The organism is Photorhabdus stackebrandtii (genome assembly GCF_011189495.1).
Lineage (GTDB): Bacteria > Pseudomonadota > Gammaproteobacteria > Enterobacterales > Enterobacteriaceae > Photorhabdus > Photorhabdus khanii.
The window spans coordinates 1-57,671 of record NZ_PUJV01000013.1 but is presented as its reverse complement, the minus strand read 5'-3'; the positions used below and the strand labels follow the sequence as shown (position 1 = coordinate 57,671).

The 57,671-nt window shown below is 45.1% G+C and carries 37 protein-coding genes and 1 pseudogene (1 of these 38 running past the window's edge); 8 read left to right on the top strand and 30 right to left on the bottom strand.

The window, feature by feature from the left end; translation table 11 throughout:
- The 6 genes from nuoF to hexA all read right to left on the bottom strand — a co-directional run.
- Positions 1-342: the start of an NADH-quinone oxidoreductase subunit NuoF gene (gene nuoF, locus C5470_RS12680; RefSeq protein ID WP_036843385.1), read on the bottom strand. The gene continues 1,023 nt to the left of window position 1, outside the view; the window shows 342 of its 1,365 coding nt (coding positions 1-342); it begins with the start codon at positions 340-342; the stop codon falls past the left edge of the window.
- Positions 339-887: an NADH-quinone oxidoreductase subunit NuoE gene (gene nuoE, locus C5470_RS12675; RefSeq protein ID WP_036843384.1), complete on the bottom strand. Its 549-nt coding sequence runs from the start codon at positions 885-887 to the stop codon at positions 339-341. The genes nuoF and nuoE overlap by 4 nt, the downstream gene beginning before the upstream one ends.
- A 2-nt stretch (positions 888-889) precedes the next feature.
- Positions 890-2,689, bottom strand: a complete 1,800-nt coding sequence (gene nuoC, locus C5470_RS12670; RefSeq protein WP_207626983.1) for an NADH-quinone oxidoreductase subunit C/D — start codon at positions 2,687-2,689, stop codon at positions 890-892.
- Positions 2,690-2,778: 89 nt separating this feature from the next.
- Positions 2,779-3,453 (bottom strand): NuoB/complex I 20 kDa subunit family protein, encoded by a 675-nt coding sequence (locus C5470_RS12665; RefSeq protein WP_166289568.1) that lies wholly within the window; start codon positions 3,451-3,453, stop codon positions 2,779-2,781.
- Positions 3,454-3,468: 15 nt separating this feature from the next.
- On the bottom strand, positions 3,469-3,918 hold the full coding sequence (locus tag C5470_RS12660; RefSeq protein ID WP_023045489.1) for an NADH-quinone oxidoreductase subunit A: 450 nt from the start codon (positions 3,916-3,918) through the stop codon (positions 3,469-3,471).
- Positions 3,919-4,627: 709 nt separating this feature from the next.
- Entirely contained in the window at positions 4,628-5,560 is a 933-nt protein-coding gene (gene hexA / locus C5470_RS12655; protein ID WP_166289565.1) for a transcriptional regulator HexA, read from the bottom strand.
- An 811-nt stretch (positions 5,561-6,371) separates the two neighbouring features.
- On the opposite strand from hexA, the gene C5470_RS12650 reads away from it, so the two are divergent.
- Both C5470_RS12650 and yfbR read left to right on the top strand, forming a co-directional pair.
- The gene (locus C5470_RS12650) at positions 6,372-7,586 is read left to right on the top strand and encodes a pyridoxal phosphate-dependent aminotransferase (protein ID WP_166289562.1); all 1,215 of its coding nucleotides are present in this window, start codon (positions 6,372-6,374) and stop codon (positions 7,584-7,586) included.
- Between the two features lie 509 nt (positions 7,587-8,095).
- Positions 8,096-8,695 (top strand): 5'-deoxynucleotidase, encoded by a 600-nt coding sequence (gene yfbR / locus C5470_RS12645; RefSeq protein ID WP_166289559.1) that lies wholly within the window; start codon positions 8,096-8,098, stop codon positions 8,693-8,695.
- Here the strand turns inward: yfbR and C5470_RS12640 are convergent.
- Both C5470_RS12640 and yfbV read right to left on the bottom strand, forming a co-directional pair.
- On the bottom strand, positions 8,692-10,524 hold the full coding sequence (locus C5470_RS12640) for an SLC13 family permease (RefSeq protein WP_166289556.1): 1,833 nt from the start codon (positions 10,522-10,524) through the stop codon (positions 8,692-8,694). The two genes, yfbR and C5470_RS12640, sit on opposite strands and share 4 nt — an antisense overlap.
- A 118-nt stretch (positions 10,525-10,642) precedes the next feature.
- Positions 10,643-11,098, bottom strand: a complete 456-nt coding sequence (gene yfbV / locus C5470_RS12635) for a terminus macrodomain insulation protein YfbV (RefSeq protein ID WP_166289690.1) — start codon at positions 11,096-11,098, stop codon at positions 10,643-10,645.
- Positions 11,099-11,491: 393 nt separating this feature from the next.
- Here yfbV and ackA point away from each other — a divergent pair, with 393 nt between their 5' ends.
- The 4 genes from ackA (at position 11,492) to C5470_RS12615 (ending at position 15,796) form a co-directional block, all read left to right on the top strand.
- Complete coding sequence (gene ackA / locus C5470_RS12630) at positions 11,492-12,694, top strand: acetate kinase (protein WP_166289553.1); 1,203 nt, start codon at positions 11,492-11,494, stop codon at positions 12,692-12,694.
- Between the two features lie 84 nt (positions 12,695-12,778).
- Entirely contained in the window at positions 12,779-14,905 is a 2,127-nt protein-coding gene (pta, locus tag C5470_RS12625) for a phosphate acetyltransferase (RefSeq protein ID WP_207626986.1), read from the top strand.
- Between the two features lie 292 nt (positions 14,906-15,197).
- Positions 15,198-15,425: a type II toxin-antitoxin system Phd/YefM family antitoxin gene (locus tag C5470_RS12620; RefSeq protein ID WP_166289547.1), complete on the top strand. Its 228-nt coding sequence runs from the start codon at positions 15,198-15,200 to the stop codon at positions 15,423-15,425.
- Between the two features lie 23 nt (positions 15,426-15,448).
- Positions 15,449-15,796, top strand: a complete 348-nt coding sequence (locus C5470_RS12615; RefSeq protein ID WP_242687972.1) for a type II toxin-antitoxin system RelE family toxin — start codon at positions 15,449-15,451, stop codon at positions 15,794-15,796.
- A gap of 156 nt (positions 15,797-15,952) precedes the next feature.
- Here the strand turns inward: C5470_RS12615 and C5470_RS12610 are convergent, their stop codons facing one another.
- From C5470_RS12610 to C5470_RS12530, 19 genes and pseudogenes are all read right to left on the bottom strand, one after another.
- Positions 15,953-16,660 carry a hypothetical protein gene (locus C5470_RS12610; protein ID WP_166289545.1) on the bottom strand — a complete coding sequence of 236 codons (708 nt, stop codon included), beginning with the start codon at positions 16,658-16,660 and terminating at the stop codon, positions 15,953-15,955.
- A 404-nt stretch (positions 16,661-17,064) separates the two neighbouring features.
- Positions 17,065-17,465: pseudogene (locus C5470_RS12605) on the bottom strand (DUF1240 domain-containing protein).
- Positions 17,455-17,667, bottom strand: a complete 213-nt coding sequence (locus C5470_RS23680; RefSeq protein ID WP_422631074.1) for a hypothetical protein — start codon at positions 17,665-17,667, stop codon at positions 17,455-17,457. The pseudogene C5470_RS12605 and the gene C5470_RS23680 overlap by 11 nt, the downstream one beginning before the upstream one ends.
- Before the next feature lie 192 nt (positions 17,668-17,859).
- Positions 17,860-18,324, bottom strand: a complete 465-nt coding sequence (locus tag C5470_RS23675; protein ID WP_422631073.1) for a hypothetical protein — start codon at positions 18,322-18,324, stop codon at positions 17,860-17,862.
- A gap of 728 nt (positions 18,325-19,052) precedes the next feature.
- Entirely contained in the window at positions 19,053-20,504 is a 1,452-nt protein-coding gene (locus C5470_RS12595; RefSeq protein WP_166289542.1) for an amino acid permease, read from the bottom strand.
- A gap of 100 nt (positions 20,505-20,604) precedes the next feature.
- Complete coding sequence (astE, locus tag C5470_RS12590) at positions 20,605-21,597, bottom strand: succinylglutamate desuccinylase (protein ID WP_166289539.1); 993 nt, start codon at positions 21,595-21,597, stop codon at positions 20,605-20,607.
- Between the two features lie 12 nt (positions 21,598-21,609).
- Positions 21,610-22,953 carry an N-succinylarginine dihydrolase gene (gene astB / locus C5470_RS12585; RefSeq protein WP_166289536.1) on the bottom strand — a complete coding sequence of 448 codons (1,344 nt, stop codon included), beginning with the start codon at positions 22,951-22,953 and terminating at the stop codon, positions 21,610-21,612.
- Positions 22,954-22,979: 26 nt separating this feature from the next.
- Complete coding sequence (gene astD / locus C5470_RS12580; RefSeq protein WP_166289533.1) at positions 22,980-24,455, bottom strand: succinylglutamate-semialdehyde dehydrogenase; 1,476 nt, start codon at positions 24,453-24,455, stop codon at positions 22,980-22,982.
- A gap of 3 nt (positions 24,456-24,458) precedes the next feature.
- Positions 24,459-25,490: an arginine N-succinyltransferase gene (gene astA, locus C5470_RS12575; RefSeq protein ID WP_166289530.1), complete on the bottom strand. Its 1,032-nt coding sequence runs from the start codon at positions 25,488-25,490 to the stop codon at positions 24,459-24,461.
- 21 nt (positions 25,491-25,511) lie between these two features.
- Positions 25,512-26,720, bottom strand: coding sequence for an aspartate aminotransferase family protein (locus C5470_RS12570; RefSeq protein ID WP_166289527.1), 1,209 nt, complete (start codon positions 26,718-26,720; stop codon positions 25,512-25,514).
- Between the two features lie 832 nt (positions 26,721-27,552).
- Complete coding sequence (locus C5470_RS12565; RefSeq protein WP_166289524.1) at positions 27,553-43,872, bottom strand: non-ribosomal peptide synthetase; 16,320 nt, start codon at positions 43,870-43,872, stop codon at positions 27,553-27,555.
- A 1,191-nt stretch (positions 43,873-45,063) separates the two neighbouring features.
- Entirely contained in the window at positions 45,064-45,192 is a 129-nt protein-coding gene (locus C5470_RS23265; RefSeq protein ID WP_278249188.1) for a hypothetical protein, read from the bottom strand.
- A gap of 167 nt (positions 45,193-45,359) precedes the next feature.
- Positions 45,360-46,682, bottom strand: coding sequence for an MFS transporter (locus tag C5470_RS12560; RefSeq protein ID WP_166289521.1), 1,323 nt, complete (start codon positions 46,680-46,682; stop codon positions 45,360-45,362).
- A gap of 169 nt (positions 46,683-46,851) precedes the next feature.
- On the bottom strand, positions 46,852-47,820 hold the full coding sequence (locus tag C5470_RS12555) for a TauD/TfdA dioxygenase family protein (RefSeq protein WP_166289518.1): 969 nt from the start codon (positions 47,818-47,820) through the stop codon (positions 46,852-46,854).
- A gap of 240 nt (positions 47,821-48,060) precedes the next feature.
- Positions 48,061-49,245, bottom strand: a complete 1,185-nt coding sequence (locus tag C5470_RS12550) for a CaiB/BaiF CoA transferase family protein (protein ID WP_166289515.1) — start codon at positions 49,243-49,245, stop codon at positions 48,061-48,063.
- 93 nt (positions 49,246-49,338) lie between these two features.
- Complete coding sequence (locus tag C5470_RS12545) at positions 49,339-49,833, bottom strand: aromatic-ring-hydroxylating dioxygenase subunit beta (protein WP_166289512.1); 495 nt, start codon at positions 49,831-49,833, stop codon at positions 49,339-49,341.
- A complete protein-coding gene (locus C5470_RS12540; RefSeq protein WP_242687970.1) occupies positions 49,826-51,046 on the bottom strand; it encodes an aromatic ring-hydroxylating oxygenase subunit alpha in 1,221 nt (406 codons plus the stop codon). Before C5470_RS12540 ends, C5470_RS12545 begins: the two co-directional genes overlap by 8 nt.
- Positions 51,030-52,172: a cupin domain-containing protein gene (locus C5470_RS12535; protein ID WP_166289505.1), complete on the bottom strand. Its 1,143-nt coding sequence runs from the start codon at positions 52,170-52,172 to the stop codon at positions 51,030-51,032. The genes C5470_RS12540 and C5470_RS12535 overlap by 17 nt, the downstream gene beginning before the upstream one ends.
- 503 nt (positions 52,173-52,675) lie before the next feature.
- Positions 52,676-53,818 carry an MFS transporter gene (locus C5470_RS12530; protein ID WP_166289684.1) on the bottom strand — a complete coding sequence of 381 codons (1,143 nt, stop codon included), beginning with the start codon at positions 53,816-53,818 and terminating at the stop codon, positions 52,676-52,678.
- Between the two features lie 256 nt (positions 53,819-54,074).
- On the opposite strand from C5470_RS12530, the gene C5470_RS22830 reads away from it, so the two are divergent.
- A complete protein-coding gene (locus tag C5470_RS22830; protein ID WP_166289502.1) occupies positions 54,075-54,986 on the top strand; it encodes a LysR family transcriptional regulator in 912 nt (303 codons plus the stop codon).
- A 146-nt stretch (positions 54,987-55,132) separates the two neighbouring features.
- Positions 55,133-55,531: an IS66 family insertion sequence element accessory protein TnpA gene (gene tnpA / locus C5470_RS23670; protein WP_422631072.1), complete on the top strand. Its 399-nt coding sequence runs from the start codon at positions 55,133-55,135 to the stop codon at positions 55,529-55,531.
- Here tnpA and C5470_RS12520 read toward each other — a convergent pair.
- The 3 genes from C5470_RS12520 to C5470_RS12510 form a co-directional block, all read right to left on the bottom strand.
- Positions 55,414-56,025 carry a hypothetical protein gene (locus tag C5470_RS12520; protein WP_166289497.1) on the bottom strand — a complete coding sequence of 204 codons (612 nt, stop codon included), beginning with the start codon at positions 56,023-56,025 and terminating at the stop codon, positions 55,414-55,416. The two genes, tnpA and C5470_RS12520, sit on opposite strands and share 118 nt — an antisense overlap.
- Positions 56,026-56,121: 96 nt before the next feature.
- Complete coding sequence (locus C5470_RS12515; RefSeq protein ID WP_152961618.1) at positions 56,122-56,583, bottom strand: hypothetical protein; 462 nt, start codon at positions 56,581-56,583, stop codon at positions 56,122-56,124.
- 1 nt (position 56,584) lies between these two features.
- Positions 56,585-56,992: an RHS repeat-associated core domain-containing protein gene (locus C5470_RS12510; protein WP_207626981.1), complete on the bottom strand. Its 408-nt coding sequence runs from the start codon at positions 56,990-56,992 to the stop codon at positions 56,585-56,587.
- Positions 56,993-57,671: the final 679 nt, after the last annotated feature.

The window sequence follows — 57,671 nt, the reverse complement described above, 5'->3', positions numbered from 1 at the left end:
AAGCTGCTCCATCAGCAAACGGTCTTTGTAAGTACCCGGCTCCATTTCATCTGCGTTACACAGCAGATAACGAATATTCATGCTTTCGTCTTTCGGCATCAGACTCCATTTCAGACCGGTGGAGAAACCGGCACCTCCACGACCTTTCAGCCCGGCGTCTTTTACCAAAGAAACCACTTCTGCCGGAGCCATGCCTTTCAGTGCTTTTTCAGCACCGCGATAACCACTTTTGCTGCGGTACTCATCCAGCCATACCGGCTGTTTGTCATCACGCAAGCGCCAGGTAAGAGGATGGGTTTCCTCAGTACGGATAATTTCTTTTATTCCTGAATGTGCTGTCATGGATACTGCTCCAGTAACTTTTCAATCTCTTCAGGTTTGACAGAACTGTGAGTATCGTCATCGATCATCATGGTCGGGCCTTTATCACAGTTACCCAAGCAACAGGTTGGCAGTAGCGTAAAACGCCCGTCTTGCGTCGTCTGGCCCGGACAGATCTTCAAATGCCTTTCAATAGCGGCCTGGACATCCTGATAACCGGTAATGTGGCAAACCACGCTGTCACAGTAACGGATAATATGGCGGCCCACTGGCTGGCGATAAATCTGGCTGTAGAATGTTGCCACACCTTCCACATCACTGGCAGGAATACCAAGCACATCAGCAATCGCGTAAATGGCGCCATCCGGCACCCAACCACGATGCTTCTGCACAATTTTCAATGCTTCGATAGAAGCGGCGCGCGGATCTTCGTAATGGTGTTTTTCATGCTCAATCGCATCGTGCTCTTCGGTACTCAGTACAAAACCTGCTTTTGCCTGAGGCTCTGTCACGTTAACCACATCAAGGCGCGCCTGTTGAGCATTCGCGTTAATTTCACTTTGCATAGTTAGCGATCCACATCAGACATAACAAAATCAATACTGCCCAGATACACGATCAGGTCAGAAACCAAGCTACCGCGGATCACCGAAGGAATTTGCTGCAAATGAGGAAAACTCGGTGTACGAACACGGGTGCGATAACTCATGGTACTGCCGTCACTGGTCAGATAGTAACTGTTGATACCCTTGGTTGCTTCAATCATCTGGAAAGACTCATTTGCTGGCATTACCGGCCCCCATGACACTTGCAGAAAGTGGTTAATCATGGTTTCAATATGCTGCAAAGTGCGTTCTTTCGGCGGTGGAGTCGTCAATGGGTGATCGGCCTTGAATGGGCCTTCCGGCATATTTTTCAGACACTGTTTCAGGATCCGCATACTTTGACGGACTTCTTCCACTTTCAGCATCACACGGTCATAACAGTCGCCGTTATTACCAATCGGCACGTCGAATTCAAAATTTTCATAACCAGAGTATGGGCGCCATTTACGTACATCAAATGCAATACCCGTTGCCCGCAAACCGGCCCCGGTCGTGCCCCAGTCAAGAGCTTGTTTAGAATTATAGGCAGCAACGCCAATAGAACGGCCTTTCAAGATGCTGTTTTTCAGCGCCACTTTCACATAGGAATCAAGGCGTTTCGGCATCCAGTTCAGGAAATCATTCAGCAATTTATCCCAACCACGCGGCAGATCATGCGCCACACCGCCAATACGGAACCATGCCGGGTGCATACGGAAACCGGTAATCGCTTCCACCAGATCATAAATTTTCTGGCGGTCGGTAAAGGCGAAGAACACCGGTGTCATCCCACCGACGTCCTGAATAAAGGTCGAGATATACAACAGGTGGCTATTAATCCGGAACAATTCCGACAACATGACACGAATGGTTTTCACCCGATCAGGCACCTCAATACCCGCCAGCTTTTCCACCGCCAGCACATAAGGCATTTCGTTGACGCAACCACCGAGGTACTCAATACGGTCTGTATAGGGAATATAGCTGTGCCAGGACTGGCGCTCACCCATTTTTTCCGCACCGCGATGGTGATAGCCAACATCCGGTACACAATCGACAATCTCTTCGCCATCCAGTTGAAGAATGATACGGAATGCACCATGAGAAGAAGGATGGTTAGGACCAAGGTTAAGGAACATGAAGTCCTCGTTATCGGTACCCCGTTTCATTCCCCACTCTTCCGGCTTGAAAGTCAACGCTTCCATTTCCAGATCTTCTTTCTGCCGGGTTAGCTCGAAAGGATCGAATTCTGTCGCTCGGGCCGGATAGTCCTTACGCAGCGGATGCCCTTCCCAAGTCGGCGGCAACATAATGCGGCGCAGGTTCGGATGGCCGTTAAAGACAATCCCAAACATCTCCCATGTTTCGCGTTCATACCAGTTGGCATTTGGAAATAGGAGTGTTGCCGTCGGGAGATGCAAATCTTTCTCACTGAGCGCAACCTTCAACATAATGTCGCGGTTACGTTCAATAGAAAGCAAATGATAAAACACAGAAAAATCTGCGTCAGGCAGCCCCTGACGGTGAGTACGCTGGCGCTCATCCATGCCATGCAAATCAAATAGCATGACATAAGGCTTAGGCAGTTTTTTCAGAAAAGTGATTACTTCCAGTAATTGTTCACGCTTCACCCAGACTACTGGTATACCGGTGCGGGTTGGCTGAACAGTAAAGGCATCCGGGCCAAAATGGTTACGCAGCTCACTCACAACCGGATCATCAAGATGGTCATGAGTCTGCCACGCAGGCCGGGCGCTTTCTTGCGCTATCTGATCTATCATCATTCTTCACCACAACGCTTTGATCAGTGTTTGTTTTGATCAGTATTGTTATCGCAACACATTGCTCTGGTTACGCTGTACGGCTAAAAGCCCTAAACTTCGTCTGGTGTACGCAGATTTTTCACTGCGATACGTTCCCCGTGCTTACGTTCTCTTTCTGACTGCATATTGGCACGGTAAACCCCTTGATCGCCCACGACCCAAGACAACGGACGACGCTCTTTGCCGATCGACTCCTGCAACAACATCAGAGCCTGCATATAGGCTTCAGGGCGGGGAGGACAACCAGGGATATAAACATCAACGGGGATAAACTTATCAACCCCCTGAACCACAGAGTAGATATCGTACATACCACCAGAGTTGGCGCAGGCTCCCATTGAGATAACCCATTTCGGCTCAAGCATCTGGTCATAAAGGCGCTGAATAACCGGAGCCATTTTGGTGAAACAGGTTCCAGCGACCACCATAAAATCCGCCTGACGGGGTGACGCACGTAAAACTTCAGCCCCAAAACGGGCGACGTCATGAACGGCAGTAAATGATGTCGCCATTTCCACATAACAGCAGGAAAGACCGAAGTTATAAGGCCACAGGGAGTTTTTACGTCCCCAGTTCACCAAATCATGCAGAGCGTGTTCCAGTTTGCCCATATAAACACTACGGTGGACGTGTTGCTCCAGTGGGTCAACGACAATTTCCTGTTTTTGCAGGGGATAACGGTCATTCTCACCGTTCGGATCTATGCGGGTGAGCGTATAATCCATCTTTATGCCTCGCTATTACTGCGGATGACTATTGTTAATGTTAATCACAACGCTTGGTTTACTCACCTGGCGACTTGATCGGGATGGCGTCCAATTCAGCGCACCAATACGCACCAAGTAAAACAAGCCTGCCAATAACACCAAAATGAAAATACTTGCTTCGATAAAGCCTAACCAACCACTCTCTTTGATAGAGACTGACCATGCATATAGAAACAGAGCTTCAACATCGAAGATGACAAAGAACATGGCGACCAGATAGAACTTGGCCGACATACGGAGACGAGCACTGCCGACAGAATCAATACCTGATTCATAAGGGATATGTTTTGCCCGGGCTTTAGCTCTCCCACCCAGAAAAAACGCCCCTAACAGCATCAAAGCACACAGACCGAAAGCACCTAAAAGAAATACCGCGAATGCCCAGTGATGGGCAAAGAGTTCAGTGGATGTTGACATACTCATTGCTTACTCATCAAAAGTGGTGTCAAAAGTGTCTGCTCTTTTGTCTGGCAGTGTTGCACCACATCGATTCAAGGGAAGGGGTAACAACCAAATCTGAAACACTGCTAATCAATGATTGATGGAGTGAATCTTTTTGGTTTTTACTCCTCTCAACAATATTTTGTCTGTTATGACAAAATTAATCTAACATTTATTTACAAACAACAAACTTAATCTTAACGGATCGTGCTACCACACTGCTAAAACGTGTCAGTCACTTGACATGCAAACAGCATCGAAAGCTAGTTTAACCGATAACTCGCTTTTACTACATCATTATCTCAGGAAAAACCTGCCTTTCCACTGCTTCATAGAGGGTATTTATTTGATCAAGTACACAGTTTGACAGAAAAAAATTTTGACACTGATGATAATTCATTCAAATCTGAAGAAATTATATTTTTCATCTGTGAGAGTAAGAAAAAAATCCAAGCTCACTACAGAAACTCTTATTTTATCAATTCTGCAAATTATTACTTTGTTAACAATATAACAATTTGTTAACCAAATCAGGAAGGGGTTAGGAAAAAAGCCACCGTATATTCAATGATCATGATAACGGCAAAATAAGGTGAATTTAGTTGATGATTACTTATAAATATATCCGGAAAGCTAATACCTCCTTTCATCCATAATGGAGGTATTAGCAAAAGATTAAGTGCTTCAGATATTACTCTTCAATAATGTCGCCATCATCGGAAAGCGGTTCTTCAGAAACCCCCGATATAGTGTATAGGGTTTTCTTATTCTCTATCGCACTAAAAACAGTCAGAACAGATTCATTCTGTTCATTACTATGTCTATATAGAGAGAACTGGGTTTCAGGCAAACGGGGAAGCCCTTCACTCTCGCCTAAAATACGCAGATCAGCATTTTGCATTTCCAAAGGACGGGCAGTAATACCGACTTCGGCATTCACTGCCGTGCGAACAGCCGACAGAGAAGCAGCCTCATAAGCAATACGCCACGATATCCCGACCTCATCCAGCGTATCCAGCGCCAACTGGCGGAATGGGTTTGTTTCATCCATCACAACCAGCGGCACAGGCTCGTTTGTCTGTAGCTGAAAATCAGGGGCACAATGCCATAATACCGGTGTTGAGCGCAAAACAGTCCTGGGATGATGACTGATCTTTGCCGTTGTTAGCGCTAAATCGATCTCATGGCTATCCAGCATACTTTCAATAAATTGAGTTCGCTTTATACGAACATCTATTGCCATCCGCGGATAAACCGAAGCGATGCGATTTAACAAAAAAGGGAGCAGTGTATCCACAGTATCATCGGATGCACCGATTCTTAACTCACCTTCTGCATCGCTATAGGTTAATGATGCACTAGCATCATCATTAGCGCGCAGGATCTGTCTTGCATAGCCAAGAAGTTGAAGACCATGCTCTGTAAGAAGCTTATTACGGCCGTGGCGGGCAAACAACTCTCTGCCCACCAACTGCTCCAAACGCTGCATTTGCTGACTTACAGCCGATTGCGTTCTGCAGACTGCTGCTGCTGCTGCTGCAAACGTATTTAAATCAGCAACAGCAACAAAAGTTCTTAGCAGATCGAGATCGAGATTCATTATCGGACGATTTGCATTTATCATTGTTTATTCATCACTTTTTTTTGATTTTAATTACTAACTAACCTGGTGTTTTTACGTAAGCACTATCAAATTAAATAACATCGATTAGACAGTACTCTACTCTATTAAATAGGGCAAAGATTTACTGCTGTTTTTTTACCTATTGAACCCATAGTGGGTTTTATTTTCTCCTCTTTCTTAGCAAAAGTTACTCGGATTCCTAAATAGACTAAGGACAATCCCTATTTACAACACCCTATATGTGATTTCTAGTTTGGTTATTTTGTTTTCTGACTCACGTCAAAGAATAACATAAGTTATATCAGAAAAACTAAATATAAAGTAAAAATCTACAATATTACTAATGTTTGATAATCCTATTCAGATAAATTTACAACTAGTTTCCAGAAATGCTCAAAAATATTGTTCGATCTTTCTAAAATATATAGTTCTAAATTGCCAATTCAAGCCAAATCTTATACATAAGAATAAATTATACAAACACAATAGCTTTTATTGGCAAATTGAACTGTGCTCATTTTCCCCCCCACAACCACGCAACCATGCCGCTGTGACGTTAAAAATGCTTCATATCCACACTAAAAAATAAGAACAACTCAGATTATAAATCCAATAAAATGATAAATTTAAGAATTTAATACTGACATAATTTGCATAAAAAGATACTAAAATAACAACACCCCTACTAAAACAACCATTTTAACCAAATATATCAATGCATCTTCAAAACACCTGGAGGGAAGAGTACATTAAATGTCAGACGCTATATGCCAGGCGCCCCCTTTTTAGCAAGATTAAGGTAAGACTCTCTATGCTAGCAGTTAAAAAATCCAGCAAATTGGATAATGTTTGTTACGACATCCGCGGACCCGTACTCAAGGAAGCTAAACGCCTTGAAGAAGAAGGTAACAAAGTCCTCAAATTAAATATCGGTAATCCAGCCCCTTTTGGTTTTGAAGCACCCGATGAAATCCTGGTAGATGTTATCCGCAACTTACCAACAGCGCAGGGTTATTCAGATTCAAAAGGCCTGTATTCTGCACGTAAAGCGATCATGCAACATTATCAAGCCCGGAATATGCTGGATGTGAGTGTTGAAGATATTTATATCGGCAATGGCGTTTCTGAATTAATCGTTCAGGCAATGCAGGCATTACTGAATACCGGTGATGAAATGCTGGTTCCCGCCCCTGATTATCCTCTCTGGACAGCAGCGGTTTCACTCTCCAGCGGAAAAGCCGTACATTATATGTGTGATGAAGAGGCAGATTGGTTTCCTGACTTAGATGATATCCGTAACAAAATTACCCCTCGCACGCGCGGGATTGTGATTATTAACCCCAATAATCCAACGGGTGCTGTATATAGTAAGGCGCTGTTACTGGAAATTGTTGAAATAGCCCGTCAGCATAATTTGATTATTTTTGCTGATGAGATTTACGACAAAATCTTATATGACGATGCCGAGCATCATTCAATTGCCGCACTTGCCCCTGACTTGTTAACGGTAACATTTAACGGATTATCTAAAACATATCGGGTAGCTGGTTTTCGTCAGGGCTGGATGGTATTAAACGGTCCGAAAAAGCACGCCAAGAGCTATATTGAAGGTTTAGAGATGCTGGCATCAATGCGTTTATGTGCAAATGTGCCAATGCAACACGCTATTCAAACCGCATTAGGCGGTTACCAGAGTATCAGTGAATTCATTTTACCCGGTGGTCGTTTGTATGAACAACGCAACCAAGCATGGGAATTAATTAATCAAATCCCTGGCGTTTCCTGTGTGAAACCTAAGGGAGCTTTATATATGTTCCCGAAAATTGATGCGAAGCGTTTTAACGTCCATGATGACCAGAAGATGGTACTTGACCTCTTATTACAAGAGAAGGTCCTGCTCGTACAGGGAACGGCATTTAACTGGCCGCAACCCGATCATTTCCGCATCGTAACACTACCAAGGATTGATGAACTGGAGATGGCCATTCAGAAATTCGCCCGATTTATTGGCAAATATCATCAGTAAAAATAAGCACCATTCGATAAGCAGATATTACTGATAACAGACATTATTTATACATGAATTCTATCGGTGGAGAAGAAAACCTACTTTCTTCTCCACCGATAAATTAATCTGACCGATTTGTCTTCACTGGTGAACACATCACCTGTCAGCCAGAAATCCCTGGTAACCATTTCCATCACTTTCTTTATTGATGTCAAATGAGGACACTTTACAAAATAAGGTCAGTCAGTTTTCATTTTTTACCGGTAACACAGACTCGTTTTTTTATTTTCACCGGCGAGTTTATGGTGATTATATAAGGCATTGGCAGGATATAAAAGAATTAAACATCGCATTTATTAAACTTGATAAAGGAGATCGATTGAATAAATAATGAACTATTGTAAATTACATGAAACTTTTGTATGCGAATTGTATATAAAATGAAGTGGAAAAATAAATTTCTTTAAAAAAAAGAAACCCATTATGATTATAACATTGCCAGTTAATAGTAAATGTAAATTAAGAGAATGAATATGAGCCACTTTTTTGCCCACCTTTCCCGTCTGAAACTGATTAATCGTTGGCCTCTTATGCGCAATGTACGCACAGAAAATGTTTCTGAACACAGCCTGCAAGTGGCCTTTGTCGCACACGCTTTAGCGATTATTAAAAACCGCAAATTCAGTGGCAATGTGAATGCTGAACGCATTGCGTTACTGGCAATGTATCACGATGCCAGCGAAGTTATCACCGGGGATTTACCCACCCCTATCAAATATCACAACCCGCATATTGCACGGGAATATAAAAAGATAGAGAAAATCGCGCAGAAAAAATTACTGGAAATGCTACCAGCAGAGTTGCAAGAAGATTTTCGTCCGATATTGGATGACAGCCAGCATACAGAAGAAGAAATTTCTATTGTTAAACAAGCTGACGCCCTGTGCGCTTATCTCAAATGTCTGGAGGAGCTATCAGCAGGTAACAGTGAATTCAATCTGGCGAAAGCCCGGCTTGAAAAAACCCTGGCTGATCGCCACAGCCAAGAAATGGATTACTTTATGACCGTTTTTGTGCCGGGGTTTAACCTGTCGCTGGATGAGATTAGCCTCGATATCCCAAATTAAAATGGGAACAACCAAGGGATAACCAGCACACTAATCACCATCACTAAAACGGTAAACGGCACGCCCAAACGGACAAAATCAGAAAACTTATAACCACCCGGACCAAGAACCAGCGTATTCACCGGTGATGAAACCGGGGTCATAAATGCAGCAGAAGCGGCCACACCAATAATCATGGCGAATGGCATAGGCGATACGACCATTTCACGCGCCGCAGCAATGGCTATCGGTGCCATTAATACCGCCGTTGCCGTGTTGGAAATAAACAAACCGATTACCGCACAAAGTACAAACAAACATAACAGCATTACCCTCGGCCCCATATCACCCGCAATATCCATCAAACCGCGGACAATCAGATCAATCCCGCCGGTTTTCTGTAATGCCAGTGCAAACGGCATCATCCCAACAATAAGAATAATACTGGGCCAGTGAATAGAACGGTAAGCACTTTCCATATCAATACAGCGGAATTTCCCCATCAACAGGCAAGCTATCAACGCGGCAATCACATTGGGGACTTCATCGGTAAGCATCATAGCAACCATCAGCGCCAGACTAAAAAGTGCATGTGGAGCCTGAGATGTTGCCGGGGCCACTTCCTCAATCTCAATGGGCAAATTGAGAACAATAAAATCGCGCATTTTAGTTTGCAGGACGCGGATCAGTTTCCAGTCACCAATAACCAGTAAAATATCCCCAAGTTGCAGTGGTTCATCCACCAGTTTACCCAACAACGGTTCACCATCACGCCGAATACCGACAACATTTAAACCATAGCAGGTACGAAAATGCATTTCCCGCAGGGACTTACCCAATAAGTCTGATTCTGGGATCAGAGAAACTTCCGCCATACCCACATTACGGGATTGTTCAGAGAAATATTCCCCGCGCAGTACCATCGGCTCCAACCATTGTTCACTGCAAAATTGCCGCAGATCCACCTCACTGTCTGACATATCAATCAGCAAGACATCCCGTTCTCTCAATTCTGTATTGCCGACCGCGCTGACCATAACACGCCGGAAACGCCGCCAGCGCTCAATACCAACGACATTAGCCCCATAGCGGGCACGCAAATTTGATTCATCAAGAGAGAAGCCAATCAGCGGGGAACCTGGCCGGATTGCCAGGCGACGGGCACGACCTGATAATTTATAGTCGCGGATAAGGTCACGGAAAGTGCGGCGGTTCCATTTATCATCACCATGATCAGACTGGTTGCCAGCCAGCCAATGACGTGCAATCAGCATATAACCAATGCCAGCAAACAGAATCAAAACACCAATGGGGGTAATGGAGAAAAATTTGAAACCGGGCAACCCTTCCCGAATCAATTCACTGTTAACGACCATATTGGGTGGCGTCGCGACCAACGTCATCATGCCACTGATAAGCCCGGCAAAACTCAGTGGCATCATCAACCGCCCCGGCGAAATTTTCATTCTGGCCGCAACACTCAGCACCACCGGAATGAAAATCGCCACCACCCCCGTAGAACTCATAAAAGCACCAAGACCGGCAACTGTCATCATCAGTAACGCCAACATCTTGGTTTCACTGTTTCCGGCAACCCTTACCAGCCAGTCCCCCATTTGATAAGCGACACCGGTTCTTACCAATCCCTCACCGATAACAAACAAAGCTGCTATCAGTAAAACGTTAGGATCACTGAAGCCACTGGTTGCTTCACCTAGCGTTAACGTGCCGCTCATAACAAACGCGATAATCACCAATAACGCAACAATATCCATGCGAAGTTTATTGGTGGTAAAAAGAACAATAGCTATCAATAGCAGGGTTAGCACCCACAAGAGTTCGCTATTCAAAATGGCCTCTATCAACAAAAAAGAAGATATCGATGTCGAAAACGTGATTAGTAGACCATTTTATTAAGGGAAAATCTCTGGTTACGATCAACAACCTGTCTGTTTTTTGTCATGAATCCTAAATATCATCAAGAAACGACCGATCGAGTTGTTTAAACGCCCGTTTCAACAGCTCTGCGAGAGATTGATAAGTCGGCGTTTGTTGCACCGGCGCCATTGCGATACCGGCTTCGGCAAATTTATCACGGATCTCATGAAACCATTTCAGCAACGTCGTGGGCAAAGGTGTTGATGCCCGTTTCCCCAACCACCATAATCCTTGCATAGGTAAACTACACGCAAACAGCGCAGTCGCAACAGCCGGGCCCAGTTGACCACCCAGTGCAATTTGCCACGTCAGCGTAAAAATAGCCAACGGTGGCATAAACCGGATACCAAAACGGGTTGCTTTAATAATTCGGTTTTCAGGAAACATAGGCGCCAGTTGTTTCTCAATCGGCCAAGTCTTCATATATTGCTGTCCCAGTCGCATCTTTCTTATCCATCGGCTACTGGCAGGAGGCATTGTGCTCATCATGACCTCGATCAATTAAAAACATAATTTTTAAAAAAAGTCTGTAAGTGATAAAATATTTTTTGTAGGATTAAGTATATTTTGTCTTTACTGCTGGCTATCGGTATCCTACACCCACTTTTATACTGTCCATAGCAGTAAGGCAGCATATTTTACCTTTTTTATTGTATTTAGGCTCATTTTGTTAACAAATTACCCTATGACTTAACACCAGGTGGGTAAAAAAGGTTCTTAAAAAATGTAAACCTTATCATCATGCTCTTTACACCTTGCATGATGTTAATCATTTAACGTCATCACTATTATACGCTATGCTGATGCGTAATTGACGTTTTATTAATCACATGTCTTATCTGTAAGACTCTCAATGACAAACAAGATATAGGTATTTCCATGTCAAGTAAGCTGGTACTGGTTCTCAACTGCGGTAGCTCTTCTCTGAAATTTGCTATCATCGATCCTACTAACGGTGAAGAATATCTTTCTGGTCTAGCTGAGTGTTTTAACCTGCCTGAAGCCCGTATTAAGTGGAAAATGGATGGCGCAAAACATGAAGCCGCTTTAGGTGCTGGTGCAGCCCACAGTGAAGCATTGAACTTTATTGTTAATACTATTCTGGCCGAAAAACCAGAACTTTCTGCTCAAATCACCGCCATCGGTCACCGTATTGTTCACGGCGGTGAAAAGTTCACCTCTTCTGTCACCATCAATGATGACGTTATTCAGGGCATTAAAGATGCGGTTCCATTCGCCCCACTGCACAACCCTGCTCACCTGATTGGTATTGAAGAAGCGAAAAAAGGCTTCCCACATCTGGCGGACAAAAACGTTGCCGTTTTCGACACTGCTTTCCATCAGACCATGCCGGAAGAAGCTTACCTGTATGCACTGCCATACAACCTGTATAAAGAGCATGGTATCCGTCGCTATGGCGCACACGGAACCAGCCACTTCTTCGTTTCCCGTGAAACAGCAAAAATGCTGAACAAACCGGTTGAAGAGCTGAATGCTATCGTCTGTCATCTGGGTAATGGCGGTTCTATCTCCGCTATCGTTAATGGTCAGTGTGTTGACACTTCTATGGGATTAACACCACTGGAAGGTCTGGTCATGGGTACCCGCAGCGGTGATATCGATCCTGCTATCATTTTCCACCTACATGATGCTCTGGGCATGAGTGTTGAACAAATCAACAAACTGCTGACCAAAGAATCTGGTCTTCTGGGTCTGACAGGAGTTACCAGTGACTGCCGTTATATAGAAGATAACTACGAAACCAAAGCCGATGCCAAACGCGCTATGGATGTCTACTGCCACCGTCTGGCTAAATACGTTGGTTCATACTCTGCCCTGATGGAAGGCCGTCTGGATGCCATTATCTTTACCGGTGGTATCGGTGAAAACTCCTCACTGGTTCGTAAACTGGTACTGAAAAAACTGGCTCTGTTAGGTTTTGAATATGATCACGAACGCAATCTGGCAGCCCGTTTCGGTAAATCCGGTACTATTACGACTGACAACAGCCGTCCTGCTCTGGTGATCCCGACGAATGAAGAATTAGTCATCGCTCAAGACGCTGCACGCCTGACCGCGTAATACTTTGCACACCGCCAGCAACTGCTGGCGGTACTATTTTGACCAACGAGCAACCGTAAAGAGGTTTCCGTGTCCCGCACAATTATGTTGATCCCTACCAGCACCAGCGTCGGCCTGACCAGTGTGAGTTTGGGTGTTATCCGCTCAATGGAGCAGAAAGGCGTCAGCCTGAGTGTTTTCAAACCCATCGCCCAATCCCGTTGCTGTGGCGCACAAGATCAAACCACGGCAATCATCCGTTCTCATTCCAGCATTAAAACCGCTGAACCACTGGATATGGCCTATGTGGAGTCTTTACTGACCACGAATCAGAAAGATGTCCTGATGGAAAAGATCGTGGCCCTTTACCACGAAAACACCAAAGACGCAGAAGTTATCCTGATTGAAGGTCTGGTTCCAACCCGTAAACATCCGTTCTCCCAATCGCTGAACTATGAAATCGCCAAGACACTGAACGCTGAAATCGTGTTCGTACTGGCGTTGGGTAACGATTCCCAGGAGCAATTGAAAGAACGCGTTGAACTGGCTCGTGCTGAATTTGGCGGCAGCAAAAACCAGAATATTACCGGTGTTATTATTAACAAACTGAATGCGCCGGTTGATGATCAAGGCCGTACCCGTCCTGATCTGTCAGAGATCTTTGACGAATCCTCAAAAGCCATCGTCGCTAACATCGATCCAAACAAGCTGGCTAAAAATAGCCCATTGCCAATCCTTGGCTGCATTCCGTGGAATTTTGATCTGATTGCAACGCGTGCAATCGATATGGCAAAACACTTGAATGCCCGCATTATCAACGAGGGCGCAATTAAAACCCGCCGGGTGAAATCCGTGACCTTCTGTGCACGCAGCATTCCACATATGCTGGAGCACTTCCGTCCGGGATCCCTGCTGGTGACTTCTGCTGATCGTCCAGATGTTCTGGTTTCAGCTTGTCTGGCGGCTATGAATGGCGTTGAAATCGGTGCAATTCTGCTAACCGGCGGCTATGCCATTGATGAACCTATTAAGCAACTGTGTGAACGTGCTTTCGGCACTGGTCTGCCCGTCTTTATGGTTGATACCAACACCTGGCAGACTTCCCTGAACCTGCAAAGTTTCAGCCTGGAAGTACCGGCAGATGACCATGAACGTATCGAAAAACTGCAAAACTATGTCGCACACCACATCAATAAGGAGTGGATCGATTCGCTGACAGCGAACTCTGAACGTCCACACCGCCTGTCGCCACCGGCATTCCGCTATCAACTCACTGAGCTGGCACGCAAGGCAGGTAAGCGGATTGTTCTGCCTGAAGGTGATGAACCTCGTACAGTGAAAGCGGCATCTATCTGTGCTGACCGGGGTATTGCGCGCTGTGTGCTGCTGGGCGATCCAGAAGAGATCCGCCGTGTTGCAGCTGCTCAGGGAGTCGAATTGGGTACTGGTATTGAAATTGTTGATCCGGTTGCTGTACGTGAGCGCTATGTCCCACGTCTGGTTGAACTGCGTAAAAACAAAGGCATGACCGAAGTCGTCGCACGCGAACAACTGGAAGACAACGTTGTTCTGGGTACATTGATGCTGGAACAGGGCGAAGTTGACGGCTTGGTTTCCGGCGCGGTACACACCACAGCAAACACGATCCGTCCACCATTGCAGTTAATCAAAACTGCACCGGGTAGCTCACTGGTATCATCCGTATTCTTTATGCTGCTGCCAGAACAAGTTCTGGTTTACGGTGACTGTGCGATCAACCCAGATCCGACAGCTGAACAACTGTCTGAAATCGCTATTCAATCGGCGGATTCGGCTAAAGCATTTGGTATCGAGCCTCGCGTTGCTATGATCTCCTACTCTACCGGTAACTCCGGTGCAGGCAGTGATGTTGAGAAAGTTCGTGAAGCAACCCGTCTGGCGCAAGAAAAACGCCCAGACCTGATCATTGATGGCCCACTGCAATATGACGCCGCTATCATGGCAGATGTGGCGAAATCCAAAGCACCAAATTCACCGGTAGCCGGTCAAGCTACCGTGTTCATCTTCCCTGATCTGAACACCGGTAACACCACTTATAAAGCGGTACAACGTTCCGCGGATCTGGTTTCTATCGGGCCAATGCTGCAAGGTATGCGTAAACCGGTTAACGATTTGTCCCGTGGCGCTTTGGTAGACGATATTGTTTACACTGTTGCACTGACGGCGATTCAATCGGCACAGGGAGAAGCGTAACCGTTTCTTATCCATAGCTGATTAATGACTGATAAAGGCTGAATCCTGTGTTTCACTGGGTTCGGCCTTTTTATTGTTCCATCACACCCTTTAAAGGATGGGGCTTTACGGCACATCCGGGTAATTCTATAGCGCAAAGTAAAGTGAGATAAAAATTTGCAAGCAGACCAAATAAAAACTATATTTAGACCAATCAGCCAACTTAATCACATCATGGACGGTAGTGACAAGCACTGACACACCAGACTTGAGGAAGCATACTATTAATTACAAAAATGATTAGAAGGTCACAATGAGAATTGAAACGATCAGCTTTATAAAAAAGAACGCCTCTGCTCTTGAATTATCTGAACCAATTCTGGTCACACAAAATGGTGTACCAGCCTATGTTATTGAATCATTTGAAGAAAGAAAACAACGAGATCAATCAATAGCTTTGCTTAAATTACTCACTCTTTCTGAGAAAGATAAAGAACAAGGGCGAACCTATACCAGTGATCAGTTATTAGCAAATATATGAGCTGTTAATAACCGGAGAGCTAAATGCCATCAAAAATGTCAGATAATGTTACCGTCCAATATACAGAAACAGCTAAAACCAGCGTAAAAGTTATTTCAGGATTTTTGCGCAGTAAGGAAATAGACCCAAGGCCAATAATTAAAAAACTCGTGCAGGAATTTGAAAATAAAGTTTGCTCTTTCCCTGAGGGGTCACCTATTTCTGCCGAACTCATGAAACTAGGTTGCAGCAAATACCGTGAATGCAATACATCAGGTGGATACCGAATTATTTACTCAATAGATAATGGTAATCAGATCTCAGCACATGTCATCATGGCCCAGAAGCAGGACATTCAGCATTTGTTGTTCACCCGTTTGATTGAAATCTAATTATGTTTGCCAAGTAAAAACATAAGTTACTACAGAAAATTAAGCTACAGAACAATTTAATTGTGCCGCAAATATGCGGCACTTCATATTTACATTTACATTTATCTGCACAAATTTATGGTTAACGATTACATAGCTGCAGAACAAATGTTAAAATTATTTTTTTGGATCTTTTGGCAATAGTACATAATAAACTTCGGCTTGTATTTTCCCTTTTGATAACCATTTGTTAAATACATTTCCTATTCCAAGTCTCTTATATTCCTCATCACAATTTTTCGATGTTCCTTTATCACCAAGTCCGTACGATGATTCTCCAGCTTCAGTTTTACCTTCACAGCCATGTTTACCGTTAAAATCATTATACAGCCAGCCGGGTTTTTCAGTATTAAATCTTATAGTAATTTTTGGTTTTATTCTGTCCTTAGATTTACCCGGAGAAGGTTTCGGATAAATTTTCGCATAAGTAAATTGAGGTGTAATTCCACAATAGCTTTTTTCTTCTGTAACACAAACGACTCTTTCATAATTATTATTCTTCTTGTCATCCAATGATATATATTCGTATTTATCCATTCCCCTATACCAATACTTCGCATCTTTCATACAAGAATCTTCAGGATCCTGGGAATCTTTAACTTTCTTTAATTCAATATCATTTCTCTTTTCAAAGTCATTTTTATTCACTGTAAGTTTGCAATTCTCATACATAGACATCACTTTGGTCTTTTCCAATCCATTTTTAATTATTGCGTCTTTTACCTGATTCCTAATTACCTCCGGATCTTTTATACATGCCATGCTAAAACTACTCATAGCGAGTAAAAAAGGGGAAATTAGGAAAATTTTTTTATTCAAATGCATATTTATCTCCTTGCTTGATTTAATTTCTTTATTTAATCTAAAATGTAATTTTATAAACTTCATCTTTATAATTAACAAACACATATAAACTTCATAAGAATATAATTACCTAATACATAACATTGTTATAAAATAAAGATAGATTATTAAATCAAAAAACACAAATTACAGAACAATTAAATTAAAAAAATTTATTTAAATATATGAGAGATAAGACAGGGAAAATTTAAAAACAACATAATTTCAATAAGATATAAAACAAATTATTTATCAATATTTACATGTTATCTATAATGACGTAATAACTACTAATTTTTTATATCATAAAAATATAAAGAACTTCATAAGATTGCAATTATAGCAGGTCATAAACTTGCCGGTTTCGCATAGTAAACTCAATAATATTAATCACATAGCTTAATATCTTTTACATAAGTATTAGGGGTCATCCAGGATATTCTTTCACATACCAAATAATTATCACTTTTTAATTTATAATTCACGTATAAAGATGTTGGAAAACTTAGAAAAATTGAAGTAATAGCAATAAACCCAAAATAATTAATAAAACTATCATGATGTTTTGGGCAACGGTTCGTTATATTAAAAAAATAACAAAAATCATAAGATATAAAAGCAAAGGAAAAGAAAAAAATATCATAAAAACACTACTTGAAAATGTTATTTTCTCATCCATTTTAACTAAAGAAATTAAATTTTCTCCGGTCAAAAAGAAACCTGATAACGCTAAAAGAAAAATAGCAAAAGCGCCGATGATATGTATAACTTTTTTTCTACTTCCCATAACGCCCCCAGTTATAAAGAAATTGATTGAAATTAGCTTCTGGTGCTTTTAGTTTTCTCTCCATTTCTTTTTTGAGTAAGTTAATTACAGTTTCACTAACTTTAAATTTCTTATCTATAATATCAAGTGTATATACCGTTAAAACTCCCACAAGAAGCATAGCACCAGCCACAACAATTACGCTAGCACCTGTCACAAACAAAGCTGAAAGAAAAACCCCCGTAGCCCAGGAAACAAAGGCTGCTACTGCAGCCTTAGCCAGATCTACAGCAATATTACCTAAAAAATCAGCCAGTGTGTATTCATCCTTAAATATAAGTTCAATAGTTCTATAAGCTGTGGAAAATAATATACCGAATTTTAATCCTTTAACTATGCCACTATTTATTCCCTGCTACCCAATCCCCATAGATATCATCTTCATGTTAGAAGCGCCGTATCGTGAAGCAGTAATAATTTTCCTGAATCGCGCATAACCTGATATTTTAATATATTTCTCCCCATTTTTACCAACATACTCTGTCGCTTTAATCCCTAATCTCTTAAATTCTCTCACTACATTTGTAAAATCAAAAGCATCACGTATATTACCTGCATAGGGTGATATTGGATCTGCAACCGAGAACACACGCTTCATAAATGGACTTTTTGGTTTTGGAGAATCAATATCCTCTAAAACACTTTTTGCCTCTTCCAATGATAGCAATGCAATATACATTGCATTCTCTCTTAACTGCTTTTCAAGACCAATAGCATCAAAGAACTCATGCTGGGGTTTTAATTGATTAGCCCCAACATGACCTCTTAGGAAATCTCCCATATAACCTTCCCAAGAGGAGTGGTATTTTTTATATGTCATCGTGAAACCTCCTTCAATATTCACTAACGTATCACCGAGTTGTTGTAGTAACTATTCTCTATCACCCATACAGCTAAACTCATTAAAAATTAAAGCATAACTCAATCGCATAAAAAACAGCCACATCAATTATACAATAGCAAAGTGTTAAACAAGGGACAAGACAAAACCCCGATCGCCAAATCTTATTTAACCTGACGAGGCTGGAATGGATACGTAAATATAGAAATGATAAATATAAAACGATCATAAATATTTTAAATGCCATCTTCACAAACACCTATTGCAAACAAAGCCACTTCTTCGAATAAGTAAGTAAAGGGTAGATTCACATAATAATTTAAAACACTATTCCACTATAAAACTGATTATGCCATTAATATAAGATTATTTCGTTAGCCTCTCTCATTATTACCCACCTTTAAATAAAGATAGATGACACAATCAGAAAAAACAAATTCAAGAATGACCAAGTTAAAAAAAACTTATTGAAATATTAAAAAACAAGATAACAATAAGATAAAAAAAGAATAATTTCAATAATATGCAAAACCAACCATCGCAAATTATCATAATATTATACACACAATAGAATAATCATTATTTTTTATTCCATAATAATCTAAATACTCGTTCTACAGTTATTTTTATAACAAAACCATTTTGATAATAAAGTCCAATAACTATTTATATCTTTTGTAAAATAGCTTTCAATAGAAAATGCAATCTTACTTTAAAAATAACGGGTGACTCCTCGAACATTGTTCTTCCTGCGCCTCATTTTTCTTCTTTATGCGCCACAAAATACTTAACGCAATAAACCATAAAGGGGTGCCACAGAGCGCAACCAATGTATCCGGATCAAAAACCATAACGACGATGGTCAGGGCGAAAAAAACCAGCGTTACCCAGGTCATCAGCACCCCCAGAGGCATCTTAAATATTGAACGCTTATGCAGATCAGGATGATGTTTACGATAAGCTAAATAAGCAATCAATATCATACACCAGCTATAAATAACCATAATAGAGGCAACTGTTGATACAATAGTAAATAATCTCATGACATTTGGCATGATAAATAAAAGTGACGTACCAACTATCATACAGAAGCAGGAAAATATCAGGCTATGTACAGGAATCGCTGTATTACGGGAAAGAATTTTAAATTTCCGGTGTGCATTTCTTTCAGTTGACAAACCATAAAGCATGCGCGTACAGGCGTATAACCCACTATTAGCAGAGGACATTGCCGACGTTAATGCGACAAAATTAATAATGGCTGCCGCGGCAGGCAAACCAGCCAAAGCAAATAAAGTCACAAAAGGACTGATTTCAGATGAAATCCTTCCCCAGGAAGTCACCGCAATGATGCTTAACATAGAGAAAATATAGAATATAATAATTCTTATCGGAATATTTTTGATCGCTTTCGGCAATATCTTTTCCGGATCTTTTGTTTCCGCTGTCATGGTACCCACCAGCTCAACACCAGTAAAAGAAAAAATCGCTATCTGGAAACCAGCAAAAAAACCAAAAATACCATTCGGCAGAAATACTGATGGATCAGTCAAATTATTAATAGATGCGGTCATACCATCCGGTGATTGCCAACCTATCATCACCATACCGATACCAACAATAATCAACGCTAAAATAGCAATCACCTTAATAATGGCGAACCAAAATTCAGCTTCGCCAAATAACCGCACAGAAAGAAGATTGCAAATACAAAGTAAACCCAGAGTTAAAAACGCAGGCACCCAAAGAGAAACACCGGGAAACCAATATTGAATGTATCCGCCACAAACCACTACATCAGCAATACAGGATACAATCCAACTCATCCAGTAAGTCCAGCCGAGAAAAAAACTTGCTTTCGTCCCTAAATAATCAGACACGAAATCAGCAAAAGAGCGATAATTCAATTTAGTGAGAAGTAATTCTCCCATCGCCCGCATCACCATATAGACAAAAAAACCCACAATGGCATAGGTAATAATGATCGATGTACCGGATACAGCAATGGTTTTTCCTGAGCCCATAAATAAGCCGGTGCCAATGGCACCGCCAATGGAAATTAATTGAATATGACGTGCACTTAACCCTCGATGAAGTTCTCGCGAATCAGTAAACTTTTCTGCCAAAATATTTTGTTGATTTTTATTATTTTTTATCATGATAATACCTATCCGTCATTAAAGCGAAGAAACAGATCGCTGAATCTTTCTGAATAAGAAGTTGCCACTGCTTCAGGAAGAAAATGGAGTTATGTTTTATTTAATTATTTTTTTCATTTAAGGCAAGTAACAATCCCGCCCGTAATCCATTAGCGACCTCAGCATTAGGAAATAAAATAAATTTTGCCGGGAATTTAATTTTCCAATGGCGATCATACTGGCTGGCGATGTCAAATCCCTCTGGTAATTCAGTGAAATTCATGGTGTCTGCGGGAATATGAAGCCGGAAACTTTCATCGCTCTTAATAATAGAATCAATTACCTGGTAATGTTTCAGCTCAGGTTTAACTCGTGCGGCTATTTGCGATGAAGAGATTAAGCCATAAAGAGAATCGGTAATTTTCTGGAACCTGTTTAAATCATTTCCACCAAAAGGCATTACCTTACCTATTTCCATCGTGCAGCTATCCGCCCCAAACTTTTCATGCAGAAAATGGCTGAAAGTCCCTCCTTTTGTACGGTGATAAACCAGTGCATCAATATCGCTGTCATTCAACCATTGCATAAATTCGGCAGAAAATGGATAGCTTTGAGCAGGCAGCAACGCAAATTGTTCATGGTGAGAAGCGCGTATAGCGGTATGCAGATCAATATGCCAGCGAATATTTGCAGAAGATACTGAAGATTCAGCAAAAAAGCGACTGACAACATTTTCAAGTTCCGCCGCACGTGAATACTCATTTCCCAGAGGAAAATCCAGATAACGGCCACCAAACATGCGGTTCAAATCATTATGCAAATAACGTCGATTCGCCCGCATAGCCGGCAAGTTACCAAAGATAATCAGCAGGTTATTTTTTAGCGGCAACGTGCCATCTGCCAACTGTGCCAGTAACTGAATCAGTATTTCAATGGGTGCGGTTTCATTACCGTGAATACCGGCAGAAATAACCAAGGACCGGCTTTTTCCTTCATGGGAAGCATGGGGAATAAGTTGCAATACACCTTCTGCCAGCCAGTTAGCATTAATTGTTTCTGGAAACGTCAGGTGATCGGTAAGTTTCTTTTCAAACAATAAAGTTAACAGATCCATATCCACTCCAATTTAGCGTTGAAATTCATAGATCGACCCTAAACTCAGGATCTGCGTAAGCTCATCCAGAGCGGTATAAACTTCACGAAGTAATTGGGGATCAACCAGATCGCCAGCACATAACTCATCACGATAGTGTTGTTCTATCCATTGAGTCAGGCCCTCATAAAGCCGGGGATTCATTATTGTCGCAGGATTGACCGCGCTAAATTCAGCGTCATTCAGCACAACCCTCAGACGTAAACACGCCGGGCCGCCGCCATTACACATACTTTCCCGCAGATCAAAAACGCATACTTCATTAATGGGTGATGACGTTTGCACGGTCAGTGACTGTAAATAGGCCCAGACTGTCGCACTCTGGCGGCACTCTTCAGGCACAACAATCATCATTTTTCCATCTGCTTTACTCAGCAATTGACTATTAAAGAGGTAAGAATCAACCGCGTCTTTGATACTGACCTGCTCTGAAGAGACTTCAATTGGGACAAAATCATGTCCCAACACCGCCATTTTCTCTTTAATTTCAGCCAAAGCCTGATCCTGATTCAGATAAGCATGCTGATGATGAAAAAGGACATTTCGGTTGCTTACCGCAATCACATCATTATGGAAAACACCGCTGTCAATGGCGACCGGATTTTGTTGCACAAAAACGGTTTGCGCCGAATTAAGCTGATGCAACCGGGCAATGGCTTCGCTTGCTTCCAGTGTTTGCCGTGCGGGATAGCGCTGGGGCACCGGGCTGCCACGAAACGCGCTACGGCCATAGACAAACACCTGTACGCCTGGCCTATCATATTCACCGCTGAGGCGATTATGGTTTGCCGCCCCTTCATCACCGAAATTCTCATGCTGCACAAGCGCCTGATGATGGACAAAATGGTTTTGATTAGCAAAAGTAGCTTTTAACGCGGCTGTCGTCGTTTCTGCTTCCAACGAACGGTGCAGTTTGTTATTTAAATTTGCCACGGTGAAATGTACCCGTTGGTCAGCACTATCCGCCGAAGGTGACACCGTTGCCGCGTTTGCTGTCCACATTGATGAAGCAGAACTCAGTTTTGATAATAACACTGGAGAATATTTAGCTGCTTTATCAAGTATTTGCTCATCACTGCCTGCAAAACCTAAATTACGTAAGGCTGGAATATTGGGACGTTGTTGCGGTGGCAAGACCCCCTGAACAAACCCCGCATCGGCCAACGCTTTCATTTTCATCAGCCCTTGCAGCGCAGCTTTGCGTGGGTTAGACACCCGGTCCCGGTTATGTATAGACGCTTTATTGCCGACTGAAAGCCCTGCGTAGTGATGAGTCAGACCAACTAAGCCATCAAAATTTGCTTCAAAACCGGACATAGATACCTCTGGAAAAATTGTATAAGTTAATCAGGGAAATGGATCCCCGGCGCAAGCGTTTCAGGTAAAGCGAGTTTGTCAGTCACCAAAGATGCCATAGGCCAGGCGCAGTAATCAGCAGCATAATAAGCGCTGGGGCGGAAGTTTCCCGAAGCGCCAATGCCACCAAAAGGCGCTTTACTGGAAGCCCCTGTCAACGGCTTATTCCAGTTCACAATTCCGGCTCTCGCATCTTCCGACAAGCGTTGGAACAACGAAGCATCCGGCGAAATCAAACCCGTGGCCAATCCGAACCGGGTGTTATTCGCTACTGCCAGCGCTTCATCAAATGTGTCATAACGCATAAGCGTGAGTAGCGGGCCAAAATACTCTTCATCAGGCACATCAGCCACCTGGCTAACATCAATAATCCCGGGTGTCAGCAACGTTGATTGAGGATCGCGTTGTTCCAGCGAAACCAGCGAGATCCCACCGAGTTTTTGCAACCGATCTTGCGCTTCCAACAGATTCTGAACCGCCTGTAGAGAAATGACGCCCCCCATAAAAGGCTGGGGTTGTGCATCCCAATGGGCTGGAACAATCTGTTCAGTCACCTCCACCAAACGCTTAATCACCGCATCCCCGAGTACGCCATTTTTTACCAGTAATCTGCGGGCACAAGTGCAACGTTGACCAGCGGAGATAAATGCTGACTGCACAATAGTGTAAACCGCAGCATTAATATCCTCGCAAGCATCCACGATCAGTGCATTGTTTCCGCCCATTTCAAGCGCCAGCATTTTCTCTGGCTGACCGCCAAACATGCGGTGAAAGTGAAAGCCAGTATTGGCGCTCCCGGTAAATAACACACCATCAATCTGCTTATCTTCCAGCAGCGCCGTACCCGTATTACGCGCTCCTTGAACCAAATTAAGCACACCGGCAGATAAACCCGCTTTTTCCCACAGTTTTACGGTTTCTTCCGCGGTTATCGGTGTCAGTTCACTCGGTTTAAATACCAACGTATTGCCTGCAATAAGCGCAGGGATAATATGACCATTCGGTAAATGACCAGGAAAATTATACGGACCAAAAACCGCCATCACACCATGAGGACGATGACGCAGTAAGGCCCGACCATCTGGCATAATGATTTCCGACTCTCCGGTGCGCTGTTCCCATGCTTCGATAGAAATCGCCGCCTTACCTATCATGGATTGTATTTCAGTGCGAGCTTCCCATAATGGCTTGCTGGTTTCCTGACTGATAACACGCGCCAAAGGCTCTTTCTCGTCATTTAGCAAAGAGGCAAACTTCTGGATAATCTTAATTCGCTCGCTAACTGGCAAATGTGACCACGAATAAAACGCTTCACGGGCAGACTGGCAAGCAGCTCTAACTTGAGAAGGATCAGCGCTGTTAGCTTGCCACAGCATTTTCTGATCTATTGGGGCGAATTTAGTCATCAACTCACCCTGCCCCTCAACCCATTCGCCCCCAATGTAATGTACTTTATGATTCATATCTTAATGTTCCCTTGGAAAAAGAGTGACGAGTCGCACCTGATTTCCGTCATTGATTTGGAGTGCATCCATTTCCGCTGATGTTAAAAAAATCTCATCACTGCCATACGCAACATTCAGTAACAGCGCACGAAAATCACTAAAGCGCTGATTAGCAATGATGCAGGGTACCCCATCGGTTCTGGCAACTGACTTAACCCGACTGACAGGAACAAGCCTGCTCTCTTTTACTGCACGTATCCGGTCGATCTCGGCCTGTAGTAAAGCGCCTGCATCAAAAATATCGATATGGCCTTCATAGGCCAGACCTTCTTTTTCGAGGATCGTACGGGCCGGGACCGTTTTCTCATGAACTTGCCCTATTACCCGCTGTGCCTCAGCGGGTAATAGGGATATATAAACAGGATGAAGGGGCATCAATTCGGCAATGAAGGTTTTCGATCCAATACCGGTTAAATAATCTGCCTGGGAAAAAGGAATACCAAAAAAGTGCTGTCCCAGCGCATTCCAAAAAGGTGAATTTCCTTTTTCATCTGCGACACCACGCATTTCAGCGAATATTATTTTAGAAAATAGATCCCTGAATGCCGCAATAAAAAGGAAACGCGCTTTAGAAAGAAACGTGCCGTTTTTCCCTTTATGATATTCCGGATCCAAGAACAAGGTACATAATTCACTGTTACCGGTCTGATCTTGTTCCAGAGATAAGGCTTCAATAACTTTATAAATTCCCAACTCACGTGACGAACGAATGGTTCTTTGTACACGAAAATTATAAAACGGCTCCTCCAGTCCTACTGCCGCTTCTATGGCGCTGACTCCCACGACACGATTCTCGCTGGTATCTTCCAGCACAAAAAGGAATCCCTGCTGGGCCCTGGTCAGTTTTCCATCGAAAGTATCCACGCTACGTGAAATACGTGAACGTAATTGCTCCAGGTTATTTGGCAAAGATGTCAGACCTATACCAGCGCGTTCAGATAAGGACTGAATACCATTTAAGTCACTATGCCGGACAGTTCGGAAAAGCATCATAACGTCACCTTCAACTTACTATTAACCCACGAACCGTATGATGGCGCTTTCAAGGCGAACCAGACCTTCATCAATATCAGTAAATTTGATGTTTAATGCTGGCGCAAAGCGCAATACATTCAGGCCGGCAATCAAAGCAATTAATCCTTCCTCTGCGGCTATATTGGTTAACTGCTTCGCCTTACCCTGCCAGGCTTGATTCAATTCAGCGCCTAAAAGCAGCCCTTTGCCCCGCAAGCAGCTAAATAATTGATAACGCTGATTCAGTTCCGATAACTTATCCATGAAATATTCATGTCGCTGCTGAACTCCGGTGAGGAGCTCTGTCTGGTTAACAATTGAAAACACTTTGTTGGCAACAGCTGCTGCCAAAGGGTTACCGCCAAACGTCGTACCGTGTGTTCCCGGTTGAAAAACTTCTGCAATAGGTTGTTTTGTCAACATGGCACCGATAGGGAACCCCCCTCCGAGACCTTTAGCACTGGTAAGAATATCAGGCTCAACGCCATATTCCTGATAAGCATAAAGATACCCGGTACGGCCTACTCCTGTCTGAATTTCATCAAAAATAAGTAGCGCCTGAAAACGATCACATAATCTACGTAATTCCTGCAAAAATGCAGGATCGGCGGGAATAACACCGCCTTCACCGATAATCGGCTCGACAATCACCGCACAGGTATTTTCAGAAATGTGTTCTCTGATCGCCAACAAATCGTTATAAGGAAGATGCGTAATTTCTTGAGGAAGAGGAGCATAATCTTGTGAATATTTTGGTTGCCCTCCTACCGTAACAGTAAATAATGTCCTGCCATGAAAAGAATCTTTAAATGAGATAATCTCATTTTTATTTTTTCCATATTTATCAGCAGCATATTTTCTGGCTAATTTTAATGCTGCCTCGTTAGCTTCTGCCCCCGAATTACAGAAAAACACTTTATCAGCAAAAGTATTTTCCACGAGTTTCTTTGCTAATTTCAGCACGGGCTCATTGGTGTAACCATTTCCTATATGCCATATTTTCTCAATCTGAGAAATTAACTCATTTTTTAATTCCGGATGGGCGTGCCCTAATGAATTCACCGCAATTCCACCAGCAAGATCAATATATTCCTTGCCATCCTGATCCCATACTCTCGAACCTTCCGCCCGAACAGGTATGAACTTAGCCGGAGAAAAACAGGGTACCATATAGTGATCAAACCAACTTCTCTGAATATTTTCTAACATAGATCATTTCCCCTTAAAATAGAGAGTATTCGGACGAGATAAAACAATATGCTCCGTATCATTTTTCATCTCATACTTACACAAATTATTAATGAATGCTGAGGTAATAAGGTTGACTAAGTTGAAACCTAAAAAGCCTTAAAAATAATAAAATTACAGGATTTCGTTAATATTATGCTTATTAATCCTCATCACTATTTTCGAAAAATAGTTGCTCAGCCATTGGACAGATACTGTTGCTCATGCTTAACAAAGTCAACACAAGTCATAAACAAAAAAAATACTTTTTGATCTCGTTCAAAATTCCAAGAAGTATTTTTATGCACGACTTATGCACTTATCATGAATAAACAAGGAATAAATAATGAATAAATTAAACCTGGTACATATAGATGAGAAAAATAAATAAATAATTATTCATTAATAACGCCAGAAATTTATCTCCTTAAATGTAAAATAAAATTTGACGGAATTTAATTTTGCAAAAACTAGGGTAGATCTATAATCAAATAACAAAATAAGTGAACAATCTGACTATAACTTAATACAAAATTAACTATCTTACCAAGAAGATTAGCTATGTCTGAACTTTCTTAGATTTCAGGCAATAACAGTATCACTACCTGATCAGATTATTTGTAAAAAATTGATCGCGCCAGCCTTATCCTAATGATTTACTTGGGTAGAGAAACAGATAAGAGGCTATCCGAAGAGAATTATTTATGGGAGTAATTTCTTTCCTTATTCTGTTTTAACACAGAAACAATCCGGTATAAACAATGTATACCGGATTATCACACCAACATTAAATTATTCAATATTGATTAATTTATCAGTATTGCAGTGCCTCCTCATCACAATGCATTGCTAACGCCCTATTCAGAGCCTGAGCTAAAGCGATTCTATGTTCCTTATTCTCCATCAAACTCGCATGGTTACCCGGAACAGCAATCAACTGAAGTAAAGAGTCAGGCATTATCTGTGCCCAACCTAACGATGGATCCATAGTTAAAGGTTTTGGTTCTTCATCCATAACAAACGGATTAGGAGGCGTAGGTTCCATCGCATAAAACTGATGCAGCGTTACCGCTAATGCCTGCGGCTCATACTCTTCGACTATTTGTATATAATGTTCTCCCTGCTCCCAACGTCTTGCGACTAAATCAGGACGCAGACTGGCAGGATATAACGCCAATTCTTGTGCCGCTTCAATAAACTGCACCAAATTCAGCTCATCAATTCGCCGGTACAATGCCGCAATCTCTTCTGTGTGCTCCTCCCCAAACTGCTTTGTTAACATGGTAAAGAACAGGTGGTTGAGTTGCACAGGCTCCTCGCTGACATCATGAGGAGCCGGCGTATCAATCAATCCCAGGAAATTAACCGTCTCCCCGGCATGTAAAAGCCACTGGGCAACGGCATAAGCCAATATACCACCGGAAGAGTAACCTGCTATCCGGTACGGGCCTGTTGGTTGAACGGCTTTCATCAAGTTGATCATTCTGGCCGCATGCTCTTCCATCGTTGACATCGGTTCTTCACTGATAGACGGCCAGGGCAGCGTATAAACCGGATAGTCTGACCGGATATGTTGAGCCAGCCCATAAACATAGGAATAGTCTTCCATTCCACTGGGCACAAAGAATAATGGCAGCTCCGTTCCGCCCGGTCGCACCGATATGGCGCTGGTCTGCGGCTGAGACAGCAAATCTGAGGTGATTTTTGCAGCCAATTCGGACAACACAGGGAATTGGAACAAGGCATTCAATGTACAAATTAAACCCTGACCGGCGACAAGATTTACCATTCGAATGGCAAGCAGTGAATGACCGCCCAAGGCGAAGAAGTTGTCATGTCGGCTGACCTGTTCAATCCCCAGCAATTCACGCCAGATGTCCGCCAATGCGATTTCTGTTTCTCCTCGTGGTGCGGCGTAAATCTGACGGGCAACCGCTTTTTCGTCCGGTGCGGGTAATGCCCGACGATCCAATTTACCGTTCCGGGTCAGCGGGAAAGCATCCAGCCTGACAAACGCTGACGGTATCATATATTCAGGTAATCGGGTTGACAGATGCGAACGCAAATGTTGCGCCAATTCTTCCTCATCATCATCCGCGACCACATAAGCAACCAGACGCTTATCCTCCCCTTTACCATCAGTAACCACCAATGACTCCCGAATTGAAGGGTATTCCATCAGACGTGCTTCTATCTCTCCGGGTTCTATACGGAATCCCCGAATTTTCACCTGCTGATCATTGCGTCCTACATAAACCAGGTTACCATCCGACAAATAACGGGCAAGGTCACCTGTTCGATACATGCGGGCCCCCGGGATCGCTGAGAATGGGTCATCCAGGAAACGCTCTGCGGTCAGATCCGGCCTGTTCAGATAACCACGGGCGACACCCGCACCACCGATATAAAGTTCACCTACCGCGCCCCGCGGCACTGGCTGACCCCGAGCATCAAGCAGGTAGATACGGGTATTGTTTATTGGACGGCCGATAGGGATCTCCTCCCCTTGATAATCGGGTGGACAATGCCATGCCATTACCGCAACGGTGGCTTCGGTTGGACCATAAATATTAAAGGTGTTATACCTGCCCGCTAACGATTGCAATAACGCAGAACCCAGCGCCTCCCCTGCAAATATCAAGGTTAAATGCGTTTGTAACGGGGGGAGTTCATGGGCATTCTGAAGGACGGCAGGCGGCAAAGTCAGATGAGTAATACGCTGTTCATCCAGATAATGCCACAATGCATTCCTATCATAGCGGACATCGTCGGACAGAATATGGAGGGCAGCGCCCGCACCATAAGCCATCACAATATCCGCAACGCTGGCGTCAAAACTCATGGAAGCAAATTGCAAAACCCGGCTATCCGGTTTAACACCTAAGCGCGCAATATGGTCGATTGCCAAATTTATTACGCCACGATGTTCCACCATCACCCCTTTGGGCACACCGGTGGTACCCGAGGTATAAATCACATAGGCCAGTTGTCTTGAATTCAGTGATAATACCTGAGGGTTGCTATCCGGTTGCCCCCAATCAGTATCCGGTTCTAATACCTTCAACCCTTTCAATGCATCCTGACCCAAAGCCGTACGCCCCATCACATCTGCCACCACCATGGCAGGGGTGGCATCACTTAAAATACGACTCAAACGTTCACCTGAATACGCAGGATCCAGCGGGACGTAAGCACCTCCAGCCTTCAATATAGCCAACAACCCTATCATCATCGACGCAGAACGAGAGACACAAAGTGCAACACGTTGTTCCGGTATCACCCCCTGTGCAATAAGCTCATGGGCCAACCGGTTTGCCCGTCTGTTCAGTTCAGCATAGCTCAGTGTCTCAGCCCCACACACAAGTGCTGTTGCATTCGGTGTCTTTTGCACCTGCTGTTCAAACAACTGATGAATGCATAACGGGTCAGGATACGCGGTTTCCGTCGCATTCCAGTTTTCCAGCAACAACCTGCGCTCTGCCGGTGCCAAAATATCAATTTCCCCAACTGGCTGTTGAGGATGAACCACCATCGCTTGCAGTACCGTGTGCAAATACCCCACATAGCGCTCAATTGTTGGTTGATCAAACAGGGCCGTGGCATAACCCAGAGCCCCCACAATCCGGCCATTCTCCTCAGACAGTTCCAATTCCAGATCAAACTTAACTGTGTCTGTTTCAAGAACAGAATCAACAAGCGAAACAGCCAACTCTGGCAGTTCCCATTCCGGACTCTCATTGTTCTGCCAGGCAAACATCACCTGGAACAACGGGGTATGTGCCAGTCGGCGCGGTGGCTGCACAATTTCCACCACCTGTTCAAACGGCAGGTCCTGATGCGCCTGTGCCGCCAATGCGGTTTGTCGCACACGTGCCAGCAATTCAATGACATCCGGCGTACCCGATAAATCAATACGTAAGGCCAGCGTATTGACAAAGAAACCGATCAGGGGTTCCACTTCCTGGTGACTGCGGCCCGCACTCGGTGTGCCGATAACCACATCCTCCTGACCGGACAGGCGCGACAGGACCGTCGCCCAGGCTGACAACAAAGTCATGAATAGCGTCACGCCCTGCTGTTCGCTCAGGTGCTTAAGAGATGTCGTTAATTCCGCATCCAGATCGATAAACATAACCCCCGCGGCAAACGACTGCTGAGGTGGACGTGGCCGATCGGTTGGCAAATCCAGCAACACGGGTGCATCAGCCAGCAGGGTACGCCAATAGTCCGATTGCGCCTGAACCCGTTCAGCCGACAGCCACTGACGCTGCCACGCGGCGTAATCAGGATATTGAATCGCCAGCGGGGGCAAGGCATCACGCTGCCCGGCCAGAAAAGCCGTATAGAGCGTACTCAATTCACTTATCAGTACACCTACAGACCAGCCGTCTGACACAATGTGATGCTGGGTAAGCAGGAACCGGTATTCGTCATCTGTGAGCCGGATAAGAGAGGCACGGATAAGCGGGCCATGACTGAGATCAAATGACGTACTGGCTTCCCCGATGCTCAGATGTTCAAGCACAGTTTCAGCATCCGGTATCCCACGCAGGTCATACTGAGACAGCGGCACCCCACTGTCCGCAGCCAACAGTTGCACTTGTGGTTGACCGTCAACGGAGACGAAGACGGAACGTAACGCTTCATGACGGGCAAACAACGTGTCGAGCGCCTGCTGCCAGGCAACAATATCCAGCTGACCACACAAGCGCAGTGCCATCGAGATATGATAAATATCACTGACGCCCTCAAACTGGGCCAGGAACCACAAACGCTGTTGAGCGAATGACAACGGCAACGCCCCCTCACGGGATATCGGCAGGATGGTGGGTAATATCCTGTGCTGTTCATCAAACCGGGCACGCATTGCCTCAGCAAAAGCCATTAAAGTGGACATTTCAAACAATACACTCAGTGGCAGTTCAACACCCAGCGTCGCTATCCGGTTCATCATCCGTACAGCCAACAGCGAATGACCGCCCAACGCAAAGAAGTTATCATGCCGGCTGATCTGTTCAACCCCCAGGACTTCACACCAAATAGCCGCCAGCGCAATTTCAACTTCCCCTTGCGGCGCTTCATAGACCTGACGAGCAAAGGCTTCCTCGCCTGGCACCGGTAATGCCTGGCGATCCAGCTTGCCATTCGGGGTCTGTGGGAAGGTATCCAGGCGTACAAAGGCCGCTGGTATCATATAGTCAGGTAAAATCGCACTCAGGTGCTCACGCAACCGGGCAACTAACCCGTCATTCGCTTCCGCCATCACATAAGCCACCAGACGTTTATCCTGCCCATCCTCCCGCGCCAGCACCACCGCTTCTTGTACCGCCGGGTGTTCTACCAATCGGGTTTCAATTTCCCCCAATTCAACCCGGAAGCCGCGGATTTTAACCTGCTGGTCGTTACGGCCCAGGAATTCCAGATCACCATCCGGCAGATAACGGGCCAAATCCCCGCTTCGGTACATCCGCGCACCGGATATCGAACTAAAGGGATCCGACATAAAACGTTCCGCACTCAATTCCGGCTGGTTAAGATAACCGCGAGCCACACCGACACCACCAATATACATTTCGCCAATGCAGCCTAATGGCACTGGTTGACCGTCTTTGTCCAACAAGTAGATGCAGGTATTTTTAACCGGCCGACCAATAGAATGATCATCTGCTGGGGATAAGATGTCTTTATAGGTCGCAACCACGGTATTTTCAGTCGGGCCATACGTATTTAATAGCCGTGGACGATAAGTTTCCTGCATAAACCAATTTTGAATAAAGTTCTTTTTGACTTCCTCCCCCCCAATAATGATGAGCCTGAGGCAATCAGGCAGCGATAATGCCGGGTCTCTGACCACCAGTTCAGACCAGAATAAAGTCGGCAGAGACATCACGGTAATACGGTTTTGTCGGGTTAAGGTGATAAATTCCTGCACCGAAGCCAGCCAGCTATCATCCCGAATAACCAACGTTGCACCATTACATAATGAGGAGAAAATTTCTTCCACTGAAACATCAAAAGAGAAAGAAGCAAATTGCAGCATCCGGTCTTGTGCCGTGACAGCATAGGTCTCATTAAAACCCAGATAACGTTGATACACCGACTGATGTTCCACCATCACCCCTTTCGGCTGCCCAGTTGAGCCGGAGGTATAGATGACATAAGCCAGATGCTGTGACGTCAACGCCGGAACCTGCGGGTTGCTATCCGGCTGGTCTGGCAGGGTATTCGGGTCAAGTACCGTCAACCCGGCCAACGCCTCTTCGCCCAACGCCGCCCGGCCTGTCGCATCAGCCAAGGCTACTGCCGGAGCGGTATCATTCAGGATATACGCCAGACGTTCCCCTGGGTAAGTCGAATCCAGCGGTACATAAGCCCCGCCGGCTTTCAGCACCGCCAGCAACCCCACCAACATCGCCGGGGAGCGTGCCACACAAATCGCTACCGGCTGGTCGGGTGTGACCCCCAACGCAATCAATTGATGGGCCAGACGGTTGGCACAGGCATTTAATTCGGCATAACTGAAGGTCTGCTCTTGATACACCAGTGCCGTCGCTTCCGGAGCTCGTTCCACCTGTTGCTCAAACAACTGATGAATACATAACGCGTCAGGATAGGCGGTTTCAGTGACATTCCAGGTTTCCAGCAACAGTGTACGTTCCGTTTCCGGCAGGATATTCAGCGCCCGTACCGGCGTCTCCGGTGCCTGCTCAAGGGCCTCCACCAGACTCTCCAGCGCCTGCTGCATATAACCGCATATCCTGTTCGGATCAAACGGCTGCACCGCACTGGCCGTCAGCCCCAAAGTGGAACCCCCGTCCTCCACCGACAACCCAAAGGGATAGTTAGTGCTCTCCTGCCCGCCCAGGAATTCAATGCCATCCATCGTTTCATCCAGCGGATCCAGTTGATCATTATGCCGATAGTTCAACAGGGCACTAAAGAGAGGCGTACCGCTGGTAACCCCACTGCACCGCTGGGCCAGCGCCAGTGAGGCATGCTCATGCGCCAGCAACCCGGCCAGCCGTAAATGGGCCACGCGCACGCTGTCCCGTACCGAGGTATCATCGATATCCAGACGTAACGGCAACGTATTAATAAACAGCCCCATCCCATTATCAGCCCCTTCTCCCGCCGCCATGCGTCCAAACAGCACGGTACCAAACACCACTTTCTCCTGACCACTGGTATGTGATAACACCTGTGCCCAAGCCAAATGGCACAGCGCCGCCAGACTGACACCCAAATGCCGGGCCTGATAGCGAAGACGATCATTCAACCCAGCAGTCAGCATCCGGTAGGATGCCGTCTCCTGAGATCCATCATGATGCACATTCGCCAGCCCAAACGGCAGCGTGGGTTCATCCACCGACGCCAGCATCTCAGTAAAGAAACGGGTATGTTCCTCCTGACTGATACCCAACCGGGCCTGCGCCACCAGATTGCGGAACGGCACCGGCGCAGGCAAGTTGTCCTCCTGACCCGTAAGATACGCCAGTACTTCGCGATTCATCACATCCAGCGTGGTATGGTCACCAATCAGGTGATGCAGCAATTCCAATAAAAACCAGCGACCATCGGTCTCCTGCGCTACCACAAAACGCAGCAGAGGTGCCTGACCCAAATCAATGCGACAATGACGGGGATTAAAACGTTGAACCAGTTGATCACCCACCGGCCCATCAGCCGGGTCTAACGTCAATTCAGTGACCGACAACGGTGCCTGACGCCAGACCACCTGCGCCGGCACTGACAATCCTTGCCAGATAAAGGCAGTACGCAGAATATCGTGCCGATCAACCATCTGTTGTACTGCGGCCAAATAACGGTCCAGCAGAGGCCGGTCAGCAAAAGCCATCTGGCTGACTAACAAATAGGGATCACCTTCGGTTGCCAGTAAATGGTGAAACAAAATACCGTCCTGCAACGGTGACAAGGCATAGATATCCTGAAGATTAGCTATCCCGCCCGGTACCTGTTCAATGATGCTATCAATCTCAGGCTGAGTCAGATCAATCAACGGCAACATCGCCGGTATCAGTGTCGTCGTCGCTGGTGTAATCACATTAGCCGGCGCCATCACCGCGCAATGCCGTCCCAACGTTTGGGCCAATGCTGACAATACCGGTGACTGGAACAAATCACGCGCCGTCAGTGTCAACCCCTGGTGACGCAGGCGTTCAATCATGCGTACCGCGAGCAATGAATGGCCGCCCAGGGCAAAAAAGCTGTCATGCCGGCTGACCTGTTCAACCCCCAGTAATTCACGCCAAATAACCGACAGGGCGATTTCTGTTTCGCCTTGCGGCGCGGCGTAAACCTGACGCGCAACGGCTTCACCATCCGGCGCTGGTAGCGCATGACGATCCAACTTACCATTCGGAGTCAATGGAAACGCATTCAAACGCACAAAGGCTGACGGCACCATATAATCAGGCAAAGCGGTACTCAGGTAGGTACGCAGATTGTTCATCAGCTCCTCATCCGCTGTTGCCACCACATAGGCCACCAACCGTTTATCCCCCCCTTCACCCAATGCCAACACAGCAACCTCACGTACCGCCGGGTGTTCTGCCAATCGGGATTCAATTTCACCCAGTTCAATCCGGAAGCCGCGGATTTTAACCTGCTGATCGTTGCGGCCCAGAAACTCCAGATTGCCGTCCGGCAGATAACGCGCCAAGTCCCCAGTGCGGTACATGCGTGCATCCGGGCTATCACTAAACGGATCAAGCAGGAAACGTTCGGCGGTCAATTCAGGATGATTAAGATAACCACAAGCAACCCCATCTCCCCCGACATAAATCTCCCCTGCCACTCCCAACGGCACTGGCTGACCATGCGTATCCAACAGATAAACCCGCGTGTTGGCTATCGGTCGGCCAATCGGGATGCGGATCGCTCCCTGTGCTAATGCAGTGATACGGTATGTCGTCGTAAAGGTAGTGCCTTCACTCGGCCCATAGCCATTCAATAACTGTTGTGGCGGACTCGTGCTCAATACCTGCCCGATAACATGGGGATCAAGGGCATCTCCCCCGACAATCAGGAGCTTTATTTGCGAAAGAACCGGAGACAGCTCCGCCGCCAGCTGGTTAAACAATCCGACACTCAGCCACAGTACAGTCATTCGCTGAACCTGTAGGACTTGTACAAACTCCAGCGGTGTCAGCAAAGTGACACGATCGACCACCACTAACGCGCCACCATTGAGCAACGGTGCCCAGACTTCAAACGTGCTGGCATCGAAAGCCGGGTTAGCGGCAAAGGCCACTCGATCATCTGGTCCAATTTCAGCATAGCCATTATTGATGACCAGCCGGACCACCGCACGATGCGGCACCAGAACCCCTTTGGGTGTACCGGTAGAACCGGAGGTATACATAATATACGCTGACCCGGCGCTGGAATGCGGTAAGCCAAGGTCGAGGCGATCTTCCTCGCTGCCCGTATCTGTCTCCTCAAAGAGACGAAGCAGCGGAACAGTCAGGTTAGCCGGAATATCAGCCCGTGTATCGGTGAGCAGCAATTTGGCTGAACAATCACTTATCAGCCAGTTTTTCCGTTCATTCGGCACACTGGGATCTATCGGCACATAAACGCCACCAGCTTTAAGAATAGCTAATTGGGCCACCACCAGTTCCATCGATCGCTCTAACAGGAGCGCAACATGGTCACCGGGACAAACCCCTTGTTCGATCAGCTGACGGGCCAGCCGGTTAGCACGGGCATTCAATTCCGTATAGCTCAGGGTCTTCTCTCCCGCTATCAGTGCCGTCGCTTCTGGGGTTTTCTCCACCTGCTGTTCAAACAACTGATGGATACACAACGCTTCAGGATACACGGTTTCCGTGGCGTTCCAGGTTTTTAACAGCAACGTACGCTCCGCTTCCGGCAAGATTTTCAATGCCCGAACGGGCATGTCTGGGGCTTGCTCAAGCGCCTGCACCAGACTTTCCAGTGCCTGCTGCATATAACCGCATATCCTTTCCGGATCAAACGGTTGCACTACCTGAGCCGTCAGCCCCAGGGATTCAGCAAAATCCTCCACCGACAGCACAAACGGATAGTTGGTCCGCTCCTGTTCACTCAGGAATTCAATCCCGTCCATCGTTTCATCCAGCGGATCTGGTTGAACATTATGGCGATAGTTCAACAGGGCGCTAAAAAGGGGCGTACCGCTGGCAATCCCACTGCACCGCTGAGCCAGCGCCAGTGACGCATGTTCATGCGCTAATAATCCGGCCAATCGGGTATGGGCGGCCTGCACACTGTCCCGTACCGGCGTATCATCCATATCCAGCTGTAACGGTAAGGTATTAATAAACAGCCCCATACCATTGTCAGTGCTGTCCCCGGCCTGCATCCGTCCAAACAATACCGTGCCGAACACCACTTTCTCCTGCCCACTGGTACGCGCCAACACTTGTGCCCAAGCCAAATGACACAGGGCCGCCAGACTGACCCCAAAATGCCGGGCCTGACTGCGCAGACGATCATTCAGCTCAGGCGCCAACATCCGGTGAAACTCCATCACCAGTGAACCGTCGCGGTGCACCTCTGTCAGCCCGAATGGCAGCGTCGGTTCATCTACCTCTGCCAGCATCTCGGTAAAGAAACGGGTATGCGCTTCCTGACTCACCCCCAACCGGGCCTGCGCCACTAAATTGCGGAACGGGACCGGAGCAGGCAGGCTATCCGCCTGACCCGTAAGGTATGCCTGTACTTCGCGGTGCATCACTTCCATTGTTTCATGGTCGCCAATCAGGTGATGCAGCAATTGCAAGACAATCCAACGGCCATCAGTCTCCTGTGCCACCACAAAGCGTAATAACGGCGCTTCGCTCAGGTCGAGACGATGATAACGCGGATCAAAGCGCCGGGTTAACTGGTCACTCACCGGACCGTCAACCGGGTTCAGTGTCAGCTCAGTCACCGACAATTGGGCCTGACGCCAAACCACCTGCGCCGGCACTGACAATCCTTGCCAGATAAAAGCCGTACGTAAGATATCGTGCCGATCAACCGCCCGTTGAACCGCTGCCAGATAGCGATCTAACAGAGAGCGGTCAGCGAAAGCCATCTGACCCGTCAACAGATACGGATCTCCTTCGTTTGCCAGTAAGTGGTGGAATAAAATACCGTCCTGCAACGGCGACAGGGCATAGATATCCTGAATATTGGCTATCCCGCCTGGCACCTGTTCAACGATACGGTCAATTTCAGCCTGAGTCAGATCAATCAGCGGCAACATCACCGACGTCAGTGCCGTGGCTGCCGGGGTGATAACGTTAGGTGGTACTGTTACAGCCTGATGCTGTCCCAGAGACCGGGCCAGTTCAGACAGCACCGGAAACTGGAACAGCTCACGCGCCGTCAGTGTCAATCCCAAGTGACGCAGGCGTTCAACCACCCGTATCGCGAGCAGCGAATGCCCTCCCAGGGCGAAGAAGCTGTCATGCCGGCTGACCTGTTCAATCCCCAGTAATTCACGCCAAATCGCCGCCAGAGCCATTTCCGTTTCACCTTGGGGCGCGGCGTAAACTTGATGAGCAAAAGCTTCATTGTCCGGTGCCGGCAATGCCCGGCGATCCAATTTACCGTTAGGCGTCAATGGAAAGGCATCCAGACGCACAAAAGCTGACGGCACCATATAGTCAGGTAAAATGGCACTCAGGTGAGTACGCAAGCTGTTTACCAGCCCGTCATCTGTGGGTGCCATCACATAGGCCACCAGCCGTTTATCTGTCCCTTCCCCCCGAGCCAGCACAGCAACCTCACGCACCGCTGGATGCTCTGCCAGATGTGTCTCAATTTCACCCGGTTCAATGCGGAAACCGCGGATTTTCACCTGTTGATCGTTGCGACCCAGAAACTCCAGATTGCCGTCCGGCAGGTAACGGGCCAAATCCCCAGTGCGGTACATGCGAGCATCCGGGTTATCACTAAACGGATCAACCAAGAAACGCTCGGCGGTTAACTCAGGACGATTAAGATACCCCTGGGCAACGCCATCTCCCCCGACATAAATCTCACCGATCACACCCGGCGGTACCGGCTGCTCATACGCATCCAGCAGATAAACACGGGTATTCGCGATTGGCCGGCCAATCGGGATGCGGGTCACACCCTGCGCTAACGCCACGATAGGATATATCGTGGTAAAGGTGGTTCCCTCACTCGGGCCATAGGCTTGCAATAATTGTTGTGGCGGATGATTATCCAGCACTTGGGCAATCACCTGTAAATCCGGGATATCTCCGCCGAAAATCAGAATGTTAATCTGCGGAAGGACCGGGGACAACTCTGCCGCCAGCCGGTTAAACAGCCCAATAGTCAGCCACAGCACTGTGATGCGGTGAGTCTGCAAAGCCGGTACTAATTCCTGAGGTGTCAGCAACGTGTCATGGTCGATAACCACCAGCGCGCCGCCATTAAGCAATGGTGCCCAAACTTCAAACGTGCTGGCATCGAAAGCCGGGTTAGCGGCAAAGGCCACTCGATCATCCGGCCCAATTTCAGCATAGCCATTATTGATGACCAGCCGGACCACCGCACGATGCGGCACCACCACGCCTTTGGGCATACCCGTCGAGCCGGAGGTATACATAATATACGCAGACCCGGCGCTGGAACGCGGTAAGCCAAGGTTGATGTCATTTTCCTCGCTGCACAGACCTGTCTTATCAAAAAGACGAAACAGCGGCACAGTCAGGTTAGCCGAGATATCCGCCCGTGTATCAGTGAGCAGCAATTTGGCTGAACAATCGTTTATCAGCCAGTTTTTCCGCTCATCCGGCACACTGGGATCTATCGGTACGTAAACAGCCCCCACTTTGAGAATAGCCAGCTGAGCCACCACCAGTTCTATCGATCGCTCTAACAGAATCGCAACATGGTCATCCGGGCGAATTCCCTGTTCGATCAGCTGACGAGCCAACCAGTTCGCATAAGCATTCAGTGCCGTATAGCTCAGGGTCTTCTCTCCCGCTATCAGTGCCGTCGCCTCGGGTGTTTTCTCCACCTGTTGTTCAAACAACTGATGAATACACAACGCATCAGGATATACCGTTTCTGTGGCATTCCAGGTTTCCAGCAACAGCGTGCGTTCCGTTTCAGGCAAGATATTCAGTGCCCAGACCGGTGTTTCCGGGGCCTGCTCAAGGGCGGCCACCAAACTTTCCAGCGCCTGTTGCATATAACCGTACAAGCTTTCCGGATCAAACGGTTGCACTACCTGAGCAGTCAGCCCCAGAGTGGTAGCACCGTCCTCTACCGACAGTACAAATGGATAGTTGGTCCGCTCCTGTTCACCCAGGAATTCAATCCCGGCCATCGTTTCATCCAGTGGATCCGGTTGAACATTATGTCGATAGTTCAACAGAGCGCTAAAGAGGGGCGTACCGCTGGCAACCCCGCTGCACCGCTGGGCCAGCGCCAGTGACGCATGTTCATGTTCCAGCAACCCGGCCAGTCGCAAATGCACCTCCCGCACGCTATCCTGTACCGGGATATCATCGATATCCAGACGCAACGGCAGGGTATTGATAAACAACCCCATGCCGCTGTCAGCCCCTTCCCCCACCGCCATGCGCCCAAACAATACGGTGCCGAACACCACTTTCTTTTGACCACTGGTACACGACAACACTCGCGCCCAAGCCAGATGACACAACGCCGCCAGACTGACGCCCAAACGCCGAGCCTGACTACGTAGACGGTCATTCAACTCAGCGGTCAGCATCCGATGGAATTCCGTCTTCTGAGATCCATCACGATGCACATCCGTCAACCCGAACGGCAGCGTTGGCTCATCCACCGCCGCCAACATGTCGGTAAAGAAACAGGTATGCGCGGCCTGATTCACCCCCAACTGGGCCTCAGCCACCAGATTGCGGAAAGGAACCGGAGCAGGCAGGCTGTCCCCCTGCCCGGCAAAATACGCCTGCACTTCACGGTGCATGACTTCCATGGTTTCATGGTCGCCAATCAGGTGATGCTGCAACTCCAGTAAAAACCAGCGGCCATCGGTTTCCTGGGCGATAACAAAATGCAATAGCGGAGCCTGACCCAGATCAAGACGGTAGTGATCCGGATCAAAACGCCGGGTTAACTGGTCAATGACCGGGCCATCAGCCGGGTCCAGCGTCAGTTCTGTCACCGGCAAGATAGCCTGACGCCAAACCACCTGAGCCGGCACAGATAATCTTTCCCAGATAAACGCCGTACGCAGAATGTCATGGCGATCAACCACCTGTTGCACTGCGTCCAGATAACGGTCCAGCAGAGCGCGGTTAGCAAAAGCTACCGGATAGAGCACCAGATACGGGTCGCCTTCCTTTTCCAATATATGGTGGAACAGGATACCGTCCTGCAATGGCGACAACGCATAGATATCCTGAATATTGGCTATCCCACCCGGCACCTGGCCGACAATGTGGTCAATATCAGGCTGAGTCAAATCAATCAGCGGTAACATCGCCGGTGTCAACGCCGTGGTGGCCGGTGTAATGATATTCGGTGGTACTATCACGGCCTGATGCCGCCCCAACGTTTGGGCCAAGTTTGACAGTACCGGCGACTGGAACAGATCACGCGCCGCCAGTGTCAACCCCAGGCTACGCAAGCGTTCAATCATCTGCACGCCGAGCAGTGAATGACCGCCCAACGCAAAGAAGCTGTCATGCCGGCTTATCTGCTCAATACCCAGTAACTCACGCCAGAGAGCAGCAATGGCGATCTCTGCCTCCCCTTGTGGGGCTTCGTAAATCTGCCGGGCAAAATCGCCTTCCCCCGGCGCAGGCAACGCCCGGCGATCCAGCTTGCCATTCGGGGTCTGCGGGAAGGACTCCAGACGCACAAAGGCCGCCGGGACCATATAGTCAGGTAAAATGGCACTTAGGTGTTCACGCAAATCAGCAGCCAATCCCTCATGTGCTACCGCTACCACATAGGCAACCAACCGTTTGCCCTGTTCCCCATCCAGCGCCAGCACCGCCGCCTCTTGCACCACAGGGTGTTCCAGCAGCCGGGTTTCAATTTCACCCGGCTCAATACGGAAACCACGGATTTTAACCTGCCCGTCGTTACGGCCCAAGAATTCCAGGTCACCATCCGGCAGATAACGGGCTAAATCCCCGGAGCGATACATCTGCGCACCGGCTACCGGGCTAAAAGGATCTGGTATAAAACGCTCTGCGCTCAATTCCGGCCGGTTAAGATAACCGCGCGCCACCCCGACGCCACCAATATACATTTCACCCACGCAGCCTAATGGGACAAGTTGACCATATTGGTCCAGCAGATAGATGCGGGCATTTTTAGCCGGCCGGCCAATAGAATGCGCATCGGCTGGGGATAACACATCCTTATAAGTCACCGTTACGACATTTTCAGTCGGACCATAACCGTTCAACAGCCGGGGCCGGTGGCCTTCTTGCCTGAACCAATCCTGAATGGCGTTCTTTTTGACCGCCTCACCACCAATGATGATGAGCCGGAGACAATCCGGCAGCGGTAACCCAGTATCTCTGGCCGCCAATTCAGACCAGAACAGGGTCGGCAACGACACCACCGTAATACGATATTGCCGGGTTAAGGCAATAAATTCCGGCATCGAAGCCAGCCAACTGTCATCGCGAAGAACCAGCGTGGCCCCATTGCATAATGACGAGAAAAAATCTTCCACTGAAACATCAAATGCAAAAGCGGCAAATTGCAACAGCCGGTCTTGTGCCGTGATGGCATAAGTGTCATTAAAGCCCAAATAACGTTGATAAATCGCCTGATGCTCTACCATCACCCCTTTCGGCTGCCCAGTTGAACCGGAGGTGTAAATCACATACGCCAGATGCTGTGGCGTCAACGCCGGGACCTGCGGATTACTGTCCGGCTGGTCTGGCCGGGTATTCGGGTCAAGCACTGTCAACCCCGCCAGCGCGGCTTCACCCAGCGCTACCCTCCCGGTCGCATCAGCCAATACCACTGACGGCGCAGTATCATTTAAGATATACGCCAGACGTTCCCCCGGATAGGTTAAATCCAGCGGTACATAAGCTCCACCAGCTTTCAGTACTGCCAGCAAAGCCACCACCATCGCCGGAGAACGTTCCACGCAAATCGCCACCCGCTGGTCCGGTGTGACCCCCTGCGCAATCAGTTGATGCGCCAGACGGTTGGCCCGGCTATTCAATTCCGCGTAACTGAGGATTTGCTCTTGATATTCTAACGCCGTGGCCTGCGGAGCCAGCTCTGCCTGTTGCTCAAACAGCTGATGAATACATAACGGATCAGGATACGGGGTTTCCGTCGCATTCCAAGTCTCCAGTAACAACGTACGTTCAGCCTCTGGCAACACATTAAGCTGCCCGATGGGGATTTCATCTCCTATCTCTTTCGACGATACCAACACCTGTAAATGTTCACCCATCCGCTGAACCACTTCCGCGCTCAGACGGTTTGCATCATAGATCCAGCGGAATTCTCCCTGTGCATTCACCTGGAGCGTTAGCAATTGACCGGATACCTTCTGATCACACGGTTTGTCATCCTGTATCACCGAGACGGCGATCTGCCACGGCCAGCGGGTTGTTAATGCGGGGATAGCCTGCAATGAAGGAAAGCGAATAAGGAGATCATGACTAAATGTCTGGTGCCGCACCAACTGGGCAAGCTCATTATCAATCCAGTCAGCTACCGCCCTCCACGGCTTATCAAACGCCACCTCAATGCCCATAGGCACCACCGGCGCCAGATCTGCCAGGTTATCGTTTGCTTGCACGCCCCAACCGATTTGGAATTCGGTCTGCTGAGTCAGGCGCGCAAGGTAAATGACAAATGTCTGCAACAGTATTCGCAATGGGTCATCTTCCCCGTTTTTTGGCAACGGGGACTGCCAAAGGCTCATTGCCCATCTGGGCTCTGCTTGCTCCCTGGCGGTCTCAAAAGATAACTGGAGCGGTTGTAGAGCGGCAAGACGTTCATACCAAAATAATTCACTGGGTGTGAGTGCCTTGAGAATATTCTTTGTATTTTTAATCTGTGATGAAGTGTTATTTACATTAGTTATATTTTCTGACGTCTGTGAAAAGAGTTCGGCGTTAAGAGCACTTCCTGCTTGAGCAATGCTATCTTTCATTTACTACTCCAACGAATCTGCTAGAAATTTGAAAACTGTCATTCCTGACAGCCATCACCCGTATTTTTCTCACTTCTTGCCCCCAAGAAATAAAAACAGATACATCCGACATCTATTCAAAATATACAAATACTGGATGCCATAGCCCGGTTAATAGCCATATCATTAACAACGCTACGTACTAACTCCCCTGACAATGAAATAAATAATTCAATTTATGATCCAAAATAAAACATTTCATTTTCTCTCCTGTTTTTTAGACAAATTAGATTGATTTTCAGAAATTCTTATTGACTGACAACAAATTACACAATTAAAGACAAGCAAATTCCCTGCATTTATCATGCATATTTAACAAAAATATAACCTCAGCTTAAAAACAATCACATACGATATTATTTTATAACAACAAAATAGTACCACCAGTGTAGATGTCATAAACAGACCCACACCAACTTAAACACATTGCTTTATAACAATTAGATTCCATCGCAAATAGAAACGTTATTTAATTCAATACCACCAAGAAACAATTATAATTTATAATTAACTCCACCATATATTATTTCATAATAATAAAATAATGTAACAGGCATAATTATTAACTCTGTATGATATTGATTAAAAAGACGAACACGCCAGAGAAATCGCTCTTTGATGCGATTTCTCTGACATCCGATGATATTGACCATTACGAGGTATAAGCAGGAAAAAAATTTAATACTATTCAGTTTAAAAATACCGAATAACATATACATTGAGACTATCCACCACCGTTTTTTCACTCTTGTTATCCTGAGTTGTTTAAAATAAAAACAATATATACCAAGGAGAGATCATGAAATTAAAGCTGATTAAATCAGCCTATATCATCACCAGGAAACACATCGTCATTATCAAGTTTTCGATTATTTTTATCAAAATAAATATTTTCAACAATTACTCTACAACTAAATACACAGCCGAAACACCCAGGAAATCAAAAAAACAGAATAAAATTGACAATAAAATTAGATTTAGATCACATAATAGAAAATAATAACAATAACAAAGGAATATAATAAAATTATTTATTATGAAAATCATCATTTTTCTTATTTTGCTTTAGCATAGAAATAATCCGATATAAATAATATATACCGAATTATCACACCGACATTAAATTATTCAATACTGATTAATATATCAGTATTACAGCATCTTCCTGTCACAATGCATTGCCAACACCCTATTCGGAGCCTCAGCTAAAGCGGTTTTATTTTCCAATAAACTAAAATGGTTACCCAAAACAGCAATCAACCGAAGTGAAAAGTCCGACATGACCTGTGCCCAGCTTAACGCGCCATCTGCTTCCAACATCTTGCGATTAAATCAAGGCGCAGATTGACGGGATATAATGCCAATTCCTGTGCATCTTCAATAAACGGCACTAAATTCATCGCATCAATTCACCAGTACAAAACTGCAACCTCTTTTGAGAAAACGCTCTATTTATTCCTTCTATAACTTACATCTTTAAATATCAATGTCGCAGCAGCTAAAATGACTGGAATGGATAAGATTGCAAAAATAGTGCTGTGATTTAATCCAAATCTGATAAGTTCTGCCCCAAATAAAGCACCACAGATCCCGCCTAATCTTCCAAATCCTAACATCCAGGCAACACCGGTTGCCCTACAATGAGTTGGATAAAATTGCGCTGCAATTGCTCCCATTGATGCCTGTGCGCCATTCATTGTTGTCCCTGCAAGAAATATTAAAATACTCAGTAAAAATACACTTTCTCCCTGACCAATAGAAAAGACCAAAATACCAGTAAGAACATAATTAGTTGCTACGACCTTGTGAGGATTAACCCGATCCATTAGCCAACCAGAAAAAACAACGCCTATTCCCCCCCCCAAAGGAAATAATGCCGTAAGCACTGCTGCCATACTAATGCTAAAACCAGCATCGTTCATTAAAATCGGCATCCAACTTGTCAAAACATAAAAAACCAATAATCCCATGAAATAGGTTATCCATAACATTGTTGTCCCAAGTAGAAATTGACTGGACAAAATAGTTTTGATTGACGATTTATGTATAATTTCTTTTTCATCAAATGTAAATTTCTTTACACCATTTAAAATTCCATTTGTCATTTTAAACAAAATTCGCCTTATATCCTCTTCTGAGTTACCTTTTAACATTAGATATTTCAGTGATTCAGGCAGTAGGAAAAAGAGAAATACAGATAAAAATAGTGGCAAAATACCACCTAAAATCAGAACACCTTGCCATCCAAAATGTGGGATAATCCATGCAGAAAACATTCCTCCTATTGCCGCACCAAAAGGAAAGCCACAAAAAACAATATTTATTAACAAAGACCTCCGATGCTCAGGTGCATATTCTGATATCAACGTTATTGCATTTGACATTGCTGCACCAAGACCCAATCCCGTCAAAAAACGCAAAATAGTTAATGTCTGTATTGAATCAGCTGCGGCGGTAACCAAACTAAACAGACCAAAAACACCCACTGATATTGTCAATACTAATTTTCGACCAAATCTATCAGCAAGCGGACCAGAAAAAAGCGCGCCTAATGCTAAGCCAAAAAGTGCAGCGCTCATGGCAGGCCCAAGAACAGTGCTTTCTACGTTAAAATCCTTTATCACTGCGGGTGCAATATAACCAATTAATGCTGTATCGAAACCATCAATAGTAACGATAGAGAAACAAAGAATTAATACTTGCCACTGGACTTTTGAAAGTTTTTGACTATTGATAACATTCTGGATATTAACTGTTGTAATACTATTCATTTCGAATCACCGACGTCAAGGAGTTCATTATTATTAATTAGAAAGATAAACCATCCAGTTAACTTCAATTAATCTCAATGCAAAATGTGGATGCAAAACAGAAAATAAAATTTTATTGGTATAAGAGAGCTAATTGATTAATCTAGCCCTCTTTTATTATAAAAGAAACTCATTCAAGTTCAAATTGGCGCAAGGCACGGCGATCATCCGTGTGATCATATTGAGCTACTTTGAATTTACGTAAATCTGATTGCTGAACCATTGTACCGTCACCAACAGGCCGATCACCTTTTATTGTTACTCGTTCCATCAAACGCGGATTAGGATAATAATCATGAACTGCGGCATGCTGAACAGAACGATTATCCCAAAACACGAGCATATTAGGTTCCCAATGATGCCTGTATTGATACTCTAAAATGGAAGTGGAACGATATAAGCTATTCAATAATTCAAAGCTCTCTCTATCATCCATGCCTTTGATATATCGAGTGTAGTGAGGATTAACAAATAAAACTTTTTTTCCAGTTACCGGATGTATACGCACTACCGGATGGCTAACGGGTGGATATTGATCTTCATTTTTACGCAGTTGTTGCCTCCCTTTATCTGTTTCAGGAAAAAGATATTTGTAAGATGCAAAATCGTGTATAGCTTCAAGCCCAGAAATAAATTGCTGCATTTTATTTGAAAGGGCGTTATAAGCGGCGGTCATACTCGAAAAACATGTGTCCCCTCCAATTTCAGGAACAGCTTTAGAATAAAGCATCGTTCCTAAAGGTGGGTATTCCCGGTATGTCTCATCAGAATGCCAGCGATCAGTCAAAACAGGCGGATTGCCCTCTTTATAATCAAAGACAATCAGTTCCGGAATCTTTTCTGAATTTTCCGCGAAAGGATGAACCGTCAGCTCACCAAAATAACCTCCAATTCGCAATAAATCTTCCGTTGAAAGATTTTGGTTCGGAAAAACCAAAACTTCATGAGTAGCCAATGCATCAGATATCGCTTGAATACATCCATCATCTAACAATTGACTTAAATCAATGCTGGTTATCTCAGCACAGAAATATGGACTTAGCTTACGTAAAGAAAACCTGCCCTTAATATTACCTGTATTAACTTCATTTATGTTCATATTATCACCGTAAGAAATTTTTAATTTATGTTATTATTTACAAGCCTATTATTATTGTATTTACCGCCCAGAAAATTGATGCCATAAATATTAATATCAATGAACAGAAACCTCTTAGGATGGATATTACCACAAGATTACCTGATATATCCCAAGAGAAAATTACAGCATACAAAATTGCAGATGAGAAATTGACCCACTCTATTACAAATATACTCATCATTATCAAAGAAAGACCTCTTATATTACTCCATTATTACGCAACTCAACTATTTCATCATCTTGGTAATTTAGCAATTCTTTTAAGATCACCTCAGTATGTTCTCCATGCTCTGGAGCAGCAGCCCTAACGGTTTGCATGTCACAAAAACGACTAGAATGAAATGGTTGCCCAACTAATGATAATTGACCAAGACGGGGGTGATTAATTGAACATTTCATTTTCAAATGATTCATTTGCTCATCATTCATTGCTTCCTCTATTGTATACAAAGGTCCACAAGGAATACCTACAGCATTAAGTTTTTCAATTATCTCAGCACTTTTAAAATGTTTTATTCTCTCTTGCAATCTATTCAATAATGAAGATCTATTCAAAGACCGCAGTGTAATATTGCTATATTCGTGAAAATCAGCTAACTCTGGGATATCCAAAACTTTACACAAAAGTTTAAATTTTGCATCCTCAGCAGCAGCGATATTAACTTGCCCATCAGCCGTCGGAAATAACCCTGTAGGCATTAATGTTGGATGATCATTGCCCATTTGGGTTGGTACATCACCATTAGCAAGCCATCTTGCCACCTGAAAATCAAGCATTGAAATCGTAGATTCAAGTAAAGAAGTATAGACCCACTGACCCAGACCTGTTTTTTCACGATAATAAAGCGCCATTAAAACTGCCTGAGCTAACGTCATTCCCGCACTTATATCAGTGATTGCCGCACCAACACGTACTGGCCCGCTACCAGGTATACCAGTAACTGACATTAAACCTGACATTCCCTGAACAATCTGGTCCACAGCAGGTCTTGTGCAGTAAGGACCTGTTTGCCCAAATCCTGATATACTCCCGCAAATAATACGTTCGTTTATTGATTTCAATGAATCATAATCAAGACCAAGCCGATATTTAACTTCGGGCCTGAAATTTTCCAGAACAACATCCGCTTTACTCACCAGTTTTTTAAAAACGCTTTGCCCATCATCTGTTTTCAAATTCAGAGACAAACTCTGCTTATTTCTATGCAGGTTTTGGTAATCAAATCCTTCACGTGAGCCCCCCATGCTGTCCCCAAGATCGGCAGGCTCTTCAATTTTAATGATTGTTGCCCCCCAATCTGCCAATAAGCGGGAAGTCACAGGGCCCGCTCTATGCCGGGTAAAATCGAGAACAAGCAGATCATACATTGGTAATTGAGACATATATCTTCCCTATAGTGATAATACATAGGTAAAAATTCAAATTTTCATCTGTTCATAATGAGTAATTAATTTCCAAAAAGAAATCAGAATATCCTAAATTGGAAATACAATCGAATCAGGAATTATGTCTGTATCTATAATACAGATTCTATCTTTGAATTTTAATATACCGTCATCTTGAACTATTACATCATGTGAACGTCCACAGACAAGTAGTTTACTGGATTCACCATATAAACTTTCATATATCGCAAAAGATGAACATGCTTTAATGCCATAAACATTGACGTCATCTATTGAAATCAATCGTACACCACTGACTATTCGGCATTGAGATCTTCTTCGATACATGACAGTCTTTTGCAGTGCAATAGCTCTGTCCTTAATCATCTTTTGCCCATCACAGAGTACAAAACTCAGTGGAAAATTTTGATCAAAATTCTCCCTGGATGTAATTCTATAGTGACTATCTTTAACAAAAAAATTTGGCCATTGTTCAATGTTACCTTCATCCAGAGACTCGTTGTAGATGGTATAAAGCCATTGAACATCCAACGTGAGTTCACGAAATTTTGGTGTTCTATTCATCGTCTTCATAACCCATAATTTTTTTATAATATTTATAAAACCCTCGAATAGCTGACTCAGTCACCATATGATCCGCATCCCCCTCCCCATTACCCGCTTCCAGAACGGCTACTGAGTCGGGAGAAGCAGCTGAACCGATCTGAACCATTGCCAATATTTCATTATCGTCAATTGTTACCAATCCAGACGGACCAAATAAGTTTGCCTGATATAGCCGTTTTTGAATCAATTCAGGGCTATCCGATTCATATCCGAAAAATGTCCAGGTTTTAATACATGAATCAGGCCCATCTGGTTTCACATGCCTCATCACCAAACAATTTAATTGTTGCAAGAATATCAGATTTGGCCAAATGGTCATTACGGCCCCCGTACCATGCTCGTATTCAGATTGATACTCAATTAATCGTTTATCATTAAGACTGAAACCCTTTTGAGAATTCAGCTGTTCCTTAAACTGGTCATTCTGAGCTTGCTTAAATGTTGCGGTTGAAACAAGAACACTGCTGCGTCCGTGTTTATCTACTTTAACGTGAGTTTCTTGATCAGAACGCCAAATACCAAAAGTCAGGAAAAATGAATGCAGCAGTGCTGCATGAAATGGATCCTTTACATTTTCTACCTGAAGTTTCCAATTTGCATGCACTCTATGCTGCATTTTTCCAATAACACGTAATGTCTTGCCATTACATACCCGATCAAAGTAAGCCAATATGCCAGGCCCCAAATACTCTTCAAACGGCTCAATTTCAAAGCTGAAACTGGCAAAAACAACGCCATGCCGCTCTGTTACATTAAGTTGTTCTAACCCATGTTCTGTCGAATCAAAGCATGGTGACATCCCTCCCTTTCCATCAATCCCCCGACGAAAAGGCATACCAACAAGAGTACCATCAAGATTAAAAGACCACTCATGATAAGGACATGTAAATAATTTCACATTCCCCCGCTCTTGGTGACATATCTGAGCACCTCTATGTGTACAACGATTCACAAACACTCTAAGTTTATTTCTTCTATCCCTCACAAGAATTACCGGAACTTCACCTACGAATGTTTGAATAAAATCACCGATGTTCCTTACCTCAGTAGTTAAACCAACATAGTTCCAGGTTCGACTTTTGAAAATACAGTCTTGTTCCCGATTATAAATTTCACGATCTGTATATACCTCAGACGGTACCCGACGTGGTCCTTCAATTGGCCATTTCAACGTCAGCTCCTTCTCCTGATTCCTGAGTTTTCTTATTTGTTGAATGCTCATCTGAATTGTGCACTACCAGATCAGCAATTCGCCCCATAACAGACATCAACATAGACCAGCCTTGACGTTGAATTTCAAATAATCGTTCTCCGTCACTCAAGGGTATATTTCGTAAGAATTCATAACCCATTGCCATATGCTCATCATCAGCGACAGTATGAATATCAAAATGACCTCCAGTTTCAGTGGATGACATTTCAGGCTGAATATGCTTATAGAAAAAAGTTGCAGAGGCTTCGACAACTAAGTGAACCAAAACAACTTTTTCAATATCACTAATTGAGTTCATTTTCCAGGGGAACCACGCACTTGTGGATTCAAGAACCGGATCAAATACAGTTTGAAGATCTGTTCTATTCTTCGCTAAATTACGGTTATGGCCTAACTCTTCAATCAAATGAAGCCAGGCTAATTCTTCAAATTTAGGATCCTGTAAAGTTATCACCCGCGCCAGAACCATTTTTTGAAAATGATTCGACCAAACTTGAAAACAATCCAGAAATCTTTTCTTAGCTTCAGGATTTTTAAGTAGCCCTTTCCGCACAAGTGCAAATAAACGATGTTTGTCAAACCTATCCATATATTTTTCATTGAGCTGGAACAGTTGCTCAGCAATATTTTTATCACCCACTTTTTCTGATTTCATTTCAGGATAAAAGACTGCCCATGGATCTGTGATATCTTCATACAAACCACGAGAATCAAATTGGATTGAAAGCCCCCAAAATCCATTGGGTGCCATTCCTTTAAATCCATGTAGTCTACCTGGTGGCACTAAAAGAATATCTCCGGCATTCATGTCAGCCTTTACCTCACCTGTCGTATGTGCTCCCCCCTCACACATTAATATCATTGATTCGACTGGGTGAATGTGCTCATTTAATTCTTCACCTGCTTCCAAACGTACCCACGCCATAGAAATACGATTATCGCGAGGAAGAAAATTAACAAGAGATTTATTCTTCGTAAAATCTTTAACATGCCCCAACCAATGTTCAACACCATCAACTTCAATTGTTCTCATTGATGGAATTTCATCTCGTTTAACCAACGTAACATCAGATAATTTTTTCATTCTTATTCTCACTTGTTATTTAAAATAAAAATAATTTCACCAAAGCGAGATCATGAAGTACAAACCAATTAAATTAGACTATATCGCCATTAAGAAATACATTACGATTCTCATTTCTTCGCTTGGATCGTTTTAGTCATTCATACGAAAGTATTCACAATTAAATATACGATTAAGATAACAAACAATCAATAAACAAAATAAAACAAATAATAAAGTTCGATTTAGCTCACATAACTAAAAATGGCAAAAGAAATAATAACCAAATAAAACATCAAAATAAAACAATAATAAACCTGAAATTATATATTTCATAGATATATAATTTTAAATATGAATTCCATTATGTATTTAAAGAGTTATATATTTACGGTGATTACAATTATTCTTTACATATAATTATTTAAGTCAAAAACAACAGTTACATAAAATAACTATTTCATTTCAGGCTTATTTCTTCACGCGCCTTTTAAAATAACATGAAAATATCAATTATCACTACATCACACATTTTCAGGGATGCGAGCATTTTGGGCGCAAGTTGCATACACCAGAGCAATCGTCCCCAGTAAAGCACCGATGATACAGACCCCGGACCAACCTGCGCAGGAAAAAATCCATGAAGAAATCAGCGATCCGGCAGCAGCACCAATGAAATTAGAAGTCATCATTCCCGCGGTAAGGCGGCTGCGAGCCTCTGGATCCAAACGATAGATAGCGTTCAGGTTCGTCACATGAACACCTTGGATAGCCAAATCCTGCAACAAAATACCGGCCAGCAAGGACAATACAGAGATCTGACCAAATGCAACGGGTAACCAAGACACTAACAATAATACCAGACCGATACGGGTGAATCGGTTGCCCTGCCCTCGATCGGCCATGCGTCCGAACCAGTTGGCCGCGTAAGCGCCAGCAGCACCGGCCAACCCAAATAACCCGATAGTGGTGTTTGAATAGGAGTAAGGTGGACTGACCAGGAGAAAGGTCAGGGACGTCCATAGCATACCGAACGAAGCAAACAAAAGCCCCCCTAACAGGGCACGGGCGCGAAACAGAGGTTCATCGGTGTATAGGCGGATTGTAGAAGCAAGCAAACGCAGATAATTCAGCCCTACCGGGCTCTTGTAACGTGGAAGTACACACCAAAGTGCACCAGACATAACCAGCATCAACGCAGCGGCAACCCAGTAAACGGTACGCCAGCTGCCAAAATCGGCCAGCGTACCAGCCACAGTACGCGCCAAAAGGATCCCTAATAGCAACCCACTCATGACCGTACCCACAACTTTGCCTCGTTCGCCCGGAGCGGCTAAAGTGGAAGCAAAAGGGATCAGGATTTGCGCTACAACCGACAAGCCACCAGCAACAACAGTGCCCAATATGACAAAAGAGAGACTGGGGGCAAACGCCGTGATCAACAAACCGAAAGCAGACAGAGCAGTCATAAGAACGATCAGACTGCGCCGCTCAATGATATCACCCAGCGGCACCAACAAGATAAGCCCGGCGGCATAGCTCAATTGGGCTACAGTAACCACACTTCCAGCCGCAGCAGTGGACAAGTTGAATTGTGAACCAATGCTGTGCAACAGAGGTTGAGCATAGTAGTTGCTAGCCACAGAAAGACCGACGGCCACCGACATAAGCAGCACGATGAACGAAGTCAAACGTGGAGGCACACTGGCCGGGGAAGACGAGAATTTCACCGATTTTCCCCGGGAGAAAACATTCATAATAATTTCTCATTTCTTTGAAATACTACTAACTTATTTTATCAGCACCATGCTGGCAATTCATAATATTGGATTTTCATTATCTGGAAATCCTTATAATGCTGACTTGAAGTCCTTATAATGCCTTTTCTTTTTAGGCAATCACGTAGTTTTATTAGGAGGAAAAGTGAAACGACATATTTCTCTTGATCAGCTCGATTTCCGGCTACTCAATGTTTTTATCACCCTCTTTCGTGAACGACATGTGGGACGTGCCGCTGATACATTGGGGATGTCACAGCCAACTGTTTCAACACTGCTGGCCCGTTTGCGTCGAATTTCCGGTGATCCGCTGTTTATTCGCAGTGCGCAAGGTATGCAACCTACTGTGCTGGCACGTAACTGGGCTGAGCCAGTTGCATCAGCGCTGACCATGTTGGAGTCAGCTCTCAATACCCCATCAGATTTTGATGCGGCAACATCCCAACGTACTTTCAGTGTGTACATGACAGATGTCGGCCAAATGCTCATGCTTAACCGGCTAATATCCCGGATTGAAACCACAGCCCCCGGTATACGTATCCGGGCAATCAGTACCTGGGAAGGTACCCTGGCAGATCAGCTTGATGACAGAAGCATTGATATTGCCTTTGGCTGGATCCCTCAACTTAAGGCACGTAAAACCAGTGCGCTGTTATTTAAAGATAGGTATGTAGGAGTGCATGATGCTGCCACAGTGCCTGCGCTACACCGTTATGCAGTGGCTTATGTTCCCAATTCAGCGCATCAGATTGTGCCTGAACGTTTTCAATTGCACGGCATCAAACCAGTGATCACCGTGCCAAACTTCTTTATGTTGCCGGAAGTGCTTACAGGGACGTCTATCACTGCAGTTGTTCCAGAACGGCTGGTTCATCTTCTATCCCAACAAAGGAGCACAACATTGCGCATTGTCGAACTCCCTTTCAAGCTGCCAATGATTAGCATCCGGGTACATTGGTCTGCTGGAACATGGCGGGATGGAGGTATTGACTGGCTGCGAAACCAAATAATAGCAAGTGTCAATGACTATCCTCCCATTAAGGACTTTCCGTCTTGATAAAATTATTTCGAAAAATATAAGGATGTCTCAAATGCAACTTACTCAACACTGATAAAGCATAAGGCTCCGGTGAACTCACCTTGTCTTTCCCTTCTGGCCCCTGCACGCTACCGCTTCCTTATCTTCATTTGGAGACTGACACCATGAGCCGTAGCCGATATACCCCGGAGCAAAAACAACACCATGTGACCCAATGGCGGCACAGTGACCTGACCCGAAAACAGTATTGTGAACAGCACCAGCTGACCTTTGCCTCCTTTCGTGACTGGATTTGTCCCACCGGTACTGGTAAGTGTCCGTGTGGGTTTCCCGCTGGATCAGCTGACCGGCCGCATCATAATGTTAGTTTTGGCTTATCGTGGCTATGCGCTACGGTAGATCATCAGTCAGACCGGAAGATCACAGAGATCTTCCGTCTTTTATATTATCGTAGCGGTACCGGTAAACGACTGGTTAAGGGCCTTAATTGCTCCCTGTCATCCCACAGTCCCGGAAATACTTCGAATTTCAGGTCATCACGGTTAATTCCGGTATCAAAATAGCGGCATAAACGCTCTGCTAATTCTTCATGTGACCACATATTGGTCAGTTCATATTTTTCAATAAGTTCCCGATCTTCTGGTAAGGTTAAGTCTTCTTTTAATACGGGTGCCAGTGTGGTTCCGATATTACCCTCAGGGCCGATATCAATCAGTTTACCGCCCATAAATAAAAAAGAGTTTTTACCTCCAGGATAATGGTCACCATCGAATGAAGAATAAGGTTTTATCCAGCAATTATTATAGGATTGAGTATTAGGAATAACTGATTTATCTTTAATTTTATCTGGCATCAATTTATAAACAGCATTAACAACTAAAATCCGAAACAAAGTAGTCACTTGATTTAAATCAATATTTTTCCAGACGCCATCTGTATTACAGATATCATAAAACTGCATTTCTGCACTGTTAAGCATCTGTCCAATGGTATACAGGTTATCCCTCAATTTAATATTAACCAGATGATTATGCTTCCAGACAATTCGTTTCACCATTCTATAAGCTCCAATCTGCTCTGGCGTACTGTGGATATTCGCAACGGCAGATCATCAATCAAACCGGAAGATCGCAGAGATCTCCCGAGCTTTATTTTAAATAGATATTGATTTAACCACATCAATAAAGTATGTCCTATTTACTTCATAATAATCAAGACTTATATTTTTTTTGAAGTCCTTTGATATAAATAAAATGTCATTTATTATTTTTTCACCAAATTTAAAATTCTCATTCAACGAGCAAAGCGAAGATATAAGGAATGAACCACAATACGTCCAGTCATCATCGATGAAAATATAATATGGCGTATCGTCATTCTTTAGCTCTTTAAGAAAACCATGTAACTCTTGCGGTGTTAACCGAGTTTTTTCATCCGTTCCCTTGGACTTTCCTGATATAGACAGAACATCATCAGTATCTTTCAATTCCATGAAAGTTAGATTACTTTCCTTGATACAAAGCAGCGAAGTTACCTTAGATATATAATTCTTAATAATATGTTTTCCATTAGCCTTTCTATATAACAACTCTTTTTTATATTGGGCAGTGCTCATATCAACCACCACACTTATTTTTGTAGTACGCCTTACCTTTAGGATTAGCTATTTTAGGTCTGCCATAATCATTCATTCTTGTTTCACCTGTTCTGGGATCAACTTTTACCTTACCAGCTTCCCAATGCGGCTGATCAGGATGGCTAACATCCATTGTTTGTTGTTGTACTGTTGCTGGTATTGTTCCACCGCCTGGCTTCGGTACTTTATATCTGTATTCCCAACCAGAGCTATTCCTTGATTGATTAGTAGGTTGTTGGCTTATAGGTATTCCTGCTTGTCTCATAGCTTCGCGACGAGCAGCTCCTGAAGAACTGAATGGATTATCTTCACTGCCAATTGGTTCACCACTCAACCCCCAAGGATCAATCCAACTCAGCGGATTCGGCGCATAGGTATACAGGTTCAATCCACCGGCTAAGCCGATCGGATCTTCGGCACTATCCCGACGCCATCATACTCTTTAGGCCACTTTTCCCCTTGATTTAGCAGCCTTTTTTCTAGCCACCTTTTCCCTCCCTGTTAAAGAGCATTCCAACTCGCCCTGACGGGCACTTTGCCGATTGTAGCTCACTTTTTCCCCGACGTCAGCGCCGGGTTTCAGCCCGCTTTTCCTGCCGGAACCGGGTTTTATCGGGAACCCGTGACGGTGGGGCAGCTTGCCTGCGCCGCTGACGCGGGTTGGCGGGTGCGGGCTGGCGAGGCCCGCAGGTGAAGCTTTTTAACAGGGAAGCCCCCCTGGGGCTGCACGGGGCGGAGATGGCGAGCACGGCAACGAGCGAGGAGCCTGCGACTGCGAGCCGGGCGCAGCCAGTGCAGCGGGGTTGGGGCGGGGGCCATAAACCGCGCCAGCTTGCTGGCCTGCCTTCAGGGTTGTTGACCTTGACGGGCTGACCGGCCACGGTTTCAGGCGGGTTTGGGCGCCGGAGCCGCCACGGACGGCGGCGACTGCGGCGGTGGATTTTAGCACTGATACTGACAGCAGCGGGTGAGCGAGCGAACCCGGTGCGCCTCTGGGGCTGAGAAGCTCAACCCGGCGGCCAGCCGCACGCTGTTGTTGAGGTGACCGCGCAGCGCCCTTGGGTGGG

Bases quoted from the DNA above. Each gene is read 5' to 3' on its own strand.
- nuoE (WP_036843384.1), bottom strand. From the start codon at position 887: ATGCAAAGTGAAATTAACGCGAATGCTCAACAGGCGCGCCTTGATGTG.
- nuoC (WP_207626983.1), bottom strand. From the start codon at position 2,689: ATGATGATAGATCAGATAGCGCAAGAAAGCGCCCGGCCTGCGTGGCAG.
- C5470_RS12665 (WP_166289568.1), bottom strand. From the start codon at position 3,453: ATGGATTATACGCTCACCCGCATAGATCCGAACGGTGAGAATGACCGT.
- C5470_RS12660 (WP_023045489.1), bottom strand. From the start codon at position 3,918: ATGAGTATGTCAACATCCACTGAACTCTTTGCCCATCACTGGGCATTC.
- hexA (WP_166289565.1), bottom strand. From the start codon at position 5,560: ATGATAAATGCAAATCGTCCGATAATGAATCTCGATCTCGATCTGCTA.
- C5470_RS12650 (WP_166289562.1), top strand. From the start codon at position 6,372: ATGCTAGCAGTTAAAAAATCCAGCAAATTGGATAATGTTTGTTACGAC.
- yfbR (WP_166289559.1), top strand. From the start codon at position 8,096: ATGAATATGAGCCACTTTTTTGCCCACCTTTCCCGTCTGAAACTGATT.
- yfbV (WP_166289690.1), bottom strand. From the start codon at position 11,098: ATGAGCACAATGCCTCCTGCCAGTAGCCGATGGATAAGAAAGATGCGA.
- ackA (WP_166289553.1), top strand. From the start codon at position 11,492: ATGTCAAGTAAGCTGGTACTGGTTCTCAACTGCGGTAGCTCTTCTCTG.
- pta (WP_207626986.1), top strand. From the start codon at position 12,779: ATGTTGATCCCTACCAGCACCAGCGTCGGCCTGACCAGTGTGAGTTTG.
- C5470_RS12620 (WP_166289547.1), top strand. From the start codon at position 15,198: ATGAGAATTGAAACGATCAGCTTTATAAAAAAGAACGCCTCTGCTCTT.
- C5470_RS12615 (WP_242687972.1), top strand. From the start codon at position 15,449: ATGCCATCAAAAATGTCAGATAATGTTACCGTCCAATATACAGAAACA.
- C5470_RS12610 (WP_166289545.1), bottom strand. From the start codon at position 16,660: ATGCATTTGAATAAAAAAATTTTCCTAATTTCCCCTTTTTTACTCGCT.
- C5470_RS23675 (WP_422631073.1), bottom strand. From the start codon at position 18,324: ATGACATATAAAAAATACCACTCCTCTTGGGAAGGTTATATGGGAGAT.
- C5470_RS12595 (WP_166289542.1), bottom strand. From the start codon at position 20,504: ATGATAAAAAATAATAAAAATCAACAAAATATTTTGGCAGAAAAGTTT.
- astE (WP_166289539.1), bottom strand. From the start codon at position 21,597: ATGGATCTGTTAACTTTATTGTTTGAAAAGAAACTTACCGATCACCTG.
- astB (WP_166289536.1), bottom strand. From the start codon at position 22,953: ATGTCCGGTTTTGAAGCAAATTTTGATGGCTTAGTTGGTCTGACTCAT.
- astD (WP_166289533.1), bottom strand. From the start codon at position 24,455: ATGAATCATAAAGTACATTACATTGGGGGCGAATGGGTTGAGGGGCAG.
- astA (WP_166289530.1), bottom strand. From the start codon at position 25,490: ATGATGCTTTTCCGAACTGTCCGGCATAGTGACTTAAATGGTATTCAG.
- C5470_RS12570 (WP_166289527.1), bottom strand. From the start codon at position 26,720: ATGTTAGAAAATATTCAGAGAAGTTGGTTTGATCACTATATGGTACCC.
- C5470_RS12565 (WP_166289524.1), bottom strand. From the start codon at position 43,872: ATGAAAGATAGCATTGCTCAAGCAGGAAGTGCTCTTAACGCCGAACTC.
- C5470_RS23265 (WP_278249188.1), bottom strand. From the start codon at position 45,192: ATGTCGGACTTTTCACTTCGGTTGATTGCTGTTTTGGGTAACCATTTT.
- C5470_RS12560 (WP_166289521.1), bottom strand. From the start codon at position 46,682: ATGAATAGTATTACAACAGTTAATATCCAGAATGTTATCAATAGTCAA.
- C5470_RS12555 (WP_166289518.1), bottom strand. From the start codon at position 47,820: ATGAACATAAATGAAGTTAATACAGGTAATATTAAGGGCAGGTTTTCT.
- C5470_RS12550 (WP_166289515.1), bottom strand. From the start codon at position 49,245: ATGTCTCAATTACCAATGTATGATCTGCTTGTTCTCGATTTTACCCGG.
- C5470_RS12545 (WP_166289512.1), bottom strand. From the start codon at position 49,833: ATGAATAGAACACCAAAATTTCGTGAACTCACGTTGGATGTTCAATGG.
- C5470_RS12535 (WP_166289505.1), bottom strand. From the start codon at position 52,172: ATGAAAAAATTATCTGATGTTACGTTGGTTAAACGAGATGAAATTCCA.
- C5470_RS12530 (WP_166289684.1), bottom strand. From the start codon at position 53,818: ATGTCGGTGGCCGTCGGTCTTTCTGTGGCTAGCAACTACTATGCTCAA.
- tnpA (WP_422631072.1), top strand. From the start codon at position 55,133: ATGAGCCGTAGCCGATATACCCCGGAGCAAAAACAACACCATGTGACC.
- C5470_RS12520 (WP_166289497.1), bottom strand. From the start codon at position 56,025: ATGGTGAAACGAATTGTCTGGAAGCATAATCATCTGGTTAATATTAAA.
- C5470_RS12515 (WP_152961618.1), bottom strand. From the start codon at position 56,583: ATGAGCACTGCCCAATATAAAAAAGAGTTGTTATATAGAAAGGCTAAT.